General features: G+C 72.4%; 45 protein-coding genes, 3 tRNA genes and 1 pseudogene. 27 read left to right on the top strand and 22 right to left on the bottom strand.

Annotated features, from left to right (window positions below; translation table 11 throughout):
- Positions 1-70 precede the first annotated feature (70 nt).
- On the bottom strand, positions 71-1,393 hold the full coding sequence (locus IE286_RS24360; RefSeq protein ID WP_189798924.1) for an ABC transporter substrate-binding protein: 1,323 nt from the start codon (positions 1,391-1,393) through the stop codon (positions 71-73).
- Between the two features lie 481 nt (positions 1,394-1,874).
- Between IE286_RS24360 and IE286_RS24355 the strand changes: the two genes are divergently transcribed.
- A complete protein-coding gene (locus tag IE286_RS24355; RefSeq protein WP_189798923.1) occupies positions 1,875-2,912 on the top strand; it encodes a LacI family DNA-binding transcriptional regulator in 1,038 nt (345 codons plus the stop codon).
- A 254-nt stretch (positions 2,913-3,166) separates the two neighbouring features.
- On the top strand, positions 3,167-4,588 hold the full coding sequence (locus IE286_RS24350) for a GH1 family beta-glucosidase (protein WP_189798922.1): 1,422 nt from the start codon (positions 3,167-3,169) through the stop codon (positions 4,586-4,588).
- Between the two features lie 164 nt (positions 4,589-4,752).
- Here IE286_RS24350 and IE286_RS24345 read toward each other — a convergent pair whose 3' ends face one another.
- The 3 genes from IE286_RS24345 to IE286_RS24335 all read right to left on the bottom strand — a co-directional run bounded on the left by IE286_RS24345 (position 4,753) and on the right by IE286_RS24335 (position 8,582).
- Entirely contained in the window at positions 4,753-6,183 is a 1,431-nt protein-coding gene (locus IE286_RS24345) for a glycoside hydrolase family 18 protein (RefSeq protein WP_189798921.1), read from the bottom strand.
- Positions 6,184-6,507: 324 nt separating this feature from the next.
- Complete coding sequence (locus tag IE286_RS24340) at positions 6,508-7,884, bottom strand: sensor histidine kinase (protein ID WP_189798920.1); 1,377 nt, start codon at positions 7,882-7,884, stop codon at positions 6,508-6,510.
- Positions 7,881-8,582: a response regulator transcription factor gene (locus IE286_RS24335; protein ID WP_189798919.1), complete on the bottom strand. Its 702-nt coding sequence runs from the start codon at positions 8,580-8,582 to the stop codon at positions 7,881-7,883. The genes IE286_RS24340 and IE286_RS24335 overlap by 4 nt, the downstream gene beginning before the upstream one ends.
- 165 nt (positions 8,583-8,747) lie before the next feature.
- Between IE286_RS24335 and IE286_RS24330 the strand changes: the two genes are divergently transcribed.
- Positions 8,748-9,278, top strand: coding sequence for a hypothetical protein (locus IE286_RS24330; protein WP_189798918.1), 531 nt, complete (start codon positions 8,748-8,750; stop codon positions 9,276-9,278).
- Between the two features lie 9 nt (positions 9,279-9,287).
- Here IE286_RS24330 and IE286_RS24325 read toward each other — a convergent pair whose 3' ends face one another.
- Together IE286_RS24325 and IE286_RS24320 are read right to left on the bottom strand one after the other, a co-directional pair.
- Positions 9,288-10,163, bottom strand: coding sequence for a spermidine synthase (locus IE286_RS24325; protein ID WP_189798917.1), 876 nt, complete (start codon positions 10,161-10,163; stop codon positions 9,288-9,290).
- A gap of 131 nt (positions 10,164-10,294) precedes the next feature.
- Positions 10,295-10,681, bottom strand: a complete 387-nt coding sequence (locus IE286_RS24320; RefSeq protein WP_189798930.1) for a hypothetical protein — start codon at positions 10,679-10,681, stop codon at positions 10,295-10,297.
- 312 nt (positions 10,682-10,993) lie between these two features.
- Here IE286_RS24320 and IE286_RS24315 point away from each other — a divergent pair, with 312 nt between their 5' ends.
- Complete coding sequence (locus IE286_RS24315) at positions 10,994-12,424, top strand: NsdA family TPR-like regulatory protein (RefSeq protein ID WP_189798916.1); 1,431 nt, start codon at positions 10,994-10,996, stop codon at positions 12,422-12,424.
- A 60-nt stretch (positions 12,425-12,484) separates the two neighbouring features.
- On the opposite strand, the gene IE286_RS24310 is transcribed toward IE286_RS24315, so the two are convergent.
- Positions 12,485-13,081 carry a histidine phosphatase family protein gene (locus IE286_RS24310; RefSeq protein WP_189798915.1) on the bottom strand — a complete coding sequence of 199 codons (597 nt, stop codon included), beginning with the start codon at positions 13,079-13,081 and terminating at the stop codon, positions 12,485-12,487.
- A 247-nt stretch (positions 13,082-13,328) separates the two neighbouring features.
- On the opposite strand from IE286_RS24310, the gene IE286_RS24305 reads away from it, so the two are divergent.
- The 7 genes from IE286_RS24305 to IE286_RS24275 all read left to right on the top strand — a co-directional run bounded on the left by IE286_RS24305 (position 13,329) and on the right by IE286_RS24275 (position 19,992).
- Positions 13,329-14,321, top strand: a complete 993-nt coding sequence (locus IE286_RS24305; protein WP_189798914.1) for a phosphatase PAP2 family protein — start codon at positions 13,329-13,331, stop codon at positions 14,319-14,321.
- Positions 14,239-15,408 (top strand): hypothetical protein, encoded by a 1,170-nt coding sequence (locus tag IE286_RS24300; protein WP_372462567.1) that lies wholly within the window; start codon positions 14,239-14,241, stop codon positions 15,406-15,408. The genes IE286_RS24305 and IE286_RS24300 overlap by 83 nt, the downstream gene beginning before the upstream one ends.
- Entirely contained in the window at positions 15,399-17,006 is a 1,608-nt protein-coding gene (locus IE286_RS24295; protein ID WP_189798913.1) for a hypothetical protein, read from the top strand. Before IE286_RS24300 ends, IE286_RS24295 begins: the two co-directional genes overlap by 10 nt.
- A 32-nt stretch (positions 17,007-17,038) precedes the next feature.
- On the top strand, positions 17,039-18,394 hold the full coding sequence (locus IE286_RS24290) for an AAA domain-containing protein (protein WP_229863555.1): 1,356 nt from the start codon (positions 17,039-17,041) through the stop codon (positions 18,392-18,394).
- A 190-nt stretch (positions 18,395-18,584) separates the two neighbouring features.
- A complete protein-coding gene (locus IE286_RS24285; RefSeq protein WP_189798911.1) occupies positions 18,585-18,959 on the top strand; it encodes a DUF8844 domain-containing protein in 375 nt (124 codons plus the stop codon).
- A gap of 300 nt (positions 18,960-19,259) precedes the next feature.
- Positions 19,260-19,928, top strand: a complete 669-nt coding sequence (locus IE286_RS24280) for a bifunctional DNA primase/polymerase (protein WP_189798910.1) — start codon at positions 19,260-19,262, stop codon at positions 19,926-19,928.
- A tRNA-Lys gene (locus IE286_RS24275) sits at positions 19,919-19,992 on the top strand. Before IE286_RS24280 ends, IE286_RS24275 begins: the two co-directional genes overlap by 10 nt.
- 61 nt (positions 19,993-20,053) lie before the next feature.
- On the opposite strand, the gene IE286_RS24270 is transcribed toward IE286_RS24275, so the two are convergent.
- Positions 20,054-21,337, bottom strand: a complete 1,284-nt coding sequence (locus tag IE286_RS24270) for a M6 family metalloprotease domain-containing protein (protein ID WP_189798909.1) — start codon at positions 21,335-21,337, stop codon at positions 20,054-20,056.
- A gap of 488 nt (positions 21,338-21,825) precedes the next feature.
- Between IE286_RS24270 and IE286_RS24265 the strand changes: the two genes are divergently transcribed.
- Positions 21,826-23,991, top strand: coding sequence for a putative bifunctional diguanylate cyclase/phosphodiesterase (locus IE286_RS24265; RefSeq protein ID WP_372462566.1), 2,166 nt, complete (start codon positions 21,826-21,828; stop codon positions 23,989-23,991).
- Positions 23,992-23,995: 4 nt separating this feature from the next.
- Here the strand turns inward: IE286_RS24265 and IE286_RS24260 are convergent, their stop codons facing one another.
- The 3 genes from IE286_RS24260 to IE286_RS24250 form a co-directional block, all read right to left on the bottom strand.
- Positions 23,996-25,102: an LLM class flavin-dependent oxidoreductase gene (locus IE286_RS24260; protein ID WP_189798907.1), complete on the bottom strand. Its 1,107-nt coding sequence runs from the start codon at positions 25,100-25,102 to the stop codon at positions 23,996-23,998.
- Between the two features lie 206 nt (positions 25,103-25,308).
- Positions 25,309-26,460 carry a glutathione-independent formaldehyde dehydrogenase gene (locus IE286_RS24255; protein ID WP_189798906.1) on the bottom strand — a complete coding sequence of 384 codons (1,152 nt, stop codon included), beginning with the start codon at positions 26,458-26,460 and terminating at the stop codon, positions 25,309-25,311.
- Between the two features lie 264 nt (positions 26,461-26,724).
- Positions 26,725-27,435, bottom strand: a complete 711-nt coding sequence (locus IE286_RS24250) for a maleate cis-trans isomerase family protein (protein WP_189798905.1) — start codon at positions 27,433-27,435, stop codon at positions 26,725-26,727.
- Between the two features lie 106 nt (positions 27,436-27,541).
- Between IE286_RS24250 and ehuB the strand changes: the two genes are divergently transcribed.
- The 5 genes from ehuB (at position 27,542) to IE286_RS24225 (ending at position 30,886) form a co-directional block, all read left to right on the top strand.
- Positions 27,542-28,465, top strand: a complete 924-nt coding sequence (ehuB, locus tag IE286_RS24245; RefSeq protein WP_189798904.1) for an ectoine/hydroxyectoine ABC transporter substrate-binding protein EhuB — start codon at positions 27,542-27,544, stop codon at positions 28,463-28,465.
- Positions 28,462-29,190: an ectoine/hydroxyectoine ABC transporter permease subunit EhuC gene (gene ehuC / locus IE286_RS24240; protein WP_189798903.1), complete on the top strand. Its 729-nt coding sequence runs from the start codon at positions 28,462-28,464 to the stop codon at positions 29,188-29,190. Before ehuB ends, ehuC begins: the two co-directional genes overlap by 4 nt.
- A complete protein-coding gene (ehuD, locus tag IE286_RS24235) occupies positions 29,187-29,837 on the top strand; it encodes an ectoine/hydroxyectoine ABC transporter permease subunit EhuD (protein ID WP_189798902.1) in 651 nt (216 codons plus the stop codon). Before ehuC ends, ehuD begins: the two co-directional genes overlap by 4 nt.
- Positions 29,827-30,609, top strand: coding sequence for an ectoine/hydroxyectoine ABC transporter ATP-binding protein EhuA (gene ehuA / locus IE286_RS24230; protein ID WP_308115073.1), 783 nt, complete (start codon positions 29,827-29,829; stop codon positions 30,607-30,609). The genes ehuD and ehuA overlap by 11 nt, the downstream gene beginning before the upstream one ends.
- A 203-nt stretch (positions 30,610-30,812) precedes the next feature.
- Positions 30,813-30,886 (top strand) — tRNA-Lys (locus tag IE286_RS24225).
- 217 nt (positions 30,887-31,103) lie between these two features.
- On the opposite strand, the gene IE286_RS24220 is transcribed toward IE286_RS24225, so the two are convergent.
- Complete coding sequence (locus tag IE286_RS24220; protein ID WP_189798901.1) at positions 31,104-31,709, bottom strand: lytic polysaccharide monooxygenase auxiliary activity family 9 protein; 606 nt, start codon at positions 31,707-31,709, stop codon at positions 31,104-31,106.
- A gap of 173 nt (positions 31,710-31,882) precedes the next feature.
- Here IE286_RS24220 and IE286_RS24215 point away from each other — a divergent pair.
- The 3 genes from IE286_RS24215 (at position 31,883) to glxA (ending at position 36,344) form a co-directional block, all read left to right on the top strand.
- Positions 31,883-31,956, top strand: a tRNA-Lys gene (locus IE286_RS24215).
- A gap of 402 nt (positions 31,957-32,358) precedes the next feature.
- Positions 32,359-34,410, top strand: coding sequence for a glycosyltransferase family 2 protein (locus tag IE286_RS24210; RefSeq protein WP_189798900.1), 2,052 nt, complete (start codon positions 32,359-32,361; stop codon positions 34,408-34,410).
- Positions 34,407-36,344: a radical copper oxidase GlxA gene (glxA, locus tag IE286_RS24205; protein WP_189798899.1), complete on the top strand. Its 1,938-nt coding sequence runs from the start codon at positions 34,407-34,409 to the stop codon at positions 36,342-36,344. The genes IE286_RS24210 and glxA overlap by 4 nt, the downstream gene beginning before the upstream one ends.
- 65 nt (positions 36,345-36,409) lie before the next feature.
- Here the strand turns inward: glxA and IE286_RS24200 are convergent, their stop codons facing one another.
- The 5 genes from IE286_RS24200 to IE286_RS24180 form a co-directional block, all read right to left on the bottom strand.
- The gene (locus tag IE286_RS24200; RefSeq protein WP_189798898.1) at positions 36,410-37,453 is read right to left on the bottom strand and encodes a glycoside hydrolase family 6 protein; all 1,044 of its coding nucleotides are present in this window, start codon (positions 37,451-37,453) and stop codon (positions 36,410-36,412) included.
- 84 nt (positions 37,454-37,537) lie between these two features.
- A complete protein-coding gene (locus IE286_RS24195) occupies positions 37,538-38,251 on the bottom strand; it encodes a class F sortase (RefSeq protein WP_189798897.1) in 714 nt (237 codons plus the stop codon).
- 16 nt (positions 38,252-38,267) lie between these two features.
- Entirely contained in the window at positions 38,268-38,603 is a 336-nt protein-coding gene (locus IE286_RS24190) for a hypothetical protein (RefSeq protein ID WP_189798896.1), read from the bottom strand.
- 179 nt (positions 38,604-38,782) lie between these two features.
- Positions 38,783-39,562 carry an HAD-IIA family hydrolase gene (locus IE286_RS24185; RefSeq protein ID WP_189798895.1) on the bottom strand — a complete coding sequence of 260 codons (780 nt, stop codon included), beginning with the start codon at positions 39,560-39,562 and terminating at the stop codon, positions 38,783-38,785.
- 113 nt (positions 39,563-39,675) lie between these two features.
- Positions 39,676-40,836: an ROK family transcriptional regulator gene (locus IE286_RS24180; RefSeq protein WP_229863540.1), complete on the bottom strand. Its 1,161-nt coding sequence runs from the start codon at positions 40,834-40,836 to the stop codon at positions 39,676-39,678.
- Positions 40,837-41,027: 191 nt separating this feature from the next.
- Here IE286_RS24180 and IE286_RS24175 point away from each other — a divergent pair, with 191 nt between their 5' ends.
- The 3 genes from IE286_RS24175 to IE286_RS24165 all read left to right on the top strand — a co-directional run bounded on the left by IE286_RS24175 (position 41,028) and on the right by IE286_RS24165 (position 43,629).
- Positions 41,028-42,110 carry a Gfo/Idh/MocA family oxidoreductase gene (locus IE286_RS24175; RefSeq protein WP_189798894.1) on the top strand — a complete coding sequence of 361 codons (1,083 nt, stop codon included), beginning with the start codon at positions 41,028-41,030 and terminating at the stop codon, positions 42,108-42,110.
- Positions 42,107-42,619, top strand: a complete 513-nt coding sequence (locus IE286_RS24170) for a heme-degrading domain-containing protein (RefSeq protein WP_189798893.1) — start codon at positions 42,107-42,109, stop codon at positions 42,617-42,619. Before IE286_RS24175 ends, IE286_RS24170 begins: the two co-directional genes overlap by 4 nt.
- A 131-nt stretch (positions 42,620-42,750) precedes the next feature.
- Positions 42,751-43,629 (top strand): LLM class F420-dependent oxidoreductase, encoded by an 879-nt coding sequence (locus IE286_RS24165; protein ID WP_189798892.1) that lies wholly within the window; start codon positions 42,751-42,753, stop codon positions 43,627-43,629.
- Between the two features lie 46 nt (positions 43,630-43,675).
- Here IE286_RS24165 and IE286_RS24160 read toward each other — a convergent pair whose 3' ends face one another.
- The 3 genes from IE286_RS24160 to IE286_RS24150 form a co-directional block, all read right to left on the bottom strand.
- On the bottom strand, positions 43,676-44,533 hold the full coding sequence (locus IE286_RS24160) for a fumarylacetoacetate hydrolase family protein (protein ID WP_189798891.1): 858 nt from the start codon (positions 44,531-44,533) through the stop codon (positions 43,676-43,678).
- 146 nt (positions 44,534-44,679) lie between these two features.
- Positions 44,680-45,405: a YidC/Oxa1 family membrane protein insertase gene (locus IE286_RS24155; protein WP_189798890.1), complete on the bottom strand. Its 726-nt coding sequence runs from the start codon at positions 45,403-45,405 to the stop codon at positions 44,680-44,682.
- 203 nt (positions 45,406-45,608) lie between these two features.
- Positions 45,609-45,929, bottom strand: coding sequence for a DUF6412 domain-containing protein (locus IE286_RS24150; RefSeq protein ID WP_189798889.1), 321 nt, complete (start codon positions 45,927-45,929; stop codon positions 45,609-45,611).
- Positions 45,930-46,260: 331 nt separating this feature from the next.
- Between IE286_RS24150 and IE286_RS24145 the strand changes: the two genes are divergently transcribed.
- The gene (locus tag IE286_RS24145) at positions 46,261-47,289 is read left to right on the top strand and encodes an SEC-C domain-containing protein (protein ID WP_189798888.1); all 1,029 of its coding nucleotides are present in this window, start codon (positions 46,261-46,263) and stop codon (positions 47,287-47,289) included.
- 333 nt (positions 47,290-47,622) lie between these two features.
- Here IE286_RS24145 and IE286_RS24140 read toward each other — a convergent pair whose 3' ends face one another.
- Positions 47,623-48,036 (bottom strand): hypothetical protein, encoded by a 414-nt coding sequence (locus IE286_RS24140; protein ID WP_229863526.1) that lies wholly within the window; start codon positions 48,034-48,036, stop codon positions 47,623-47,625.
- Between the two features lie 200 nt (positions 48,037-48,236).
- On the opposite strand from IE286_RS24140, the gene IE286_RS24135 reads away from it, so the two are divergent.
- The 3 genes from IE286_RS24135 to IE286_RS24125 all read left to right on the top strand — a co-directional run bounded on the left by IE286_RS24135 (position 48,237) and on the right by IE286_RS24125 (position 53,506).
- Entirely contained in the window at positions 48,237-49,532 is a 1,296-nt protein-coding gene (locus IE286_RS24135; protein WP_229863523.1) for an NsdA family TPR-like regulatory protein, read from the top strand.
- Positions 49,513-50,037, top strand: a complete 525-nt coding sequence (locus tag IE286_RS24130; protein WP_189798887.1) for a GNAT family N-acetyltransferase — start codon at positions 49,513-49,515, stop codon at positions 50,035-50,037. The genes IE286_RS24135 and IE286_RS24130 overlap by 20 nt, the downstream gene beginning before the upstream one ends.
- A gap of 325 nt (positions 50,038-50,362) precedes the next feature.
- Positions 50,363-53,506 carry a DEAD/DEAH box helicase gene (locus tag IE286_RS24125; RefSeq protein WP_189798886.1) on the top strand — a complete coding sequence of 1,048 codons (3,144 nt, stop codon included), beginning with the start codon at positions 50,363-50,365 and terminating at the stop codon, positions 53,504-53,506.
- Positions 53,507-53,599: 93 nt separating this feature from the next.
- On the opposite strand, the pseudogene IE286_RS24120 reads toward IE286_RS24125, so the two are convergent.
- Positions 53,600-53,702 (bottom strand): annotated as a pseudogene (locus IE286_RS24120) (IS5/IS1182 family transposase); the annotation flags it as partial.

The raw sequence follows: 53,702 nt of genomic DNA, 5'->3' as shown, positions 1-53,702 counted from the left end.
GGCGGCCCCGGTGCGGGCGGCCGGCGGGCGGCCCCGGTCCGGGCGGCCGGCGGGCCGCCCGCGGCCGGGGTCAGCCGATCGCCTTGTCGATCGTCTCGGTCGCCGCCTTCCACGCGTCGTCGGGCTTGGTGCCGCGCTGCTCCATGTTGTTGATCTGCTTGCCGATCGTGTCCTTGATGATGCCGTCCTTCGGGCCGAGCACCGCCTCGGGGATGGACTTGGCCTCCTCGGCGTAGATCTGGCCGATGGGCGCGTTGTTGAAGTACGGCAGCTTGGCGTTCTTCACGCTCGCCAGCTCATAGGCGCCCTTGTTGGACGGGAAGACACCGATCGCCTTGAAGACCTCGGCCTGCTGCTCGGGCGCGGTCAGCCACTTGACCAGCTCCATGGCCTCCTTGACGTGCTTGCCGCTCTTGGGGACGGCCAGGAAGGAGCCACCCCAGTTGGCCGCCGTGGTGCCCGGCGCACGGGTGATGTCCCACTTCCCCTTGTAGTCGTCGCCGGAGTAGATCTGGATCTGCGCCGCCATCCAGGCCGGGCACACCACGGTGGCGATGGTGCCCTTGCGCAGTTCCTGCTGCCACGGCGGGTCGAACTGGTGGACGCCCTGGCTGAGCTTCTTCTGCGCCACTTCGGCGGCCAGGTTCCAGCCCTTCTTGACGGAGGCGCTGTCCTTGTAGACGGGCTTGCCGTCCGCGTCGTAGTACTGCTGGCTGCTGGAGCTGACGACCGCGTTGAACATCGCGCTCGCGGAGTCCATGAAGTAGGTGCCCTTGGGCGCCTTCTTCTTGTACTGCTCACCGAGCTTGATGTAGTCCTCCCAGCCGCCCGCGACGGCCTTGGCGACGGCCTCGCGGTCGGTGGGCAGGCCGGCCTTCTCGAACAGGTCCCGGCGGTAGCACAGCGACATCGGGCCGATGTCGGTGCCGGCGCCGATGACCGTGCCGTCCTTGGCGGTGGCCTGCTTCTCCTTCCAGGACACCCAGTCGTTGACGTCGATGATCTTGCTCAGGTCGGCGAACTTGGACGCCTGCGTGTCGACGACCTCCTTGATGCGGGAGACCTCGATGCCGTGGACGTCCGCGAGACCGCTGTTCGAGTTCAGCTGCTGAAGGAGCTTCGGGTAGTAGTCCTCCTCGTTGGCGGTCGTCTGCTCCTTCACCGTGATGTTCGGGTGGAGCTTGTGGTACTTCTCGAACAGCCCGGCCTCCTTGTAGCCGAACTGTCCGTAGTCGGCCACGGTGAGGGTGATGTTCCCGTTGGAGTCCGAGGCGTCCGAGTCGCCGTCGTCACTGCTGCAGCCGGTCAGCAGCAGCGCCGAGGCCGTCAGGACCGTCGTGGTCACGGCCACGGTCCTGCGGCCGCGACCGCCGCCGGTTCGGGTGATGCGCATTCCACTACTCCTTGTTCCAGTGGGGAACGGGACCTCAGGAATCAGACCGCCGGCGTCCGACGGCTCGGACCTCCCTCTCGGTTCGAGCAGCGGCCGGCCCACAGCACGCGGCGTGCGGTGAAAGCTGCTGGTCAACGGTGCGCCATGCGAAGTAGAGGGAAGGGCCATGGGGTGCTTGGGCCACACGGGCCCGACCCCCCGGGACCACCCGTGGGACCGCTCCCACGCGGCATGCCGGAAGACTCCTTCCTGCCGGGCCAGGTGTCAAGACTTGAAAACGGCGTTGTTGCCCAAGCGTGTTCCGCACGTCACGGGAACGTGTCGTGCCGGGACGCCGGAACACCCCCGTATCATTCAGGATTTACGCAGGTCACAAAGGTGATCACGACCGGGAGCCGGCAATGGGGCGGGCGGCCCGGCCGCCGTCGGAAATCTCCGGGCCAGAATGAAGCCGCCCGCACCGAACGCCGGAAGGTGAACGATGAGCCCTGCCGAATCCCGCTCCAGCACCGCGGGCACCCGGCGCCCGACGCTGAACGCCGTGGCGGCCCGCGCCGGGGTCGGCCGGGGCACGGTCTCCCGGGTGATCAACGGCTCCCCCAAGGTCAGCGCCCGCTCCCGGGCGGCGGTGGAACGGGCCATCGCGGAACTCGGGTACGTCCCCAACCGCGCCGCACGCTCCCTGGCGACCCGCCGCACCGACTCGGTGGCCCTGGTCGTGCCCGAGGCGGAGACCCGGCTGTTCACCGAGCCGTACTTCTCGGGGATCATCACGGGCGTGTCCGCCGGACTCGCGGACTCCGGGATGCAGATGCTGCTGGTCCTGCCGCGGGACGAGAAGGAGTACGCACGCCTCGCCGACTACCTGTCGGCGCAGCGCGTGGACGGCGTGCTGCTGATGTCGGTGCGCAGCGAGGACACCCTGCCCGACCGGCTGCGGGAGCTGGCGGTGCCGACCGTGCTGGCCGGCCGGCGCAGCCGCGAGGAGCCGCTGCGGCACGTCCGCTGCGACAACCGGGGCGGCGCCCGGGACGCGGTGCGGCATCTGCTCGGACGCGGCCGCGCCGCCGTCGGCACCATCACGGGGCCGCTGCACATGGACGCGGCCCGGGACCGGCTCGACGGCTACCGGGCGGCCCTGCGCGAGGCCGGCGCCGGGGAGGAACTCGTCGCGCACGGCGACTTCACGGAGGGCGGAGGCCGGGCGGCCATGCGCGAACTGCTGCGCCGCCACCCCGCCCTGGACGCCGTCTTCGCCGCCTCGGACGTGATGGCCTCGGGCGCCGTGCTCGAACTGCGCGCCGCGGGGCGGCGGGTGCCCGACGACGTCGCCGTGGTCGGCTTCGACGACTCGATCGTGGCCCGGCACATCGATCCCCCGCTGACCAGCGTCCGCCAGCCGCTGCAGAAGATGGGCCGCGCCATGGCGAGCCTGCTGCTCGACGAGATCGCCGGTTCGGGCACCGGCCGGCACGAGGTCGTCCTGCCCACCGAGCTGATCGTCCGGGCGTCTGCCTGAAGGGCCGTCTCCAGGGCCGTTTACGGGCCGCCCTGAGGCCCCTGGGGGCGCCGCGGACCCGCGGCGCTCGCGGCGGCGGTCCGGGCGGCCGGTCGCCGGCCGGCCGTGGGGCACACCGGCGCGGCTCCGTATCGCCGGTGCCGTCCCGGCGCGACTCCGCCTCCTCCGTGCGCCTTCCGCCCGGCGTGTCCCCGTTGGGCTATGGGAGCGCTCCCATGCATAATGGCCTCCACCCGACCCGTGGGAGCGATTCCATGCCCGAACCGAAGACCGTGGCCTTCCCCCGTGACTTTCTCTGGGGCGCGGCGACCTCCGCGTACCAGATCGAGGGCGCCGTGGCGGAGGGCGGCCGGACCCCCTCCATCTGGGACACCTTCAGCCACACGCCGGGCAAGATCGCCGGCGGCGACACCGGTGACATCGCTGTCGACCACTACCACCGCTACCGCGACGACGTGGCCCTGATGGCCCGGCTGGGCCTGAAGGCCTACCGCTTCTCCGTCTCCTGGCCGCGGGTGCAGCCCGGCGGCCGGGGCCCGGCCTCCCAGGCGGGCCTGGACTTCTACCGCGGGCTGGTGGACGAGCTGCTCGCCCACGGGATCACGCCCGCCCTCACCCTCTACCACTGGGACCTGCCCCAGGAACTGGAGGACGCGGGCGGCTGGCCGGAGCGGGAGACGGCGCTGCGGTTCGCGGAGTACGCACAGCTCGTCGGCGAGGCGCTCGGCGACCGCGTGCGGCAGTGGATGACGCTCAACGAGCCGTGGTGCAGCGCCTTCCTCGGCTACGCCTCCGGCGTGCACGCCCCCGGCCGTACCGACCCGCGCGCCGCCCTGCGCGCCGCGCACCATCTGAACCTTGCGCACGGACTGGGCGCGCAGGCGCTGCGCTCGGTGCTGCCGGCCGGCGCCCGTGTCGGCATCAGCCTCAACTCACAGGTGGTCCGCCCCCTGACCCAGGACCCGGCGGACCTGGCCGCGGCCCGCCGGATCGACGACCTGGCCTGCGGCATCTTCCACGGCCCCATGCTCCACGGCGCCTACCCGGAGACCCTGCTGGAGGCGACCCGGCCGGTCACCGACTGGAACCACGTCCGCAGCGGCGACCTGGCGGCCATCGCACAGCCACTGGACCTGATCGGCCTGAACTACTACACGCCGGAGCTGGTGTCGTCCGCCGCCACCCAGCCCGAGGGACCGCGCGCCGACGGCCACGGGGACAGCCCGTACTCGCCGTGGCCGGGCTCGGAGGACGTGGTGTTCCATCGGACGCCGGGCGAGCAGACGGACATGGGCTGGACCGTCGACCCGGACGGGCTGTACGAGCTGATCATGCGGTACAGCCGCGAGGCTCCCGGGGTTCCGCTGTACATCACCGAGAACGGCGCGGCCTACCCCGACAAGGTGGACGGCGACGGCCGCGTCCACGACCCCGAACGCATCGCCTATCTGCACAGCCACCTCTCGGCGGTGCACCGGGCGGTCACCGACGGGGCCGACGTCCGCGGCTACTACCTGTGGTCCCTCATGGACAACTTCGAGTGGGCCTACGGGTACGGCAAGCGCTTCGGCGCGGTCTACGTCGACTACGCCACGCTCGACCGCATCCCGAAGAGCAGCGCCCACTGGTACGGCGAGGCGGCCCGCACCGGCCGGCTGCCGTCGGTGGAGGCCTGAGCGCCGCACGTCGCGCCCGTACGGCCGGGCGGGAGGCCTGACCGGGGTGGGCGGGGGGCCCGACCGGCCGTACGGGACGCCAAGCCTCTCGGCGGGGGATGTGCGGGGCGCGGCACGCGGGGTCGTACCGGGGAGTGCCGCGCCCCACGGGGCCTCGGGACGCGTCAGTCGTAGGCGGCGAACGCCGTGCTGAACGCGTACGGGTCCTGGGTGATGGAGCTGCACGTCGGGTCGGCGGTGTTCTTGGCGCCGCCCGGGCACTGCTTGTCCCGGGTGGCCGACCACATCGACAGCCAGCCCAGGCCCTTGGACTTCGCGAAGGACACCAGCTGGGCGGCGTCGTCGACCGTGAAGACCTCGGAGGAGACGTCGTTGACGCCGATCATCGGGGTGACGGCGACCGTCTTCCAGGCGTCGCTGTCGGACAGGCCGAGGACGCCCTTGATCTGGGCCTGGGCGGCGGTGGCGGCCTGCTCCGCGTAGGTGCCCATGTCCCCGCTGTAGGAGGCACCGTAGTCCATCGCCATGACGTTGACGGCGGAGATCCTCACGCCGTGGGACGCGGCGTCGGACAGCAGGTTCACCCCGTCCTGGGTCAGTCCCTCGGGCATGACCGGCAGGGTGAAGGAGACGTCCAGGTCCGGGTGCTGCCGCTGGAGCTCGGCGATGGCCTGGGCGCGGCGGGTGTTGGCGGCCGTGTCCGGCAGTGCGCCGCCCTCGATGTCGAAGTCGACCTTGGTGAGCTGGAACCTGTCGATGGCTTTGCCGTAGGCCGCGGCCAGTTCGTCGGCGGACGAGCAGGTGGTGGCCAGCTCCGTGCCCGTGGCACCGCCGAAGGAGACCCGGACGTCGCCGCCCTTGGCGCGCAGCTCGCCGATCTGTGCGGCCACGGCGTTGTCGGCGAGGTCGGTGACACCGCCCCACTTCGGGGTGCAGCCGCCGCCGTCGGTGACGAAGGCGAGGTTGTAGTTCTTCACCCCGGTCGCGTCGGCGCTCGCCACCAGGTCGAAGGCCGGGTAGAGGGAGGTGTCGACGTAGGGCGAGAAACCGGTGGCGGCGGTGGTGCCGGTGCCCGGGGGCTGGGGGGAGGTGGGCGTGGCGGACGCGGTGGGGGTCTGCGTCGGGGTGGGCGCGACGGTCGGGCGGCCGCTGGGTTCGGGGGTGGCGCCGGTGCCGGCGGAGCACTGCGCGCCGTCGATGCGGCAGCCGGCGGGGTCGCCGGTGCCCTGCACGACGAAGCCGACGGTCACCGAGGCGCCGGGGGCGAGCCCCTCGGTGTCCCAGCGGGCGGGTGTGACGGTGACGTGCTGCCCGCTGACCTCGAACTGTCCGTTCCACAAGGAGGAGAGCCTGGCGCCCTCCGGCAGGTCGAACTCCAGCGTCCAGTCCTTCGTGGCGTCGCCGCCGTCGTTGGTGACGACGTACTGCGCGGTGTAGCCGGTGGACCAGGTGCTGGTCCTGGTGTACGCGGCACCGACACCGGCCGCCTGTGCGGTGGCGGTGAGGGCGAGCGCGCCGCCGCCGGCGAGGGCCGCGGCCACGAGGCCGCCTATCGCCTTGTGCCTGCCACTGATCCTGCGTCGATGGGTGCTCATGTGTCTGCCTTCGCTGTGCACTACGGGGGTGCGGGACTTCCCGTGGGGGGAACGCCCGTGGGGGGAACGCCCGTGGGGGGAACGCCCGTGGGGGGAACGCCCGTGGGGGGAACGCCCGTGGGGGGAACGCGGCAGCACGCTAGCGATGCGGAACCGGGCAAACCGCCTGTTCCGGGGCCCGGCGCACGGTTCTTAGGGCGCGCTTAAGGAAGGGATCGGGAGCGGTTAAGAACAGCGGCGCGACAGCGCTCGCGGACCGGGGCCGCGCACAGGCGGGTACGCGCCTCGGCCGGGAGCGTGCGCCCGGGGTGCCGTCGCCGGTGCTCACCGCGCGGCCACGCGTCTGCGCCGTCGTACGGTGCTCCGCTCGCCGCGGCGGGCCGGGCGGCGGCCCTCCCGCTGGATCCGGACGCGTATCTCGGTGCCGCCGAGCACGGACCGGCCGATCGCCAGGTCGCCGCCGGTGGACTCGGCCAGGCGCCGCACGATGTCCAGGCCGAGCCCGGTGGAGCCGTCGGTGCCCGAGCCGCGGCCGCGGGCCATCGCGGCCTCGGGGTCGGGTATGCCGGGGCCGGCGTCGGAGACGAGCACGATCACCGCGTCCTCGCCGTGGTGCACGTCGACCGCGAACGCCGTGCCCTCAGGGGTGTGCCGGAAGACGTTGCCGAGCAGGGCGTCCAGGGCGGCGCCGAGGTCGGCGCGGGGCACGGGGATGCGCGCCGGCCGGTCGACGCCGGCCACCCGCCAGGTGCGGCCCTCGTCCTCGGCGAGCGCGGACCAGAAGGTCATCCGCTCCCGCACGACCTCGGCCGCGTCGCAGCCCGCCCGCGGCACCTCGGCGGCCGCGGTCCGCGGTCCGGCCTCGCGGGCGGTGCGGATGATGGTGTCGACCTCGCGTTCCAGCTGGGCGACCGCGGCCCGGGTCTGCTCGGCGGCGGCCCCGTCGCCGAGACAGGCGGCGTTGAGCCGCAGCACGGTCAGCGGGGTGCGCAGCCGGTGCGACAGGTCGGCCGCCAGTTCCCGTTCGTTGGCGAGGAGTTGCACGACCTGGTCGGCCATGGAGTTGAACGCGACCGCGGCCCGGCGCAGTTCGGGCGGTCCTTCCTCGGCCACCCGCACGCCCAGCTTTCCCTCCCCCAGTTCCTGCGCGCCCTCAGCGAGCCGCCGGGCGGGCCGCACCATCCGCACGCCGAGCCGGTCGGCGACGGCCACCGAGCCGACGACGAGGGCGGCGCCGACCCCGGCGAGCACCGCCCAGGCCGTGCCGACGCCGCTCGTGACCTCGTCCTCGGGGATGTAGACCTCGACGACCGCGATGGCGCCGGAGCCGAGCGCGACCGGCTGCAGGAACGCGTAGCCGCCGGGGACCTCGGTGGTGGAGGCACGGCCCACGCGGCGTACGGCCGCGATGTCCACGGCGGCGGCCCGCATCCGGCCGATGCCGGACGCGGGACGGCCGTCGGCCTCCGGCAGGTGCACGGCGATCCGGGTACCGGAACCGGCCGAGGCGACGACGCGTTCCAGCTGGTCCCGGTCGGTGGTGATGGACAGCGCGGGCGCGACGGCCGCGGCCTGCCGTTCGGCGCCGGCGAAGGCGCGGTCGCGGGCCATCTCCTTGACGACCAGGCCGAGCGGCACGGCGAAGGCGACCACGACCATCGTGGTGACCGCCAGGCACACCTTGACCAGGGCCCATCTCATGGCGCCGGCTCCGCGGGCGGTTCCAGTTTCACCCCGACCCCGCGCAGGGTGTGCAGATAGCGGGGGCGGGCGGCCGTCTCGCCCAGTTTCCGCCGCAGCCAGGACAGGTGCACGTCGATGGTCTGGTCGTCGCCGTAGGACTGCCGCCACACCTCGGCCAGCAGCTCGCGCCGGGGCACGACGACGCCGGGCCGCGCGGCCAGGAAGGCGAGCAGGTCGAACTCCCGGCGGGTCAGGTCGAGTCGGACACCGTCGAGTTCGGCCCGGCGGCGCAGCGGGTCGACGGTCAGGCCGCCGACGCGCAGGACGGAGGACGGCGCGGGCTGCGCACCGCCGGGGCGGGCCCGGCGGAGCACGGCCGCGATCCTGGCGGACAGGTGCTCGACGGAGAACGGCTTGGTGAGGTAGTCGTCCGCGCCCGCGTTGAGCAGGCGGATGATCTCCGCCTCGTCGTCCCGGGCGGTGGCGACGACGACGGGGACGTCGGTGATGCCGCGCAGCATCTTCAGGGCCTCGGAGCCGTCCAGATCGGGCAGTCCGAGGTCCAGGACGACCACGTCGAACCGGTGGTGGGCGACCTCGCGCAGCGCCTGGAGCGCCGTGCCGGCACTGCGCACGGTGTGTGCGGCGTCGGTGAGATGCCGGATGAGCGCGGAGCGTACGAACTGGTCGTCCTCCACCACGAGCACACTTGCCATGCGCCGCACCGTACGTCATGCGGGCCGCACCGGGTGCGGGCCTGTGGACAACTCCCGGGCAGAGCCGCCTTGTCCGTCCCCGCCTGTGGACAACTGCCGTGCGCGGCCCGGTCCTCGGCCCCCGCCGGGCGCGACGGAGGCGACGGGTGGGACAGTATGGCCGCGATGCGCAGAGGACTCCTACACGTTGCGGCCTGGTCGCTCGCCACGGGTGCGGCGACCACGCTGTCGTGGTGGGGCGTGCACGCGGTGCTGGCGGGCACCGCCTACGATCCGCCGCGTGCCCTGCCCGTCACCGTGACCGAGCCGAGCGCGCGTGCCTCGCGGTCGCTCGCCTCCTCCACCTTCCGGCCGGCCCCGTCGTCCCGTCCCACGCACTCCCCGGCGCACACGCCCGGCGCGTCGCCGGGGCGTTCCGCCCCGGCCGCTCCTGGGCCCGCCACGAGCCCGGCCCGTCCGTCGGCCACGCCCTCCGGCCGCATCCGCAGCTACGACACCGCCGGCGGCCGGGTGGTGTTCGACCTGGGTGCGTCCTCCGCGTCCCTGGTGTCGGCGGCTCCGCATCCCGGCTGGTCGATGCAGGTGTGGAAGACACCGTCCTGGATCCGGGTGGAGTTCGGCTCGGGCGCGGACCGGGTCTCGGTCTTCTGCACCTGGCACGACGGGCCGCCGCGGGTTCAGGTGGGCACGTACTGAGCCGCCGGGTCAGCGGAACACGGAGGGCGGCGGTGCCGGTGAGGCGACGGCCACGGCGTCGGTGACCGGGGCGGCCCCTCCGGTGAAGTCGGTGAGGGTACGGCCGTGTTCGAGCCGGGCGGGCTGCGGGTCGGCGGCGAGCCGGCGGCCGAGTCCGTCGAGCGGCAGCGGGGCGTCGGAGGCGACGAGCACGGCGTTGCCGAAGCGTCTGCCGCGCAGCACGGCGGCGTCGGCGATCAGGGCGAGTTCCCCGAACCGGGCGGCCGCGGTGGCGATCTGGCCGCGCAGATGGGTGAGCGGCGGACCGTCGGTGAGGTTGGCCGCGAAGACACCGGACGGCTTCAGGGCCCGGCGGGCCTCGTCCAGGAACTCGGTGGTGGTGAGATGGGCGGGGGTCCGGGCACCGTCGAAGACGTCGGTGACGATCAGGTCGGCCCAGCCGTCCGGGATCTTGGCGAGCCCTTCCCGGGCGTCCAGCGACCGCACCCGGATCCGGGCCCGGGCATCCAGCGGCAGGTGGCTGCGGACCAGCCGCACCAGGGCGGCGTCCCGCTCGACGACCTGCTGGGTGGAGCGGGGCCGGGTCGCGGCGACATAGCGGGCGAGGGTGAACGCACCGCCGCCGAGGTGCACGGCGTGGACCGGCGCGCCGGGAGGAGCGGCGAGGTCGATGACGTGCCCGAGCCGCCGCTGGTACTCGAAGGAGAGATACGCGGGGTCGTCGAGGTCGACGTACGACTGCGGGGCACCGTCGATGAGCAGGGTCCAGCCCCGTGGCCGCTCGCGGTCGGGCAGCAGTTCGGCGAGTCCGCCGTCGACCTGTTCCGTGACGGCTTCGACGGCCGCCCGGTGCCGGCGCGCGCCCCTGGACCTGGACTTTCCCATGGCGCCATTGTCGCAAGGGGCGCCCGTGGCCCCGTAGCCGCGGGGCTCGGCCACGCCACTCGTCCGCACCGGCGCCGGCCCTCGTGCACGGCATGGCGCCGGGCGGTGTCCGGCACGGCGGCTGCGCCGGGTCACCTGCAGTTGTCCGCCGCCTCGATCAGCCGGGCGGCCTCCCCCAGGGCACGCCGCAGCACGACGGGATCCGTGGCCGGGTCGGCCTCCTCGGGCGACACCAGCCAGGCCGAGCCCTCCACCGGCGGTTCGGGCGCCGCCCGCAGGCCGTGGCCCTCGGTCCTGGTACAGGTGCTGCCGGGCAGGTCCCAGGCCGCGGCGGTGCCCGGCGGCACCACGAACCCGAGGGTGTCGCCGCCGCCGTCGTGCAGGACCGGGCCGACCGCGTCGGCCGCGCCCCGGCGCAGGATGTCGACCGCCTCGAGGCCCTGCCGTGCGGGCACCGTCACCAGGTCGCATCCGCCTGCCGTCACCGCCGGCGCCCCTGCTCCGGCGTTCCCGTCGATCCGCCTTCCGGCGTCCACCACGGATACCCCTCCTCGTGAGCGAGCGGGTCGGGAGCCGCGGGCTCCCGCTCCGTGGGGTACAACGCGGCAGGGCGTCAACGGCTACGGGCGAAGTGAGCCACGAAGGATGGCAGTTCATGGCAGATCACGGATGAGATTTCCGGTTTGTAGCCGAACACAGCGTGGCGGACCGGGTACAGCGGGTACGTTCTAGCTCGCCGGAGACGGGGCATCCCTAGGGACATCAGGTACATAAGCCGTACGTGACCCGCATCCGGCGCGGTTCGACGGTTCGCACGAGAGGGCCCGGCCATGACGTCGTCGACGGTGACCTCGTCCCAGTCCCCCCGGCCACCGCGGCCGAATCTCGCCTTCCGGCGTCTGCGCGGACAGCGCTCGCCGGCCGAGTTCGCCGCGGAGGTGCGGCGTGCCGCCCGGGAGATCGGCGAACGGGTCAGCTGCGACGCGCGCTACATCGGCCGGGTGGAGGCGGGCGAGATCCGCTGTCCCAACTACGCCTACGAGCGCGTGTTCTTGCACATGTTCCCCGGCCGCACCCTCACCGACCTGGGGTTCGCGCCGCGCTCCGAGGTGCGGGGGCGCGCCGCCCGCGCGGCCGGGAACGGCACGTTCCCGTCGCGCACCGCCGGCCCGGCCGCACCGCGGACCGCTTCCGGCGAGCCGCTCGACCGCCCGTTCCACCCGTCCGAAGACCACGAGGAGAGCGACGTGCTGCGTCGCGCATTCATGACCCGCGGGGGCGCCACCGTTGCCGCCGCCTCGCTGGGCCCGCTGGGGTTCGCCGTCGACGCCCGGGCCGCGGACCGCCCTGTCCGCCGCGCCGGTACCGGCGAGGTGAACGCCCTGGAGGAGGCCGTACGCCAGATCCGTGTGCTCGACGACCGGCACGGCGCCGACGGCCTCTACCGCCGCGCGGCGGCTCCGCTGCGGGCCGCGTACGTGCTGCTGGACACCGGGGCCTCCCGGCAGTCCCTCGACCGCCGGCTCCACTCCGGCGCCGGCGAACTGGCCATCTCGGTGGGCTGGCTGGCCCACGACTCGGGCCGCTTCGACGACGCCCGCTCGCACTACGCCGAGGCGCTGGCCACCGCCCGCATGTCCGGCGACGCGGCGCTGGAGGCGCACGCGTTCTGCAACATGGCGTTCCTCGCCCGGGACGCCGGACGGCCCCGCGAGGCGATCCGGGCGGCGCAGGCCGCCCAGCGGGCCGCGCGCGGCCTGGGCTCGCACCGGCTGCTGTCGCTCATCGCGCTGCGCGAGGCCGGCGGCTGGGCGGGCCTGTCCGACCGCACCGGCTGCACCCAGGCCCTGGCCCGCGCGCAGGCCCTGTACGAGCGGGGCTGTGCGGACGCCGATCCGGAGTGGATGAGCTTCTACGGCCGGGCGGAACTGGAGGGCCTGGAGGCCCAGTGCTGGTCCGCCCTGGGCGACTGGGCGCGCGCGGCCCGGCACGCGCGGCGGGCCGCACAGCTGCAGGACCCCCACTTCGCCCGCAACACCGCCCTGTACACCGCCGAACTGGCCGACGACCTCGCCCGCGACGGCCGTCCCGACGAAGCGGCCGCGGCCGGCATGCGCGTGCTGGATCTGCTGAACCAGGTGCAGTCGTCCCGCATCCACACGATGCTCGCGGGCACCGCGCGGGTTCTGCTGCCGCATCGCAGGGCGAGTGGTGTCTCGGCGTTCCTGGAACGCCACGCGAGCACCCCTCGCACCGTCTGATCCACCCGCGTCCACGCCCGCCGGGCCGGTCCGAACGAACCGGCCGCCTCGGGCGTGCCGTCAGGCCGACAGGTGCCCCACATCGTTCCAGCTCTCGATCGCCGGTTCGCCGTAGGCCCAGCCCAGAATCGACAAAGAGGTGGGGCTGAGGCGGATGCGCGCCGCGAAGTCCAGCGGGAGGCCGAGCCAGCGGGCGGCGATGGAGCGCAGCATGTGGCCGTGGGCGAAGAGCAGCACGTCGCCCTGCTGGGCGCGCGCCCACGTCACGACCTCGTCGGCCCGTGCGGTCATCTCGGCGACCGTCTCCCCGCCCGGCACCCCGTCGCGCCAGATGAGCCAGCCGGGCCGCTCGGCCTCGATCTCGGCCGGGGTCAGGCCCTCGTAGGCGCCGTAGTCCCACTCCATGAGCGTGTCCCAGCACGTCGCGCGGTCGCCGAAGCCGGCCAGCTCGCAGGTCTCCCGCGCACGGGAGAGCGGGCTCGTGCGCACCTGCACTCCGGGCAGGCCGTCGAACGGGGCCCGGTGCAGCCGCTTCCCGAGCAGCTCGGCGCCGCGCCGGCCCTCCTCCAACAGGGGAACGTCGGTCCTGCCGGTGTGCTTGCCGGACAGCGACCACTGTGTCTGTCCGTGCCGGGCCAGCAGGATGCGCGGTGCCATGGGGAGCCTTTCAGGAAAAAGTGAGATCTTCTGACGGAACGTTCTCCATCATCGCGCACCGTGTGCAGAAGCAACCCGGGGGTCGGGGGTTGCGTCTATCAGGGCCGGGGGCGCCCCGCAAACGCGGGCGCATACGCCGTAAAGTGGCACGCCCGGCGCCGGAGCATCCGGGCGGACACCGGGCCGCCGCACCGACAGCACCGCGACGACCACATACTGCGACAAGAAGGACGGGGAGGGGCATCGGATGCCGCAGACCGAGGCACCGGCACCGCGCACCGAGACGGCCCCGCCCCTCCGGCTGCGCTGGTGGACCGAGCTGCCGCTGATCCTGGTGGTCTACGGCTGCTACTCGGCCGGCCGGCTGATCGTCCGCGGTGACGTCGCCGACGCCGTCGAGCACGGGCTGGCGATCCTGCGCCTGGAGAAGCTGCTGCATCTCAACGCGGAGCACCCGCTCAACCGGCTGTTCACCCGCGAGGCCTGGCTCGGCATCCCCGCCGACTTCTGGTACGCCTCCCTGCACTACCTGGTCACGCCCGCGATCCTGGTGTGGCTGTTCCGCTCGCACACCGCGCACTACCGCGCCGCCCGCACCTGGCTGATGACGTCCACCTTCATCGGCCTGATCGGGTTCACCCTGCTGCCCACCTGCCCGCCCAGGCTGCTCTCCCCGGAACACGGCTTCGTCGACACGATGGCCCACTTCAGCTCCTACGGCTGGTGGAGCGACCAGGCGAGCGCACCGCGCGGCCTGGGCGGCATGACGAACCAGTACGCCGCCATGCCGAGCCTGCACGTGGGCTGGGCGCTGTGGTGCGGGCTGATGCTGTGGCGGTACGGCGGCGCGCGCTGGACGAAAGTGGCCGCCGTCGTCTATCCGCTGGTGACGGCGCTCGTGGTGATGGGCACCGCCAACCACTATCTGCTGGACGCCGTCGCGGGCGTGACCGTGATGGGCGTGGGCATGCTGCTGGCGCCGTACGTCGGGGCCGTGACGCAGCGGATCCGCGCGGCCCTCGCCGCCCGTGTCCCGGCTCTCGCGGGCGGCGCGGGCGGTGCGGGTTCCCCGATTGTCAGTGGCCGGTGTCAGACTTCGGCGGGTGAACGGATTCCACGGCAGCGCGAAACCCGGCTCGGCCCCGGAGGCGAACCGGGTGCCCCACCCCAGAACGCCGCGGACGGGGCACCGGGATGGGGCCTTCCCAGCCAGGCCGAGAGCCTGGGCAAGGCTCGCTGAGCTGCGCGGCCCGGGCGTGCCGGCCCGGCCGCTGGACGCCCGTGCGCTGGCGGCCCTGGCCGCGAACCCGGGCTGCCGGCGGCGCGCCCTGCTGGACGGCGCGGGCGTGGACAAGGCCGCGCTGGCGGACGCGCTGGGCGCCCCGGCGGCCTTCGGGCAGTCGCAGTTCGCCTTCGCGCGCGGCCACGCCTTCGAGACCCGGGTGAAGGCGGACGGCGGCGCGGAGCTGCTGCGCCTGGTGCACGAACGGCTCGACCCCACGGCCGAACCGCCCCGGCAGGCCGAGGTCGCGGACCTGGCCGCGACGAACAACGAGGGGCGCACCGCCCGTACCGCGCTGGCGCTGCGGGAGGCGACCGAGGCGGGCGGCTGGACGCTGCTGGACCATCCGATGCTGGCGCTGCAGGTGGCCGGCTCGCCCGCCTTCCTGGAACCGGACGCGGTGGTGGTGCACCCGGACGGCACCTGGACCGTGGTGGAGATCAAGTCGTTTCCGGTGCTGGACGGCGCGGCGGACCCGGCGAAGGTCGGCGCCGCCGCCCGGCAGGCCGCGGTGTACGTGCTGGCGCTGGAGGAGGTGGCCGCGCGGCTCGATCCGCCGCCGCGGGTGCGCGACCGGGTCCTGCTGGTGTGCCCGAAGGACTTCTCCAACCTGCCGGCCGCCTCCGCCGTGGACGTGCGCAAGCAGCGCGCGGTCACCGCCCGGCAGCTCGCCCGCCTGACCCGCCTGGAGGAGATCGCCGGCGCGCTGCCCGAGGGGGTGTGCTTCTCCCCCGAGCTGCCCGCCGAGGAGCTGACGGCAGCCGTGGACGCGGTGCCGGCGACGTACGCGCCGGAGTGCCTGGCCACCTGCGAGCTGGCCTTCCACTGCCGGGCGCGGGCCCTCGCCGCGGGCGAGGTGACCGCCCTGGGCCGTTCGGTCCGTGCCGAACTGGGCGGTCTGCGGACGGTGGAGGAGGTGCTGGCGGCGGCGCACGGCGAGGCGGGCGAGGAGGACGACCCGGCGGTGGCCGCACTGCGCCGGGCGGCCGCGCTGCGCGCCCAGGCCCTGGCGGCCGCCACAGCGGAGGAGGTGCCGTGTCCCTGATCACGACGCTGGCCCGGCTTGAGGCGGTGCGCTCCGGGCGCGCCCGGCCCGCGGCGACGGTACGGCACCGGCACCTGTCCGAGCGGCCCCTGGTGTTCGTGCCGCTGACCACCGCCGGTGAGGTGGGCGCCCCGCTCGGCGCGCTGGTCGGCACCGACCGGCACGCGCCGCGGCTGCTGGCCGTGCCGCAGCCCCGCGACCGCGATCTGCGGTTCGCGTTCCTCGCCGAACTGGCCGATGTCGTCCTGCCGTACATCGAGTCCTTCACCGCGGACGTCGAGCCGGCGGAGCGCACCGAGACCGACCCGTCGACCGGCAAGCGGGTCAAGGCCGAGGTCGAGCTGTGCACCGACGCGCCCCAGCTGATCGTGCCGAGCCGCTCCGGCATCGACTACGTCCGCCTGCTGGGCCGCTCCATGCGGTTCCGGCGCACCGCCGAGCAGGATCCCGACGACCCGCATCCGGCCCCGCCGCGGGTGCCGCTGCTCGGGCGGTGGCTGACCCACTTCGCCGAACGCGCCCGGGTGCCCGGCTCCTCGATGCTGCTCGCCCTGACCGAGGTGCTGGCCCGGCACTGGACCACCGGCCAGTCCGCGCTGGAGGACCAGCATCTGGGCGCCCTGCTGGCGTGGATCAGCCCGCCGGAGGGGCTCTCGGGCGCCGAGGCCGCGCTGCATGCGGAGCGCGCCCGGGACGCCGGCGGCCAGCTGCTGTGCCCGCCGGCCGGTCCGGCCACCGACCCGGCGTTCGACAACAAGCTGCTCGCGCCCGCCGTCGAGCGCTACGACCGGGCGCGCGGCGCCCTCGCCGCCGCCGAGGACGGCGTCCAGGCCGACGGCCGGCTCGGCGCGCTGACCGCGGCCGAGGAGGAGATCCGGGCCCTGGTCGAGCGGTGCGCCCGGCCCACCTGGGACCGGGTCTGGGACGGCCTCGACCTGCTGCGGACCCTGCCCGAGGCCGCGCATGTGCCCGACCGGTGGACCCGCGACCGCTGGTCGTTCACCGCCCACCGCGACCGCGTCCTGGCCGGCGAGCCGCCGCAGCCGCGCCACGACGACGCCGTCACCGCCGCCGCCAAGCTGGCCGCGCGCGAACGGGAGCAGGCCCGGCTGGACGCCCAGGAGGCCCTGGACGACCCGCTGGTGATGGCGGGGCGGCAGCTGGCCGGGGAGGCGTTCGCCGGGGAGGTCGTCGACGTCGCCATGGCGTACAGCGAGGGCAGGCGGCCCAGCCCGCGCCCGCTGGTCACGGTCCGCACCGGCGACCGGCCCCACCTGACCGGGCAGACCCGGGTGTACCGCTCGCTGGACAGCAGGCCGCAGTCGGCGGAGTGCGTCGCCCACGAGGACGGCGGCGAGGCGGGCGGGACGCTGATCGTGCTGCGCCTGCTGGACAAGATGGGGCGCGGCAAGGAGCCCGCGCCCGGTTCCGTCCCGGAGAAGGGCGACCGGGTGTGCTTCACCCTGTTCGAGCACGAGCAGCGGGGCGGGCCGAAGCTGCCCGACCCGGAGGACACCCCGTGGACGCACGGCGGCCCGCCCGGCGAGGCGGGCGCCCCGGAGGCCCCCGATCCGGTGACCGAGGAGGATCTGCTGTGACCGCCCCCGTCGACGACCCCGCCGCCGCGCGGCTGCCGTCCGGCCCCGGTGCCGCACGCTCCGGCTCCGACCCGGCCGCGGCGGCCGCGCGCGCCACCGAGGCGATCCTGGCCGACACCCTGCACGGCCCGCACCGCGGTGTCGTCGTCGACTCCCCGCCGGGCGCCGGCAAGTCCACGCTCGTGGTGCGCGCCGCGCTGGAGCTGGCGGCGGCCGGACGGCCGCTGATGGTGGTGGCGCAGACCAACGCGCAGGTCGACGACCTGGTGGTGCGGCTCGCCGAGCAGAACCCGGATCTGCCGGTGGGCCGGCTGCACAGCAGCGACACCGACGCCTACGACAAGGCCCTGGACGAGCTGCCGAACGTGCGGACCTCCGCCCGGGCCGCCGATCTCGCCGGGCTCGACGTCGTGCTGTCCACCGCCGCGAAGTGGGCGCATGTGACGGTGGACGAGCCGTGGCGGCACGCCATCGTCGACGAGGCGTACCAGATGCGCTCGGACGCGCTGCTGGCCGTGGCCGGGCTGTTCGAGCGGGCGCTGTTCGTCGGCGACCCCGGGCAGCTCGACCCGTTCTCCGTCGTCGGCGCCGAGCAGTGGGCGGGACTGTCGTACGACCCGTCGGCGTCGGCGGTGAGCACGCTGCTGGCGCACAACCCCGGGCTGCCCCAGCACCGGCTGCCGGTGTCCTGGCGGCTCCCGGCGTCGGCGGCGCCGCTGGTGTCGGACGCGTTCTACCCGTACACGCCGTTCCGCAGCGGCACCGGCCACGGGGAGAGGCGGCTGCGGTTCGCCGTCCCCTCGGACGGCACCGGCCCCGACCGGGTGATCGACGAGGCCGCGCAGACCGGCTGGGGCCTGCTGGAGCTGCCCGCACGGCACACCCCGCGCACGGACCCGGAGGCGGTGCGCGCGGTCGCGGCGGTCGTGGCCCGGATGCTGGCGCGCGGCGGCACGACGGTCTCGGAGCGGTCCGAGGAGCCGGCGCCGCTGACCGCGGACCGGATCGCGGTCGGCACGGCACACCGGGACCAGGCGGCGGCGGTGAAGTCGGCGCTGGCCGAGCTGGGGGTGAGAGACGTCACGGTGGACACGGCCAACCGGCTCCAGGGCCGTGAGTTCGACGTCACCGTGATGCTGCACCCGCTCTCCGGCCGGCCCGACGCCACCGCCTTCCACCTGGAGACCGGCCGCCTGTGCGTGCTCGCCTCCCGTCACCGGCACGCCTGCGTCGTGGTGTGCCGGGCGGGGGTGAGCGAGCTGCTGGACGAGCATCCGTCCACGGAACCGGTCCAGCTCGGTGTCACGGTGAAGTTCCCCGATGGCTGGGAGGCGATGATGTCCACCTGGGCGCAGTGGTCGGAGCACCGGGTGCCCTGGCGGCCGTGATCCCGCCCTCGCGCACCGGGGCGCGGGGCGCGAGGGCGGGAACAGTCGGCGCCCGGTGCGCGGCCCGCGCGGGGCGCACTGTCGCCGGGCGCCGGCGCAGCGATCGGCCGAAGGCGCCCTTGCGCGGCCGCGCGACAATGGGGGGTGGCCCTGTTGCCGGGCCCTTCGCACCGTACGAGGAGGACATGACATGGCGGAGCCCACGCCGCGTCGCCACCAACCGCGGCTACGCCCCGCGCCCCTGCTCTTCGAGCCCACCGCCGCGTCGGCCGACCCCGAGCACTTCTTCGACCTGGAGTCGATCGAGGATCCGCGGCAGCTGCTGGCGCGGGCGACCGAGCTGGCGCTCGCGTTCCGCGCGGCCACCGACCGCGCGATGGAGTTCCAGGCGATCGCGGCGGCCCAGCTCGCCGACCCGCGCCGGTTCGACCGGCTGAGCACGGCGGACATCGCCGAGCGGGCCGAGTGGACCGAGGACTACGCCAAGAAGATGGTCGAGTTCGGGCGCGATCTGCTGCGCGGCACCGAGGGGAGCGTGCACGCGAACCCGGCCGACCCGGTGTGAACCGGACCGCTCCCTCCCCGGCGCTGCGCCTCCCCCTGCCCGGCACCGCAGGCCGAGTGCCCGGCACCGCAGGCCGAGCCGTCCCCGCCGGCCGGCTCCGCGGGCTCGGCCGAGCCCGCTGACCAGCACGGACGCACGCCCGGCCGGCGACGCCGCCGCCCCGGCCGCTCCCGCGCGCGGCCCCCGCCTCACCACCGCGGCATATGCCGAGCGAGCACGATACCCCTTCCCCTGGTGGCTCGTCCCCCTTTTCCGCAACCTTGTGGAAGCGCACGCTCACGTTCTGTAGATATATCCGGCATGAGCCGCACCGGACATTCCTCGCTCCTCGACCGACTCGACACCTCCGCCGGTCACGGCTGCGACGCCTCCGGCGTCACCGCGGACGGCGCCGCCTGGCTCGCCTCGGCGACACCGTACCCCCGCAGCACGCTGGCCCTGTGGCGGGAGCGGCCGGACGCCCCGGTCGTCCTGCCCTGCGGCACCGCCTTCGACGTGGTCAACGCGCCGGCGATCTTCGGCCGCCGGATGCTGGACCGGCTGTGGGAGGAGGGCCCCGGTTCCGGGCCGGTGGCCGTGCACCGGGGCCGGGTGCTGCTGTTCTGCGCACCCGGTACCGCGCACCGGCTGCCCGCCCTGCTGGAGTGGGAGGAGTGGAGCGCACGGGGCCGCCAGGACGGAGGCGGGCGCACCGGCGGGGTGCCGCCGCTGCTGTGCCACGGCACGGGCGACGTGGTGACCGTCCCGGCGCTGGTGCCGCCGTCCGGCACCACGGCGCAGGGCGGCGCGGACGGCGGGCGGTCCGCCTCGCGCTGGCTGGTCGCCCCGGACACCCGCCTCCCCTGGCTGCCCGGTCCGGAGGTGCTGCTGTGGGCGGCGGTGCGGGCCGCCCGGCCGGCCGCCGGACCGGCGATTTCTTCTCGCGCCGACCAGGGTGCTAAGGTCTACGACGTCAGCCGGCGCCGCTAGCTCAGTTGGTTAGAGCAGCTGACTCTTAATCAGCGGGTCCGGGGTTCGAGTCCCTGGCGGCGCACCGACACCGAGAGGCCCTCCGCTCCGGCGGAGGGCCTTTCGGCCGTGCCGGCCGTACCGCGTCAGCCGACCGTGATCTCCACCGTGTACGCCCCGGAGGGAGTGCGGTCCGGGACGGACACGCGCACACCGGTGCCGGGCACGGTGAAACTCTCCCCCACGCCGACGGGCGCGTCCGCGAGCGGCGGGTAGACGGAGGTCGCCACGCACGCCCGGGTGTGCGGATGGGCGTCGACGACCCGTACCGGACCGTTGCCCGACGCGGCCTCGCTGCGCACCCGGTACACCAGCACCCCCTCCCGGCATCCGCCGACGTCGTTGCCGAGCAGGGCCCGCGCCTCCATGGCCAGCACATCGGTGCTGCCGGTCCGCAGCACCGCCAGCTTGGTTCCGCCGCCCAGCCCGAAGGACGGCGATCCCGCGGCCCGGCCTCCCGGTCCGGCCTCCACCGGCTCCAGCGTCAGCCGGGTCGCCCCGGCACCGCGGACGCACGCCACCTGGCGCGGGTTGAGCCACCCCAGCCGCCACTTGTGCCAGCCCAGCAGGTCGGGAGAGAGCGCGAACTGGCTGCCCATCAGGTCCCAGTCGCCGACATAGGTGTCCCAGTCCCCCTTGTCGTCCGCGGGCCGGTGGTACAGGTCCGGCAGGTCGAGGACGTGCCCCGTCTCATGGGCGAGGACCAGCCGGTCCGGCGGGTGCCGTTCGAAGACGGTCACCACCCGGCGGATGTCGGTGCCGTCCGCGTGCAGCGGGGTGCTGAGGTTCACGACCTTCGTGGCGTCCGAGTCGACGCCGGGCGCGTCGGGGTCGGCCACCAGGTAGACGATGTCGTAGCGGGAGAAGTCGACCTGCGGGTCGGCGACGGCGAACGCGTCGTGCAGATAGGCCGCCCGGTCCTCGGGGTGCCACTCGCGGTGTACGGCGTACGCCGTCGACGGGCGCGGCATGCGCAGCCAGTGCCCCAGCGGATGCGGGCGCAGGGTGAACCGGCCGTAGGAGGCCTGGCCGAAGAACCGGGTGGTGGCCGGGAAGTGGTCGGCGGCGAGTTCGCCGGGGGTGATCGCCGGAGCGGAGTCCGGGAAGGACAGGAAGATCATCACCGCGTCGAGCGGCCGGGTGGGCCGGGGGTAGGCGGAGTTCCAGGCGTCGACGCCCTCGGAGTGGTGCGCGTCCGTGCGGCCCAGGGCGCAGGGCGCGGGCGAGAACGGCTCCGCGGACGACGGCCCGTTCAGGACGGAGGTCGCCACGAGCGCCGAGAGCACGCTGAACACGGCCGCGGCACTGCGCAGTCGGGGCAGCGCCCGCCACCGGGCCGCCCACCGGAGTGCGTCACGGTGCGACGCCATCCAAGGCGGCTGAGACGGCACGGAGACCTCCGGGTGCGGTTCACGGGGACACCGCACCCAGCCTGTGGGAGTTTGGAGAGGTACGCCCTGTTTGCCTGCACCGGAAGGGTGAGCACCGAGGTGACGAACTGCCGTGCGCGACCCACTGCGCCGTACCGGAAGCTGACGGATCCGCGGGACCGCGAGAACCGCGAACCGCTCACGGAACGTCACTTGCGATCGGACAACTGAAGAACTCGCACAGGTGCAGACGGAAGCGATCCGACAGGAGGGCCGGTGGTCCTCCTCGACCGGCAAGCGGCTGGAAGCGGTCAGCCGTCGGCCTCTATGATCGGCACACTTTCCTTGCACTTTCCTGGGCGGACACGGGCCCGCCGGCCACGCACCACCCGGCCGGCCACCCCACGAGACCGATACGAAGACCGAGTGCACTGCGGGAGCGAGCGGTGAGCGGAACGTCCGAAGGGCCGACGCCCGCGACTGACCCCATGGGGCCGACCATCACACAGAGTGACGGAACGCACCCTCCGGGTGCGGATCCGGACGGGCCTCTCGCCGGGGGCAGACGCGCCGCCACCACTGCCCCTGGTGCCGAGGCACCGCCCGCGACCGGCGGCGCCTCCGCCCCCTCGCCGGCCTCCGGTTCCGCGTCGGCTCCCGCTTCCGGCCTCACTCCGACGGCGCAATCCGCCGCCTCATATGCGGAATTCACCCCTCCGGCCGCACCCCCCGCATCCGGAACCCCGGCTTCCTGCACTCCCGGCGCCACCCCCGGCACCGTCTCCGCCACGCAGACCCCGCCCGCCGGAGCCGGCCCCCAGACCGGCTCCGCTCCGTTCCCCGGCGCCGTGGACCCTCCGTTCCGCTCCGCGTTCGACGCCGCTCCCCTGGCGATGGCCGTCCTCGACGACCGGGGCGTGGTCGTCAGCGCCAACGACGCCTTCGGCGCCCTGCTCGGCACCCCCGCCGGCGACCTCACCGGCCGGCTCGCCACCGACCTGGTGGACCTGACCTCCGACGGCCGCACCCGGCACGCGTACGGCGAGGTGCTGCGCGGCCGCCAGGCCCGGCTGCGCTGCACCCGCCGGCTCAAGCATGCCGACGGCCGCACCCTGTGGGTCCAGGTCACCCTCGCCCCGCTGCCGCCCGAGCAGCCGGCCCCGCACCGGCGCCGCTCCCGGCCGCGGGGAACGGCCCCCGCTTCTCCGGACGGGGCCGCGCGCCGCTTTCCGGGCGTGCTGCTGTCCGTCGCCGACATCAGCGCCCGTCGCGAACTGCAGGTCCGGCTGCGCCATGCGCGCCTGCACGACCCGGTGACCCGGCTGCCCAACCGCACGATGTTCCTCGAACGCCTGTCGCTGGCGCTGGAAGCGGAGTCCGCGGCGTCCGGCACCAGCGGCCGGATCGGGCTGTGCCATCTGGACCTCGACGGCTTCAAGGCCGTCAACGACACCCTCGGCCACCGCACCGGCGACCGGCTGCTCGCGGCCGTGGCGCGGCGGCTGACCGGCTGCGCCGACCGGGCCGCCTGCCAACGGGGCGGCGCCCCGCTGGTGGCCCGGCTCGGCGGCGACGAGTTCGCGCTGCTCGTGGAGGGCTCCACCGGCACCGAACAGCTCGCCGACCTGGCCGAGTCGGTGCTGACGGCCCTGCAGGAACCGTTCGAGATCGACGGGCGGAAGCTGTCGGTGTCGGCGTCGATCGGCGTGGTGGAACGGCAGGCCGCCGGCACCACGGCGACCGCGCTGATGCAGGCCGCCGACACCACGCTGTACTGGGCGAAGGCGGACGGCCGCGCCCGCTGGACCCTGTTCGACCCGGAGCGCAACGCCCACCTCATGGCCCGTCAAGCGCTGGTGTCCACGCTGCGCGCGGCGGTCGAGCGGGGCGAGTTCACGCTGGAGTACCAGCCGCTGGTCGGCCTGGCGGACGGGCGGCTGCGCGGGGTGGAGGCGCTGGTGCGCTGGCGGCACCCGCAGTTCGGCGTCCTGGCGCCGAATCGGTTCATCGCACTGGCGGAGGAGGACGGCTCGATCGTGCCGCTGGGCCGATGGGTCCTGGCCACCGCCTGCCGGCAGGCGCGCGACTGGCAGCTGGCCCACCCCGACGAGCCGCCGATCTTCGTCAGCGTCAATGTGGCGGTCCGTCAGGTGTGGGACTCCGACCTGGTGGCGGACGTGGGCGACGTACTGACCCAGACCCAGCTGCCGCCCGGGCTGCTGCAGCTGGAGCTGACCGAGTCGGCGGTGATGGGGTCGGCGGGGCGGCCGCTGGAGGCGTTGCGGGCGCTGAGCGACATGGGCGTGCGCATCGCCATCGACGACTTCGGCACCGGCTACTCCAACCTCGCCTACCTCAGCCGCCTTCCGGTGTCCGCGCTGAAGCTGGACGGCAGCTTCGTCCGCGGGTTCCAGCAGCTGGCCGGTGCGGCCCAGCCGCCCAGCCCCGCGGACGAGGTGATCGTGGAGGCGATGATCCAGCTCGCCCACCGGCTGGGGCTGACCGTCACCGCCGAGTGCGTGGAGACCGACGACCAGGCCAGCCGGCTGCGCCGGATCGGCTGTGACACCGGTCAGGGGTGGCTGTACTCCCGGCCGGTGTCACCGGACCGCATCTCCGAGCTGCTCGGCGGCCACGCCTGCGGACGCCGGTGACGGCTCACTTGCCCGGCGCGCCGGGCAGGCCGTAGGCGTCGGCGATCAGTTCGTAGGAGCGCACCCGGACCTCGCCGCTGTGGGCGTTGGCGGTGATCATCAGCTCGTCGGCGCCGGTGCGCTTCTGCAGGTCGTCGAGCCCGGCACGGACCTCGTCGGCGGTGCCGTGGATGACGTTGGCGTTCCAGGACGCGATGAAGTCCCGCTCCATGGCGCTGAAGGGGTAGGCCTCCGCCTCCTCGGGCGTCGGCACCAGCCCCGGGCGGCCGGTGCGCAGCCGGATCATGTTCAGCGCGGCGGCCATCACCTGGCGGCGGGCCTCGCGCTCCTCGTCGGTGGCCAGGGCGGCCACCCCGATCAGGGCGTACGGCTTGTCCAGCACGGCGCTCGGCCGGAAGGACTCCCGGTACAGCTGAAGCGCCGGGATGGTGTTCTGCGCGGAGAAGTGGTGGGCGAAGGCGAAGGGCAGCCCGAGCGTGCCGGCCAGCCGGGCGCTGAACCCGGAGGAGCCGAGCAGCCAGATCGGCGGGCGGTGCGGGGACTGCACACCGCCGGGCGAGGTGCCCTGCACGGGGCCGGGCACGGCGTGGATACGGCGGTAGGGGTGGCCGTCGGGAAAGTCGTCGTCGAGGAAGCGGATCAGCTCGCCGAGCTGCTGCGGGAACTCGTCGGCGCCCTCGTCGAGCCGGTCGGCGCGGCGCAGCGCGGCGGCGGTGGCGCCGTCGGTGCCCGGGGCACGGCCCAGGCCGAGGTCCACCCGGCCGGGCGCCATGGCCTCCAGGGTGCCGAACTGCTCGGCGATGACCAGCGGGGCGTGGTTGGGCAGCATCACCCCGCCCGAGCCCAGGCGGATGCGCTCGGTGTGCGCGGCGAGGTGGGCGAGGATCACCGCCGGCGAGGAGGAGGCCACGCCCGGCATGGAGTGGTGCTCGGCGACCCAGTAGCGGTGGTAGCCGCGGCGCTCGGCGAGGCGGGCCAGGTCCACCGTGGTGCGCAGGGCGTCGGAGGCGGTGTACCCCGCGCCCACGGTCACGAGGTCCAGGACGGACAGGGGTACGGGCGCGGAGCCGTGGACGGTGCCTCGGATCTCGTCGTGCGGGTCTGCCACCACGGGGGGTGCCTCCTGCTGCTCGGCGTACGTGCTCTGCGGGGGCTCAACAGGAGACAGTCTCCGTTTGTTCCTCGGGCCCGCCCGGTCGGGCCGGACGGGCGGTGCGGCTCCCGGTCTCCTCGGCGCACGCCGCCGCCCCTGGGCGGATGCACCCCGGGGCGGCGGCTTCCCTCACGGTTCCCCGCTTCGGCGACGCACGGCCGGTCTCATGCCGCCAGCGCGTGGCCCGGGTGGAGCACCACCTTGGTGTAGCCCTCGATCCGCTTGTCGAACTTCTGGTACGCCTCCGGGGCCTGCTCCAGCGGCAGCTCGTGGGAGACCACGAAGCTGGGCTTGGCCCGCCCGGCGATGATCAGGTCCCGCAGCTGCCGGTTGTACCGCTTGACGTTGCACTGGCCGGTGCCCATCTGCTGACCCTTTTCGAACATCTTGCCGATGGAGACCAGCAGCTGGCCGTGTTTGGCGTGCTCGTCGGGTCCGCCCGGGTCGGAGGGCACGTACAGGCCCGGGACGCCGAGCATGCCGGTGGGCCGTACCGTCTCGACCAGCGCGTTGAGGACCACGGCGGGCTCCTCGTGGCTGGCGTCGTGGCTCTGGGCCTGGTAGCCCACGGCGTCCACGCCCTTGTCGGTGCCCTCGCCGCCGGTCTGTTCCTTGATCTGCTCGGCCGGGTCGCCCTGGGTGAAGTCGATCGGGATGGCCCCGATCTCCTCGGCCTTGGCCAGCCGCTCGGGCACCCGGTCCACCACGAACGCCTTCGCCGCCCCTCGCAGCAGCGCCGAGTACGCGGCCATCAGGCCCACCGGTCCGGCCCCGTACACCGCCACGGACTCGCCGGGCGAGACCTGGGCCAGCTCGCAGCCGTGGTAGCCGGTGGGGAAGATGTCGGCGAGCAGCACGAAGTCGGTCTCGTGCTCCTGGCCCGGCGGCAGCTTCAGGCAGTTGAAGTCGGCGTAGGGCACGCGCACCCGCTCCGCCTGGCCGCCGAGGAAGGGGCCCATCGCCACGTATCCGTAGGCTCCGCCGGCGAAGCCCGGGTTGACCGTCAGGCAGAACCCGGTCTTCTCCGCGAGACAGTTCTTGCAGAACCCGCACGCCACGTTGAACGGCATGACGACCCGGTCGCCCTCGGACAGGGAGGTCACCCCGCTGCCGACCTCCTCGATGACGCCGAGGTTCTCGTGACCGAAGACGATCCCCGGCTCCGCGGCCGTGCGGCCCTCGTACATGTGCAGGTCGGATCCGCAGATCGCGGTGGACGTGACCCGGACGATCACATCGTTGGGGTGCTGGATCCGCGGGTCGTCGACGTCCCGCACCACCACGTTGAAGGGCTTCTCATAGACGACGGCTTTCACCTGGGTCACCTCCGTCGAACAAGTCGAACGCGCCGGACCCCGACCGAACGTGGCGCAGCCGCGCTGCTGCTCGGGGTGTCGGACGCTGTGCGACGGCGACGACGGGGCCGCTACCGGGGCGGGACGCAGGCGGTCCGGGACCGCAGGACATTGCCGTGGCCCCGGCGCGTTCTCGCTGCACCGCCGGACAATTCCAGGTAACGCCCCACGCTGCGCAGCCGCAACCCACACCGTCCTGGGCCCCGCGGGCACCTGTGGACGTCCTCACACCTGGACGAGGGGTTCGCGGGTGAACAGCTCTCCCAGGCCGGAGGCGTTGACCCGGCGGCCGGTCAGGCGCAGCGCCTCCCACACGCTCACCTGGTTCGCGGTGAGCACGGGCTTGCCCAGGGTTTCCTCCAGGGCCGCGAGACGGGAGACGGTGTGCAGGGCCGTGTCCGGCACCAGCAGCGCCCCGGCCTCGGGCGTGTCCGCGGCCCGGACCAGGGCCATCAGCTCCTCCTCGCCCCAGGCGGCCACCTCGGCCGGGCTCTCCGCCCCGGCGCTGTGCACGGCGGCCACCCGCAGCCCCGACTGCCGCAGGAACTCCACGAACCGGGCGGTGACGTCCTCGGGGTAGGGCGCCGCCACCGCGAGGCCCGGCGCCCCGAGTTCGCGCGCCGCGTGCACGAAACCGAAGGAGGTGGCGGAGGCGGGCAGGCCCGCGGCGCGGGCCAGCTCGCGCACCTGCGCACGGGCGGCGTCCCGGCCGTGCCGGAAGCTGCCGGAAGTGCTGGCCCACACCACCGCCTCCGCGCCGGCCAGCCGCAGCTCCTCCACGCTCTGCGCCAGCCGCCCGGCGGCCCGGCGCTCATCGGGCTCGCCGTCGCCGGTGCGGACCAGCTCCACCCGGATGTCGCCCGCCAGGAGCTGCTCGATGCGGTGGTAGTCGTCCTCGGCGCAGTGGCCCGGACGGAGAAATCCGAGTGCCGTCATGACCAGCCCTTTCGCCGCTGTTGCCGGTGGGTGACCGGCCGGGTGCCCGGCGGCGTGACGCATTCCGGCCGGAATAGATCGCGTTCGCCTGGGTAGCGGCGCGCCCATGGCTCCACCACTGGCTGCAGAAACAGGACACACCGCACACAGACGGGTACCCCGGCCCAGCCGCCGATCGCTGCTCGCGGGGGTCGCGGCGTTCGGCGCGCTGGGCGCGGCGGGCTGCTCCCGCGTGCCCACGGCAGCCGCGGGCAGCGGCGGTGATCTGCTCGACCGGCTGCGCGCCCAGGGCGTGGTGCGGCTCGGTATCGCGGGCGAGATCCCGTTCGGGTACATCGACAAGGACGGACGGCTGACCGGGGAGGCCCCCGAGCTGGCGCGGGTGATCTTCCGGCGCCTCGGCGTGGCGGAGGTGCAGCCGGTGCCGACCGAGTTCGGATCGCTGATCCCGGGGCTGAACTCGCAGCAGTTCGACGTGGTGGCGGCCGGGATGTACATCAATCCGGAGCGCTGCGCGCAGGTGCTCTTCGCCGACCCGGACTACCAGATGCTGGACTCCTTCGTGGTGCGCAAGGGCAATCCGCTGGGCCTGCACGACTACCGGGACGTGGTGCGGAAGAAGGCCAGGTTCGCCACCGGCACCGGCTACGCCGAGATCCAGTACGCGGTCGAGGCCGGCTACAAGGAGAGCGACATCCTGATCGTCCCCGACCAGGTGGCCGGCCTGAACGCCGTGGAGGCCGGACGGGTGGACGTGTTCGCGGGGACCGCGCTGACCACCCGGGAGGTGGTCAAGAAGTCCTCCAAGGCCGAGGTCACCAAGTCGTTCGCACCGCTCGTCGACGGCAAGCCGCACATCGACGGCGGCGCGTTCGCCTTCCGGCCGACCGAGACCCGGCTGCGGGACGCGTTCAACGCGGAACTGCGCAAACTGAAGCGGAGCGGCGAGCTGCTCCGCATCCTCAAGCCCTTCGGGTTCACGAAGGACGAGATGACGGACCTGACCGCGAAGGAGCTGTGCGGCGGATGACCACAGGACTCTGGGAACTCGTCCTGCGCGGCGTGTGGACCACGATCCAGCTGCTGGTCTACAGCGCGCTGCTGGCCACCGTCGTCTCGTTCGCGGTCGGCATGGCCCGCACCCACCGGCTGTGGATCGTCCGCTTCCTGGCGGGCTTCTACACCGAGGTGTTCCGCGGCACCTCGGCGCTGGTGATGATCTTCTGGGTGTTCTTCGTGCTGCCGCCCGCCTTCGGCTGGCAGCTGGTCCCGATGTGGGCGGGCACCCTGGCGCTCGGGCTGACCTACGGGGCGTACGGCTCGGAGATCGTGCGCGGTGCGCTGAACGCGGTGGACCCCGCACAGCGTGAGGGCGGCATCGCGCTCAGCTTCACGCCCTGGCAGCGGATGCGGCTGATCCTGCTGCCGCAGGCGGTGCCGGAGATGATCCCGCCCTTCTCCAACCTGCTGGTCGAGCTGCTCAAGGGCACCTCCCTGGTGTCGATCATGGGCATGGGCGACCTGGCGTTCAGCGGCAACCTGGTCCGCCTGGCCCTGCAGCAGAGCGCCGAGATCTACACGTACATCCTGCTGATCTACTTCGTGATCGCCTTCGCGCTGACCCGCCTGATGCGCGGGCTGGAGAAGCGGCTCAAGCACGGCGTGGGCACGGCGCCCGGCACCCCCTCCGGCGCCCGCGCGGCGAAGAAGACGCAGACCGGCGGGGTCGGGGCCGCGGAAGGCGGTGTGGCATGACCTGGGACTGGGGCGCGGTCCGCGCGTTCCTGCCGCACTTCTGGGACGGGCTGCTGGTCACCCTGGAGGCGCTGGCGCTGGGCTCGGTGATCTCCTTCGTCCTCGGCCTGGTGTGGACGCTGCTCATGCGGGCGCCGACCCGGTGGGTGCGCTGGCCGGTCGGCGCGGTGACCGAGTTCGTGCGCAACACGCCGCTGCTGGTGCAGCTGTTCTTCCTCTTCTACGTGCTGCCCGAGCGGGGGCTGACCTTCTCGGCGCTGACCACCGGTGTCTTCGCCATCGGCCTGCACTACTCGACGTACACGATGCAGGTCTACCGGGCCGGCATCGAGGCGGTGCCCGCCGGCCAGTGGGAGGCCGCCCTGGCGCTGAATCTGCCGCGGCGGCGGACCTGGACGGCGGTGATCCTCCCGCAGGCGATCCGCCGGGTGGTCCCGGCGCTCGGCAACTACGTGATCTCCATGCTGAAGGACACGCCGATGCTCATGGCGATCACCGTCCTGGAGATGCTCGGACGGGCACGGCTGTTCTCCCAGCAGCACTTCCAGTTCACCGAGCCGCTGACCGTGATCGGTGTGGCCTTCATCCTCGTCTCCTACCTGGCCTCCCTCCTCCTACGAGCACTGGAGCGTCGTCTTGTCCGTTGACACCGTCAAGCATCCCGAGCCCGCAGCCACCGCGACCCCGGAGCTGATCCGGCTGGAGAACGTCACCAAGCGGTTCGGGGGCCACACGGTCCTCGACGGGCTGGACTTCTCCGTGGCCGCCGGCAAGCACGTCACCCTGATCGGCCCGTCCGGCTCCGGCAAGACCACGATCCTGCGGCTGCTGATGACCCTGACCACGCCCGACGAGGGCACGATCACCGTGGACGGCGACCAGCTCTTCCCGGCGCCGGAGAAACAGGTGCGGGAGATCCGCAAGAAGATCGGCATGGTCTTCCAGCACTTCAACCTGTTCCCGAACATGACCGTGCTGCGCAACATCACCGAGGCGCCGGTCACCGTGCTCGGGCTGCCCAAGGACGAGGCGGAGGCCCGCGCCCGGGAACTGCTGGACCTGGTGGGTCTGGCCGACAAGGCCGGCGCCCGGCCCTCCCAGCTCTCCGGCGGCCAGCAGCAGCGGGTGGCGATCGCCCGGGCGCTGGCGATGCGCCCGCAGGTGCTGCTGCTGGACGAGGTGACCTCCGCGCTCGACCCCGAGCTGGTCGCCGGGGTGCTGGACGTGCTGCGGGACATCGCCCGCAGCACGAAAATCACCATGCTGTGCGTGACCCACGAGATGGGCTTCGCCCGGGACATCTCCGACCAGGTGCTGATGTTCGACGCCGGCCGGGTGGTGGAGTCCGGGCCGCCGGAGAAGATCTTCGGCGAGCCGGAGCAGGAGCGCACCCGGCAGTTCCTGAGCGCGGTGCTGTGACGGACGGCGGCGCCGGCGCAGGGCATCGGTGCGGCGGGGCGGCACCGGCCGCACCGGGCCGCGGTCCGGGGGCGCCGCCCCTCGGACGGGACGTCCGGCCGGGGTCGCGGAGCCGGCGGCCGGGCGGGTGGTCAGGAGCACCCCCGAAGACCAGGTAGTATTTTCTTCGTCGCCGGCCGCGGGAAGCGGACGGCACAGGTCACGCGCCGCTAGCTCAGTTGGTTAGAGCAGCTGACTCTTAATCAGCGGGTCCGGGGTTCGAGTCCCTGGCGGCGCACCTGGAAGGCAAGGCCCGGCTCCTGTCCCGGTCACGGGACGGAAGCCGGGCCTTGCTCGTGTGCACCGGCCGCACGCGGACCGCTCGCACCGGTCGCGACCGCCGCGCCGGGCCGCTGTGAGACGCCGCACATCCGAGGCGAGGGTGGGGACGAGGAAAGGCCCCGCGCCCGAGGGGCCTTCCGGTGTGCGGGCCGCGCTCACGGCCCGCACCGCGATCAGAACTCCACGTCCGAGCAGGCGTAGAACGCGTTGCCCGTGTCGGCGATCGTCCAGACGCCGAGGATGACGTGGTGCCCGCTCAGCCCGGTCGGCAAGGTGCCGGTGTGACTGAGGGTGGCGGGCGGCTGCTGGCCGTTGTAGGGCACGGTCAAGAACGGGGTGGTGTTCAGGTCGGCGCGGGTCAGCGCGTGGTCCTGATTCCAGCCCTGCTTGGTGATGTAGTACTTGAAGTCCGTGGTGGCGTGCCGGGCCGTGAACTGCCACTGGAAGGTGTACTGCTGGCCGCCGGTGACCTTGGTCGTGGGCCAGGCCCCGCCCGACGGGGTGCGCGGGGCGTCGAGCTGCGAGAACCGGCTGTTGCCGCCCGAGCACAGCTGCCCGTCCGCCGGCCCGGCCGCCGGGAAGCCCTTGGGGCCCTCGACGCTCTGCGGCTCCCACTGGATGTCACCGCAGTTGGCGACGGTGCCGTTGGCACACAGGTACTGCCTGCTGGGGGGAAGGTCGGTGTACCCGTGGCTGCTGGCGGTCCCGGTGGACAGGACGAGGGCCCCGGCGGTGGCGAGGCCGAGCACGGCCGCGGACAGCTTGGCCTTGGTGCGCATGTGACCGCTCCTGGACGTTGTGGGGAAGTTCCTGGGAGTGTTGGTCTAGACCAAGACCACAGTATTACCGTTCCTTGGGCATGTCCATACCAATGACAGCGGTCACATCGCACGCTCGCGGACGCTGGTCATGAGCACCCTCCGGCGTCCTGTAGAGTTGAGGACGTCAGCGAGCGCCGCTAGCTCAGTTGGTTAGAGCAGCTGACTCTTAATCAGCGGGTCCGGGGTTCGAGTCCCTGGCGGCGCACCGACACCGAGAGGCCCTCCGTCCACACGGAGGGCCTCTCGCCCTGTCCGGCCACCCCCGGCTCCGGGCACCCCCCACCCCGCCCGGCCGCCTCCGCCCCTGGGCACCTCTCGCACGTTTGTACCCCCATGCGCCCTACGCACCGATAAGCGCTTAACTCCGTTTTTCGCATCTTGCGATCAAGACGGACACCGTAGAACCCTGGATGCCACGATGCCGCCGTTGCGCGGTGGTTGGGGGATGCCGGGGGGCTGTTGGGGGGTTCGAAAGGCCGTTTGAGCCGATTGTCCGATGTGTGGGCAGAAGGGGCTGCCACGCGTCGACGGCTGCCGAGGGGGGCAGCCATGCAACCGGCACGACACCGATGACACGCGCGCTGACTCGCGTGTGGGGGGATGACTCATGACGTCGACGCCGACGGGCGCCCGGCAGCAGCACGGTCCGTCCGCCACGGCCCGGCTGCGGATGCCGCCGCACCGGTCCGGGGACACCGGAAGTCTCCGCAGACTGAGGCAGAGCCTGCCGAGATACGACTACGAGCACTACAGCCGGCTGGCCGGCCCGCTCACCCAGCCGGACCCGGACCGGCCCTACCGGGTGCGCTACCGCTCCCTGCTCTCACAGGAACCGCACCGAGTGCGGGTCGCGCTGATGCTGTGCGCGGCACCGCTGCTGTCCCTGGTGCTGCTGGGCTGGCTGCTGCAGCCGGACCACTGGACCGAGCGCCGGTACCCGCAGTACGGGTTCCTGCCCGCGCTCGACATCGTGATGCTGGTCTCGATCGGTCTGATCGAGTTCTTCCGCTGCGTGAACGTGCTGTCCAACGCGCACGCCACGCTCGTCGCCCGCGACCCCGTCCCGGTAGTGCCCGAGGCCGGCACCCGGGTGGCCTTCCTCACCACGTACGTGCCCGGCAAGGAGCCGCTGGAGATGGTGACGAAGACCCTCCAGGCGGCCGTGCGGCTGCGGCACCGGGGCGTGATGCACGTGTGGCTGCTGGACGAGGGCGACGACGAGGAGGTCAAGAAGGTCTGCGCACGCCTGGGCGTGCACCACTTCAGCCGCAAGGGCGTCGCACGCTGGAACCAGCCGAGCGGCCCGCACCGCGCCAAGACCAAGCACGGCAACTACAACGCCTGGCTGGAGGCGCACGGCGACGAGTACGACTTCTTCGCCTCCGTCGACACCGACCACGTGCCGCTGCCCAACTACCTGGAGCGGATGCTCGGCTACTTCCGCGACCCGGACGTCGGCTTCGTCATCGGCCCGCAGGTCTACGGCAACTACGAGGCCTTCGTCACCAAGGCCGCCGAGTCGCAGCAGTTCCTCTTCCACGCCCTGATCCAGCGCGCCGGGAACCGCTACGGCGCCCCGATGTTCGTCGGCACCTCCAACGCGGTACGGATCAGCGCCATCAAGCAGATCGGCGGCCTGTACGACTCGATCACCGAGGACATGGCCACCGGCTTCGAGATGCACCGCGCCAAGAACCCCGCCACGGGCCGCCGGTGGAAGTCGGTGTACACCCCGGACGTGCTCGCCGTCGGCGAGGGCCCGAACGCCTGGACGGACTTCTTCACCCAGCAGCTGCGCTGGTCGCGGGGCACCTACGAGACGATCCTCAAGCAGTACTGGAAGGGGATCTTCACGCTGCCGCCGGGCCGTCTCTTCAACTACACGATGATGATCACCTTCTATCCGATGTCCGCCCTGAACTGGATCCTGGCCGCGCTGAGCTGCGCGCTGTTCCTGGGCCTGGGCGCCTCGGGCGTGAACATCGACCCCACGGTGTGGCTGATGCTGTACGGCAACGCCTCCGCCCTGCAGATCGGGCTGTACGTCTGGAACCGCCGGCACAACGTCTCCCCGCACGAACCGGAGGGGTCGGGCGGAGTGGCCGGCATGGTGATGTCGGCCCTGTCCGCGCCGATCTACGCCCGTTCGCTGATGGACGCCGTGCTGCGCCGCAAGAGCAGCTTCGTGGTGACGCCGAAGGGCGAGTCGGCCAGCCCGGACACGCTCTTCGGCACCTTCCGCGTCCACTGGTTCTTCATTCTCGTCTTCGGCGGCTCCGCGGTCGCCGGGTTCGTGTTCGGGCACTCCCACCCCGCGATGATCACGTGGGCGTCCCTGGCGCTGCTGATCACGGCCGCGCCGATCGTCACCTGGGCCTGGACGCTGCGGCAGGAACGGCGCGCTCCGGCGGCCGGGCGTGCGGCCGTCCCGGCATCCGCCGCTTCCGCGCCCGCCGTCGCCCCGGCCGCCGTGGCCGCGCCGGCCGCGACCGCGGAGCCGCGGGAGGCCGAGCCGCAGGCGCTCGCGGAGCCCGCGCGGACGCGCCGGCCCAGCTGGGCCGGTCCCGGCGAGGGGCGCCGCAGCGCGGAAGGAACCGGTGAGCACACCATGCAGATCGCGCTCGGCGGTCTGGGTCCGGCGGGAGGTGGTCACAAGTGAGGGACAAGGCAGGTCTGCGCCGTGCCCGCCGGGTCGGGATCGGCGCCGTGGTGGTGCTCGCCCTGGCCGGGATGAACGGCCCGTGGCTGTACCGGTTCGCCACCGAGCGCTACCACCAGTACAAGATCAACGAGCCGGGGTACAAGGCGGCCAACGGCCACTGGGAAATCGTCGAGTTCCCCGAGGAGTACCGGCAGAACACCATCCACGCCGTGCTGCTGCACACCGGCAAGGTGCTGCTGGTGGCCGGTTCGGGCAACAACCAGAAGAACTTCGACGCCAAGAAGTTCGACTCCCGGATCTGGGACCCGGTCAAGGGCACGATCAAGAAGGTGCCCACGCCCAACGACCTGTTCTGCACCGGCCACACCCAGCTCTCCGACGGCAAGATCCTCATCGCGGGCGGCACCAAGCGGTACGAGAAGCTCAAGGGCGACGTCACCAAGGCCGGCGGCCTGATGATCGTCCACAACGAGAACCCGGACAAGCCGATCACCCTGCCCGCCGGGACCCGGTTCACCGGGAAGGCCAACGGCAAGACGTTCGTCTCCAAGGACCCGGTGCTGGTGCCGCGGGCGAAGAAGAACTTCGACAAGAAGACGGGGAAGTTCCTCGGCAACACCCCGGGGCTGGGCCGGATCTACGTCGAGGCCGAGCGCAGCGGCGCGAAGTACGCGACGGGCACCGAGGACAACTACCGGGTCGAGGGGCTGACCGGTGCCGACGCCCGCAACACCTACGGCATCGCGCAGAAACTCGCCCTGGACAAGAAAGACTTCCAGGGCATCCGGGACGCCTACGAGTTCGATCCGGTGGCCGAGAAGTACATCAAGGTCGACCCGATGCACGAGGCCCGCTGGTACCCGACGCTCACCACGCTGGGCGACGGGCGGATCCTGAGCGTGTCGGGCCTGGACGACATCGGCCAGCTGGTCCCGGGGAAGAACGAGATCTTCGACCCGAAGACCAAGAAGTGGACCTACACGGCGAAGACCCGGCAGTTCCCCACGTATCCGGCGCTGTTCCTGATGCAGAACGGCAAGATCTTCTACTCCGGGTCGAACGCGGGCTACGGACCGGCCGACGTGGGCCGCGACCCGGGCATCTGGGACGTGCGCACCAACACCTTCACCAAGATCCCCGGCCTGAGCGACGCCGACATGATGGAGACCTCGGCCACGGTGATGCTGCCGCCGGCGCAGGACGAGCGGTTCCTGGTCATCGGCGGGGGCGGCGTCGGCGAGTCCAAGCTGTCCAGCAAGAAGACCCGGCTGGTGGATCTGAAGGCGAAGAACCCGCACTTCACGGACGGCCCGTCACTTCAGAAGGGCACCCGTTACCCGCAGGCCTCGATCCTGCCGGACGACACGGTGCTGGTCTCCGGCGGCTCGGAGGACTACCGGGGCCGCAGCGACTCCAACATCCTCCAGGCCCGGCTGTACGACCCGGCCACCAACACCTTCCGGCGGGTCGCCGACCCGCTGGTGGGCCGCAACTACCACTCGGGGTCGATCCTGCTGCCGGACGGCCGGGTGATGTTCTTCGGGTCCGACTCGCTCTTCGGCGACAAGGCCAACACCAAGCCCGGCACCTTCGAGCAGCGCATCGAGATCTACACCCCGCCGTATCTGTACCGGGACTCCCGGCCGTCGCTGTCGGGCGGCCCGAAGACCATCGCCCGCGGCGCGTCGGGCACGTTCACCTCGCAGCACGCCGCCACGATCAAGAAGGTGCGGCTGATCCGGCCGAGCTCCACCACCCACGTCACCGACGTGGACCAGCGGTCCATCGCCCTGGACTTCCGCACCTCGGGCGACAAGATCACGGTGACGGTGCCGAAGAACCGGAACCTGGTGCAGTCCGGCTGGTACATGCTGTTCGTCGTCGACGACCAGGGCACGCCCAGCAAGGCGCAGTGGGTGAAGGTGCCGTAACGGAGACGTCGTGCGAGGGCGCCCTCCGCCGCGCGGAGGGCGCCCTCATGCCGTGCCGCAGGCGGTCACCCGCTGGCGCGGGCCAGCTCCATCGCGTACTGCGGCCACCAGTCCCCGGCCTTCGGGCCGCCCTTGCAGGTGCCGTCGGACTCGCCGGGCCGCTTGATCCACAGGTAGGCGTCGACCAGCGGGTCGGCCGTCTTCGTGGTGGGGGCCTCGCCCAGCGCCCGGCCGGGCGGATTGCACCAGCGCTCGTCCGGGTCGCCGCCGGTGTAGGGGCCGTTGCCGTTGCGGCTGGTGTCGATGACGAAGTGTTTGCCGCCGATCCGCTCCGACAGCTGTTTGCCGTAGGCCAGGGAGTCTTCGGTGGAGTAGAAGTTGGCGACGTTCACCGCGAAGCCGTCGGCCCGGTCGGCGCCGGCCCGCAGCAGCGGTTCGTAGATCTCGTCGGGATGGCCCCAGCCGGCGTTGCCCGCGTCGAGGTAGACCGTGGTGTTCTTCAGCGCCGTGAGTGTGTCCACCGCGCCCCGGAGCAGGTCGTAGCGCTCCTCCTCGAACTCCGGTGGGGTGCACCCGTCCACCAGGTGCAGCACCGCGTCCGGCTCCAGGATCACCATGGCCGGGCGGTCGCCGATGCCGCGGGCCACGGCGGCGATCCAGGCGCGGTAGGCGTCTCCGTCGGCCGCGCCGCCCTGCGAGTACTGGCCGCAGTCGCGGTGCGGGATGTTGTAGAGCACCAGCAGCGCGACCCGGCCCGCCTTGTCGGCGGCCTCGGTGAAGCCGCGCGCCTCCCGCTCGGGGTTCTCCGGGCCGATCCACTCGGCGGTCGGCTGCTCGGCGATCTTGCGGATCTGCTCGGCATCGGCCGTCCGGCCCGCCTTGAGATAGGCGGCGACCTGACGGGCCGCCTGACTGTCCGGATTGACCCAGAACGGGTCGGTCCCCTTGGGCTGCTGGGTGATCGCGGCGGCACGGCCCTTGTCGTCGTCGGGTGCCCGGCCCTCCCCCGCGGAACACCCGGCGGCCAGCAGTGCCGCTCCCAGTGCGGTCGCACAGGCTCGTACCCCGGCGGCGAGGACGCGCGCGCGGGCCCCCCTGCTGACGTCCATACGACTCCCCCTGTCCCCCCGGTGTGCTCGGCGTGATCCGGTCGGCCCACCTGGCCAGGTTCCATGCTGCCAGGCGGGACGGACTTACGCGCCGGTTCCGGTGAGGTACGCCGATACGAGGACGTTCGTGGCGCAACCACCGTGCACCGGGTCGAACGTGCCTGCGCATGCGATCAGCCGCAGCTCGGCCCGGCCCGGCCGCGCCCCCTCGGCGAGCCGCCCGGCGAGACGTGCGGCGGGCACGGTGGTGACGGCCTCGACGGTGAAGTCGGCGGTTCGGCCGCCGTCCTGGACCACCCGGACCGTCTCGCCGGGACGCACCGAGGGAAGGGCGTGCAGCGCGGCGGGCCGGCCGCCGGTGTCGGCACGTCCCATCAGCAGCGCGGCACCCTGCGCGCCGGGGCGCACCCCGGTGGCGTACCAGCCCACGGTGGTGGCGGCCCGGGTGTCCGGCGGCGGGGCGAGCCGGCTCGGCGCATCGGAGGCGAGCGCGGTGACGGGAGCGCTCACGCCGAGGCCGGGGACCTCCACGCGCCGGGGCGCCGGGACGTCCGGCAGCGGCGGAGCCGCCGGGGGCAGCCGGTCCTGCGCGGGCCGGCCGACCGCGGCCATGTCCCCGGTGGCGGGCTCGACGAGCCCGTGCCCCACGCCGTCGGCCAGGTCGCCGCCCCAGGTCCACACCCCGAGCAGCAGCACCGTCCAGGCCAGGCCGGCCAGGAACCGGCCGCCGGCGCGGTGCGGGCGCGCGGTGCCGGGGTGTGCGGTGGCGGTCGTGGCGCGGTGTGCGGTGTCGGTCATCGTCCCGCCCGCCTCCTCAGTCCTCGGTCCGGTCCCGGTCACGCCCGGTGGCACCGCCGCGCCGGTGCGGCAGGAGGAGGACGGCGGCCGTGGCGGCACCGGCCAGGAGCAGTCCGGTCACCGCCTCGGCGGCACCCGGCCCGTCCGCGCCCGGCCGGGCGGACAGGGAAGCGGACGCGGCGGTGCGCGGTCCGGCGTGGGCGGGCCGGCCGGCGGCACCGCCGGACGGGAGCGCCACGGTGTCCCGTCCGGCCCGGCCGGCCGCGCGGACACCGTCGGCCGGGCCGAGCGCGACGGCCACGGCGCCGGCCAGCAGCAGACCGGCACAGAGAGTCAGGCGCGCTGAACCCATGGTGAGACCTCCGGGTCCCAGCACACCCGCCGGGACGCGGGAGCGCATCCGCGGCCGGGCGGTCGCTGCGCCGTCCGGGTGACGGCGGCGGCAACCGGACGGCGCGCGCGGACGCGGGGCGGCACGGGAGCGGCGCCCCGCGCACCGGACCGGATCAGGCCGGGTCGGACCGGGCCGGGTCAGATCAGGTCGACCAGGTCGGCGATCGAGTCGACGACCTGGGAGGGCCGGAACGGGAAGCTGTCGATGTCCTTCGGCTGCGTCACCCCGGTGAGCACCAGGAAGGTGCGCATCCCCGCCTCCAGACCGGCCAGCACGTCGGTGTCCATGCGGTCGCCGATCATGGCGGAGGTCTCCGAGTGGGCGCCGATCGCGTTGAGCCCGGCCCGCATCATCAGCGGGTTGGGCTTGCCGACGAAGTACGGCTTGCGGCCGGTGGCGGCGGTGATCAGCGCGGCGACGGAGCCGGTGGCGGGCAGGTCGCCCTCGGTGGACGGGCCGACGTTGTCCGGGTTGGTGGCGATGAACCGGGCGCCTCCGCTGACCAGCCGGACGGCCTTGGTCAGGGTCTCGAAGGAGTAGGTGCGCGTCTCGCCGAGGACCACGAAGTCCGGGTCGTGGTCGGTGAGGACGTAGCCGACGTCGTGCAGCGCGGTGGTCAGCCCGGCCTCGCCGATGACGTACGCGCTGCCGCCGGGCCGCTGGTCGGCGAGGAACTGGGCGGTGGCCAGCGCGGAGGTCCAGATGTTCTCCTCCGGCACGTCCAGGCCCATGCGGCGCAGCCGGGCGTGCAGGTCGCGCGGGGTGTAGATGGAGTTGTTGGTCAGCACCAGGAACGGCCGGCCGGAGTCCCGCAGCTTCTTCAGGAAGGCGTCGGCGCCGGGGATCGGCACTCCCTCGTGGATCAGGACACCGTCCATGTCGGTGAGCCACGAGTCGATGGGCTTGCGGTCTGCCATGCGTGCGTCTCCAGGCATGCGTGCGGTCGTCGGCCGAGGGCGCCGGAACCACGGCGTACCGGCAGGCTCAGCCTAACGGCGGATTCGCCGGCGGGATGCGCCTGAGGTTCCACTCAGCCGTCGCCGCGCCCGAACACCGGCCCCAGCAGCAGCTGTGCCGCGCCCTCGGCCACCGCGCGCCCTCCGCCCGGCGCCGTCCGTACCGGCACCGCCTCCTGGCGCAGCCCCTCGCGCCGGGCCCGCGCGGCGAGCACCGCGCCCACGCCGGTGACGAACTCCTCGGGGGCCGCCGCGACCGTGCGGCCGCCCAGCAGCACGAGGTCGATGTCCAGCAGGGCGACGAGGTTGGCGGCCCCCGTGCCCAGCACCCGCGCCGCCTCCGCCGTCTCCCCGCGCGCCACGGCCGCCAGGCACAGCGCCTCCAGGCAGCCGCGGTCCCCGCACCCGCACGGCGGCCCGTCGAGCTGGATCACCTGGTGCCCGAACTCGCCCGCGCCGGTGCGTGCGCCCCGGTGCACGCTTCCGCCGATCACCAGTCCGGCGCCCAGACCGGTGCCCAGATGCAGATAGACGAAGGAGTCGCCCGCGCCGGCGACCGCCAGGCCCAGGGCCGCCGCGTTGGTGTCCTTGTCGACGGCGACGGGCACCCCGAGCCGCCGGACGAGTGCGTCCCGCAGCGCGAAGCCGTCCCACTCGGGGAAGCCGGTGACCCGGTGCAGCACGCCCCGCGTGTGGTCGAGCGGCCCGGGCAGCGCCACGCCGACCCCCACGAGGGAGTCCACCCGCGCGAGCGGAGCCGCGTCCGCGTCACCGTGCGCTCCCGCCCCCGGGAACACCTCCGCCACCAGCGCCTCGGCCTCCGCGGCCACCCGCTCCACCACCGCCTCCGCCCCGGCCGCGAAGTCCAGCCTCGCGCGCCGTTCCGCGGCCACGGTCCCGTTCAGGTCGACCAGCACGGCCCGCAGTTCGTCCCGGTCGGCGTGCACACCGACCGCGTGCCCGGCCTGAGGCACCAGCCGCAGCACCGTCGGCGGCTTGCCCCCGGTGGAGGCCCGGCGTCCCGCCTCGGCCGCCAGGCCCCGCTCCCGCAGCCGCGCGGTGATCTTGCTCACCGCCTGCGGGGTGAGGCCGGTGCCCTCGGCGAGCTCCAGCCGGCTGATGCCCTCGCTGCCGGCCCGGCGCAGCAGGTCCAGCACCAGCGCCGTGTTGTGGCTGCGCAGGGCGAGCAGGTTCGCCCCGGCGCTCCGGCCGCCCGCCGTGCCCGCCACCCGCATGCCGCCCGGCGTTCCCGCCGCCCGCATGCCGCCCGGCGTGCCGACCGCACCGCGCACGGCGACGCCCGCCGCGTCCCGCGCGTCCGCGGCGCCGGCCGTACCTGCCGTGCCCACCGTCTGCTTCCCGCTGCTCACGCTCCCATTCTCTCCCGCACTTGCACTTCGGCAACAGCGTTGCGAAAGTGGAGGGCATGACTGGCCCTCTCACTGGCACTCCCCTCCGCGTCGGCCTGGTCGGCTACGGCCTCGCCGGCTCGGTCTTCCACGCTCCCCTGATCGCCGCGACCGAGGGGCTGACCCTCGACACCGTCGTCACCTCCAGCGAGGAACGGCAGGCCCAGGCCCGCGCCGAGTTCCCGGACGTCCGTCTGGCCGCCGACCCCGAGGACCTGTTCGCCCGCGCCGGCGAACTGGACCTGATCGTCGTCGCCTCCCCGAACAAGACCCACGTCCCCCTCGCCACGGCCGCGCTGAAGGCCGGCCTGCCCGTGGTCGTGGACAAGCCCCTCGCGGGCACGGCCGCCGAGGCGCGCGGCCTGGCCGCCCTCGCCGAGGAGCGCGGGCTGCTGCTGTCGGTCTTCCAGAACCGCCGCTGGGACAACGACTTCCTGACCCTGCGCAAGCTGCTCGCGGACGGCGAGCTGGGCGAGGTGTGGCGGTTCGAGTCCCGCTTCGAGCGGTGGCGGCCCCGGCCGAAGGGCGGCTGGCGGGAGTCCGGCGACCCCGCGGAGCTCGGCGGCCTGCTCTACGACCTCGGCAGCCATGTCGTCGACCAGGCCCTCGTCCTGTTCGGCCCGGTCACCCACGTGTACGCCGAGTCGCTCGTCCGCCGGGAGGGCGCCGAGATTGACGACGACACCTTCATCGCGCTCACGCACGCCGGCGGCGTCCGCTCCCACCTGTACGTCTCCGCCACCGCCGCCCAGCTCGGCCCGCGCTTCAGGGTGCTGGGCTCGCGGGCCGGCTACGTCAAGCACGGCCTGGATCCGCAGGAGGCCGCGCTGCGCGAGGGCCGCCGTCCGGGCCCGGACGGCTGGGGCGAGGAGGAGCAGGCCCTGTGGGGCCGGCTCGGTGCCGGTCAGTCCCCGGTGACCGGCGGCGGCACACCGGTGCCGACCCTACCGGGCGACTACCCCGCCTACTACGCGGCCGTGGCCGCCGCCCTGCGCGAGGGCGCCCCGAACCCGGTGACCGCGCTGGAGGCGGCCGCCGCCCTGGACGTGCTGGAGGCGGCCCGCCGCTCGGCCCGCGACGGCGTGGTGGTGGCGCTGTGACACCTCCGGCCCCGCATCGGCACCAGGACGCTCCCGGCATCGAGGAGCTGCAGGAGCAGGAACGTCACCTGGTCTTCGACCGGTTCACCCATGACGACGCCTGGGCGCTGGGCTGCCTGCTGGTGGAGCTGGCCCGGGAACGGCAGGCACCGGTCGCCATCGACATCCACCGCGCCGGCCAGCAGCTCTTCCACGCCGCGCTGCCCGGCTCCACCCCGGACAACGACGCCTGGATCGCCCGCAAACGCCGGGTGGTGGAGCGCTACGGCTGCGCCTCCTACCTGGTGGGCGCCCGGTTCCGGGCCAAGGGCACCACCTTCGAGGAGTCCTCCCGGCTGGACCCGGACCGCTACGCGGCGCACGGCGGCTCCTTCCCCCTCACCGTGCGGGACGTCGGCGTGATCGGCGCGGTCACGGTGTCGGGCCTGCCGCAGGTGGAGGACCACCGTCTGGTGGTGGAGGCCCTGGAGAGGTTCCTGGGCCGGCAGGTCCCCTCGTACGGATCCTGACCGTCGGCCCACGACGGCTCCCCGGCGGATCCGCCAGGACCCGCCGGGGAATTACCGGCATCCACCCTCCGGTTGGGGTTGGCTGTACCCGCAAGTGATCACGTCACCACCCGCCCGGAGGGATCGGAACGATGAGCGACACGGCAGCCTCGGTGAAGGAACAGGTCGGACGGTACGGCATCTGGAACGTCGGTCTCCGTTCGGAGGACCCGGCCCGGCGAGGCGCGATCGCCGAGGCGGCCGCCGAGCTGGAGGACCTCGGGTTCGGCGCGGTCTGGCTCGGCGGCAACAGCGCCGCCCGTCACGCCACCCCGCTGCTGGAGGCGACGACGCGGCTGGTGGTGGGCACCAGCATCCAGAGCATCTGGGACTACACCGCCGAGGACAGCGCGGCCGGCCACGCCGAGGTGGAGTCGGCCCATCCGGGACGGTTCGTGCTGGGCCTGGGCGTGAGCCACGCCAAGCTCGCCGAGCAGTACCGCCGCCCGTACTCGGCCATGGTCGCCTACCTGGACGCCCTCGACGCGGCCGGGGTGCCCGCCGAGCGCCGGGTGCTGGCCGCGCTGGGCCCGAAGATGCTCCAGCTGTCCCGCGACCGGGCGGCCGGCACGATCCCCTACCTGGTCACCCCCGAGCACACCGCGCGGGCCCGGGAGATCCTGGGCGACGGCCCGCTGCTGGCCCCGGAGTTCAAGGTGGTCCTGGAAGAGGAAGCCGAGCGGGCCCGTACCGTCGCCCGGAGCTACCTCGCGAGGTACCTGCAGCTGCCGAACTACACCAGCAACTTCCTGCGCCTGGGCTTCACCGAGGACGACGTCCGGGGCGGCGGCAGCGACCGGCTGATCGACGCGGTGTTCGCCTGGGGTTCCGAGTCCCGCATCCGCGACCGCATCGAAAAGTTCCATGCGGCGGGCGCGGACCATGTGGTGGTGCAGGTGGTGACCGAGGCCGAGGACCGGGACGCGCTGCCGGCCCAGGAGTGGCGCCGCCTGGCCGCACTGCTGGGCTGACCCGGCACGGGGCGGCGGGCGCCGGAACGGCGCCGGCCGGGCGCGGCTAGGCGTTGTCGACCCGCTGCCGCTGCCGCCCCAGCCCGCCGACCTCCAGTTCGACCACGTCACCGGCGCGCAGATACGGCTTGGGCTCGGGCCGCCCCATGGCCACGCCCGCCGGGGTGCCGGTGTTGATGACGTCACCGGGATACAGGGTCATGAACCGGCTGACGTAGCGGACGACCTCGGCCACGGGGAAGATCTGCTCGGCGGTGGTGCCGTTCTGCTTCAGCTCCCCGTTGACCCACAGTCTCAGCGGCAGGTTCTGCGGGTCGGGCACCTCGTCGGCCGTCACCAGCCAGGGCCCCAGCGGGTTGAACGTCTCGCAGTTCTTGCCCTTGTCCCAGGTGCCGCCGCGCTCCATCTGGAACTCCCGCTCGGAGACGTCGTTCGACACGACGTACCCGGCGACATGCGCGAGCGCCTCCTCGGCGGACTCCAGATAGCGGGCCGTACGCCCGATGACGACCGCCAGCTCCACCTCCCAGTCGGTCTTCGTGGAGCCGCGCGGCACGAGCACGGTGTCGTTCGGCCCGACCACGGTGTCCGGGGCCTTGAAGAAGATCACCGGCTCGGCGGGCGGCTCGGCCCCGGTCTCCCGGGCGTGGTCGTGGTAGTTCAGCCCGATGCACACGATCTTGCCGATCCGGGCGAGCGGCGGCCCGATCCGCAGCCCGTCCGCGTCCAGCACGGGCAGCTCCCCGGAGCCGGCGGCGGCCCGGATCCGGCCGAGGGCCGCGTCGTCGGCGAGGAGACCGCCGTCGATCTCCGGGACGATGCCGGACAGGTCGCGCAGGATGCCCTCGTCGTCCAGCAGCGCGGGCCGCTCCGCACCCGCCGCACCGACGCGCAGCAGCTTCATGATCCTCATCTCCCTCGATCGACCGGTCGATCGTCCACAGCCGGCGCCCCCGCCGCAACCCCCGTTCACCTGCCGGACCACGAGCCCGGCCGGTGCCGTCCCGACCCACACGGCCCACCGGCACCACACCACCGCCCACGCCGCGCTCACCGCTGCAGCAGCACCCGCTCCACCGCGGTCCACGTCGTGCTGGTCACCACGTACAGCGCGGCGGCCAACGGCACCACGGCCACGGTGACCAGCGTGGTGAAGGACAGCAGCGGCACCACCCTGCCGACGGCACCGAGCCCGGGGACCTGCTCGCCCGAGCCCGCCGCCGCGGCCAGGGACTCGGCCGTGCTCCGCCGGGTGCGGACGTAGTTGAACCCGGCGACGGCCGCCACGATCGCGAACAGCGCGAGGTACACAAGCCCGGACGCGCCGAGGAGTCCACCGTCCGCCAGCGCGTCGGCCCAGCGTCCGCCCAGCGGCGCCGCCCCCAGCCGGTGCCCCAGCAGCTCGTTGGTCTCGCCGCCGATCGTGGTGCTGGAGAAGAGGTGGTACAGCAGGAAGAACGCCGGCAGCTGCAGCAGGCCGGGCAGACAGCCCGACAGCGGGGAGACCTTCTCCTCGGCGTGCAGGGCGAGCACCTCCTGCTGCAGCCGGTTCGGGTCGGTGCCGTACTTCTTGCGCAGCTCGGCGATCCGCGGCTGCAACGCTGCCCGCGCCTTCTGCCCGCGGGCGGCGGCCCGGGCGAGCGGATGGACGAGCAGGCGTACGAGGGCGGTGAACAGGACGATCGCGGCGGCGGCCGCGGAGGCGTGGAAGACCGGCTGGAGCAGGTCGGCGAGGTGCGCGACCAGGCGGGCGAAGAACGAGAAGAACACGGACATGAAAGGAGCCCTCCGGGGGTCTCGTCGTGCGGCACGGCGCGCACATGTCCCCCGAGGGGCCATCGGCCCGGCCAGGCTGGGGGTATGCGTCGCTCCGGTGAGGACACAAGCGGCATGACGAGCCGGCCCGCGTGGGTCACGCGACACAAGGCGGTGAAAGAGAAGAGATAAGCGGTGAAGGAGAAGAGATAAGGTGCGTGCCCCTACGCGGCGACGGCCGCCGGAAGGGCACGTCCGGGTGCCCGGGGCCGGCGCCGGCCCGGGGCGTCGGGATCGCGCTGCGGCAGGAAGGCCGTACGCCGGGCCCGGTCCCGGATGGCGGTGCGCACCCGGGTGGGCGGCACGGCGGGAGCATGGCACGCGGCGAACAGCACGCAGGTGACGAGCGCGGCCTCGGCGGCCGCGGTCGCGGCGAGCGCGACACTCGCGGCGAGGCTGCCGGAGCCGAGCAGCGCCAGCTGCACCAGCAGGAACAGGCTCAGCAGCACAGGGGCGAGCCGCGCGACGACTCGGTCACGGATCACGACAGCTCCCCCTCTCCGTCCTGCTTCTGGTCTTCCGACGGTTATACCTGATCGGCGCAATGCACCGGGAGGGGCTCCAGCCACCGTCCCGGCTCCGGCAGGGTCGAGTGACCGGGTAGCGGCGGCGCCGGCAGCGGCGTCGACGAAGTGCACCCGCCGACCGGTCCGCACATCACCGGACGAACGACCGGGCCGGGACATCAAGGGAACCAAGGACACACATCACCGCGCAGAGAAGCCGGAGGCAGAAGGCCGACGGCCTCCCGTCTCTCCCTCCCCCGATGGTGCAGCTCCCTGACGTTCGTCACCGGCCGGCAGTACGGTGTCCCCCATGCGCCCCGACACCCCCGCCGTCACCGTCGACCACGCCGCGGAGGCGGCCCGCCTGCAACGGACCGCCGCGCTCTACCCCGAGGACGCCGAGGCCCTGCTGCTCCGGGCCGCGGCCCACCTGGAGGTCTCCGGCGACCGCCCCGCCGCGACCGCGCTCTACGACCGCCTGCTCTCCTCCCCCGACGACCTGGACAACCCCCACCTGGTGCGCGCCCTGAAGGCGGCCAACCTCTGGGAGTACGGCCACGACGCCGAGGCGCGGGCCATCATCGAGGGCATCCGCACCACCGCCCCGCGCGACCCCGCCCCCTGGGTGATCGTCGCGGAGGCCCTGGAGGCCCACGACGAGCTGGACGCCGCGCACTCGACGTTCACCGAGGCCGCGGAGCTGCTGATCGCGGACACCGCGGAACCCCCGCAGGCCACCCACCCTCTCCTCTTCGGCCGCCACCGGGTCCGCCGCAAGCTCGGCACGGACCATGACACCTGGGACACCCTCGCCGACTCCGTCAGCACGCTGCCGGTCTCCCTGGACGAACTCCACGACCCCACCCGCGTGTGGTCCCTCGGCTCGGAGAACCCGGCCGAGCTGCGCGCCGAGATCACCCGCCTGCGCGCCGAGCTGGGCGCCTACCGCCAGGCCCTGTCCCGCCCGTTCCCGGTCGCGGTCCTCCACTGGCCGGCCGCCGAACTCGACGAGCTGCTGACCTCGTATCCGTCCCTGACCTCGGAGTACCCCTCCCACACCGCCCACCTGGACGCCATAGAGGCCGCCCTGCGCGAACTGTCCGCCTCCGGCACCCCCAACCTGGGCATCGTCAGCGGCACGGTCCCCTCCTACGAGGCCTTCGCCGCCGCGGAGGGCGCCTCCCCGACCGACGCGACCCTGCTGCCCCAGTACGCCACCACCCTGGCAGCCCGCGGCCGCGCGGTGCCCTGGCCCCCGGAGCGGGGAGCGGCGTGCTGGTGCGGGTCGGGGAAGTCGTATGGGGAGTGTCATGGGGCAACTCCCGTACAGGACTCGTAGGTCTGCGAGGTCTGGGAGTAGGACGAGCAGGAGGCTGCTGAGCTCCGCCTCAGCGGTCGCACACGCCAGCGCGACGCCGGGCCGGTGAAATTGGGCCGGCTCACCGTGTCTGCTTGGAGTGCGTGACCGGTGTGATGGGCGCCGGGTTGGCGAGCGCGTCCGGGTCCGTGGTCCACTCTGTGCCTCCGCCTTCCGGTAGCAGCCATGCGACCGGTTGGGGACGATCGCCGTCGGGGGCGATGGCCCGCAGGATTCCGCGGCGGCCGGTCGTGGTGTCCTCCACAGTGCGGCCGAGCCATGGGTGATCGCGGTGGAGCATGCCGCGGGCGGTGCTCACTTGATCTCACCGCTTCCCGCCGCCAGCGGCGCCCACGAGTAGCACACCCGAACGCCCCGGTCCATCAGCCAGCGGATCTCGCGGTACCGCAGTTCGTGCCACGGGTCGGGCGCGATCACCGCAGGCCACCGGACGATCACGACGCCGACCGCACCGGCTGCGGCCACGTCTCGTACTCGCAGCCATCCCTCACGCTGACAGGGATCCGCCGTGCCGTGTAAGTCCGCGATCACCTCTGTGATCTTCAGTCCGTGTTTCGCCGCGAAGGCGCGGCCTTCATGCTCGGCGCGCTGCAAGGCCAGGCCGGGCATCTGATGGCCGCGTTCCGCACACACGTACAGCACGGCCAGGGTGGGATCCAGGCCGGTAGGGGAGGTGTCTCGCTCCTGCGTCGTGCTCGCTGTGGTCATCACTGCCTCAACACGTGAAGTGGCTGGGGACCCTGTCGCGCCCCTTACGGAGCAGGGGCGCGACAGGGCCGCTACACGTCACCTAACCGCGCATGACCGTGCGCGGGCATGACGAAGACGGCCAGGTCATTGCGCCCCTAACTGACGAATTGACTCGCGTTTTACTTCCTGTGACCGCATGGACTGCCTACCGTGGGCCCATGGCGGAGACCAGAAACGCGGCTCTGGCCGCGTTTTTGACACAGCACCAGATGTCGGCCAGAGAACTGGCCGACGCTGTCAACCACGCCATCGGCGACCTGACCGGCCGCCAGGGCGCCACATCGGAGCGCACCGTGTTCCGGTGGCTGTCCGGGGAGAGCCGGTGGCCCCAGGAACGACAGCGCCGCGCCCTGGAGGCCGTGACAGGCCGCTCCATCACGGCCTTAGGGTTCGTGCCTCGCGGGAAACACACGACCGTCTCAACTTCCCCAGCAGAGGAGTCCAAGGTGCTCCGTCGCGAGTTCTGCGGCGCGGCTACTCATGCCGCCGCCGCTGTCGCCGTGCCCTTCATCGCCGCCCCGTCCCGCGTCGGAACGACAGACATCATCCGGCTGCGCAAGCATGGTGAGCGGCTCGTCGCGCTCGACGCGGACCGCGGCGGGCATGGCACCCTCGCCCAGGCAGCCCTGGCCGGCGCTGCTGAAGCGATCGAGCTGCACAAGCGGTCCGCTACACAGCGCGTACGGCAGCGTTTGCTCGCGCTCGCATCGGACTTCACCGCCACCGCCGCATGGTCTCTGATCGACGCAGGACAGATCGACGTTGCCGGCCGGCACCTCGATCGCGCCCTGACCCTCGCGGGCCTCGCCCAGGACTCCGAGATGACCATGCGGGTGTGGAACCTTCGGGCCATGCTCGCCCGGCAGCGCAAAGAGTACGGCGAGGCGGTCGCAGCCTCTCAGGCCATGCTGACGACGGCTGCTGCCCGGCGCAGCCCGCTGCACGCCTCCCTGGCACACGCCCGGACCGCCGTTGGTTTCGCCTACCGCGGTGACCAGCGCGCGGCCCTGCGCTGCCTGGGCCGCGCCGAAGACCTGCTGGCAAAGGCCGACCTTGCACAGCCACGCGCTCCATGGATCGCCTTCTACGGCCCGGCCGAGCTGCACTGCCTGACCGCCATCGTGCGTGATGTCACCGGTGCTCCTGCCGAGGCGGAAGCCGCATGCCACCGAGCGCTCACCGCGCTGCCCGTGTCCTACCGCCGCAACCGCGCCTACACCACCGCGTGCCTCGCACTCTCCCAGCTCCACCAAGGAGACGTCGAACAGGCATGCGCCACCAGTGGCGATGTGTTCGCGATCATGGCCGGGCACCCGCTCCCTGGGCGCATGCGCCGGCTCCTCGGCGACTTCCAGCGTGACCTGATCACACACGCACCCACCGCGCGCATCGCGCACGAGTGGACCGACCGCTTCCAGACCGAATGGAGTCCCCGTGAGCACGGTTGCCGTTGAGCTGCGCCACTTCGGCCACCACGACCTGCCGGCGATCCGGCAGACACTGCTGGACGTACACGCGGACGCCTACGCGGACGAGATGGACGACGAGTTCACCCAGCGATTCCCCTGGTTCGTCGACCACTGGGGCTCCCGCCCCGGCTTCGCATGCGTCATCGGCTACGACGACGGCGAACCGGTCGGCTTCGCCTACGGCGCCCCGGCCGTTCCCGGCCGCGAATGGTGGCGCGAGCACCTGCCCGAGCCGCCGGCCGACACGTCGACCTTCGCCGTCTCCGAGCTGATGGTGCGCCCCGCGTGGCGCAAGACCGGCACCTCCGCACGGCTGCACGAGGCGCTGCTGGCACCCCGGCCCGAGGCGCTGGCCGTACTCCTGGTCGACCCGGACCACCCCAAGGTGCAAGCCCTCTACGAGACATGGGGATACCGCAAAGTCGGCCACCGCCAGCCGTTCCCCGACTCACCGAACTACGCCGTCATGCTCCGCGACCTGCACGGGTAAGTGGCGGCTGCGGGTCCATCCGCAAGCCGTCCAGCGAACGCACAGAAGCGGCTCCCACCATCGGGCGCAGCTCCGGCCGGGCTGATCGCCGCCGCGCAACGCGGTCACAGGTCCGCCGGACACGCCGCTCTGCGGGTGGATGAGCTACGTCGGCGGGACCACCTTGCGGCACAACGTGCACACGTTGCGGCCGTGCACCGCCCCTTCACGTGCGGCTCGACGGATGATCACGCCGACAGGGATGACCTCTTTGTGGCCCAGGGTTCGTTGTCAGTGCCGCCTGTTACAACAGTGGCACGTTCACACGTGTCGGAGGGGGTCTTAGATGACACAGGCGGGGGAACTGGGCAAGCCCGTTGCCGGGGTGTACGAGAGGCTCATCACCCAGCGGATGCGCGACGAGTTGGGCCAGCTTGAGGCCGAGGGCTGGAGGGCCATCGACGCTCGAGTCAGTAAGGACTCGACGCCCCAGGTGCTGGCTCGTCACATCGGCGAGATACTCACCCGCAAGCTCCAGCAACTACCAGCAGACAAGCGGGTGTCGTTTGCCAACCAACTCTTGGAGTCCATAGCCGCGGACACTGCTGACCACGGTCCCGAGCCGCACAGCACTCTCGTGGAAGGTCCCCGGCAACTTCTCGCCTTGGCTGAGCGAGAGGCGCCGGGTGTCTTCGCCATCCGTCCACTCACCCCGTTATCTGAGACCTCGCTGCTGACGAACGCGCCGGAAGACCTCAGCATCGGAACGGAGCTGAGGGCCGAGCTCGCTACGGCCGACCGGGTCGACCTGATCTGCGCCTTCGTGAAGTGGCACGGCATCCGGGTCCTTGAGGAGGCCCTGCGCACCGCAGCCAAACGGGGCGTACCCATACGGATCATCACGACCACGTACATGGGTGTCACTGAGCGCAAAGCACTCGACCGCCTCGTGCGAGACTTCGGCGCTACGGTGAAAGTCAACTACGAGACACGATCCACGCGCCTGCACGCCAAGGCTTGGCTCTTCCACCGCGACACAGGATTCCACACCGCCTACGTCGGCAGCAGCAACCTGTCGCGCGCCGCGCTGCTCGACGGACTGGAGTGGAACGTGCGACTGTCGTCGGTCACTTCGCCAGCGGTGGTGAAGAAGATCGCAGCAACGTTCGATGCGTACTGGAACGACGCGGCCTTCGAGACCTACGACCCGGACCGCGACTATGAACGCCTCGACGATGCACTCGCACAGGCTGGGGGCGCACGCTCGGCCGGCGAGTCGGCGACCGATCCCTCGGCCCTCACCGTACGTCCGTTCCCGCACCAGCAAGACATGCTGGAGCGCCTCGAAGCTGAGCGGAACATACGCGGACGCCACCACAACCTGCTCGTTGCAGCTACCGGAACAGGTAAGACGGTCACTGCTGCTCTCGACTACCGCAACCTCTGCAAGACGTGGGCTGGTGGGCGCCCGCGACTGCTGTTCGTTGCCCACCGCAAGGAGATTCTCAACCAGTCCCTGCGCACGTACCGCAAGGTCCTCAACGACGCTTCCTTCGGGGAACTGCTGCACTCCGGCAAGGATCCCCTCGAGTGGAACCACGTCTTCGCCAGTGTGCAGTCGCTCAACCTTCAGCGGCTAGAACAACTGGCTCAGGATCACTTCGACATCATCGTCATCGATGAGTTCCACCACGCCACGGCGTCTACATACCGTCGAGTGATCGACCACTTCCGCCCCAAGGAACTACTCGGACTGACCGCAACTCCCGAGCGGATGGACGGTCTCAACGTCCAGGACGAATTCTTCGACGGCCGGATCGCTGCCGAGATGCGCCTGTGGGAGGCTCTCGAGAACGACCTGCTCTGCCCCTTCCACTACTTCGGCATCCCGGACGAGACCGACCTGACGCAGTTGGCTTGGAAGCGAGGCGCGTACGCTGACCAAGATCTCGACAACCTGTACACGGGAAATGACGAGCGTGCCGAAATCGTCGTTCAGCAGGTCTTGGACAAAGTTCTCGACCCTACCGCTATGCGTGCTCTGGGGTTCTGCGTGAGCAAGGCACACGCTCACTTCATGGCAGATTACTTCCGCCGCACAACAGATCTTCGCGCCATAGCCTTGGACAGCGACTCGCCGAGCACCCTACGGACCCAAGCGCTACGCGACCTACGCGACGGGAATCTCCAGGTAATCTTCTCCGTAGACCTGTTCAACGAGGGCCTCGACATTCCCGACGTCGACACCCTGCTGCTGCTTCGCCCGACTCACAGCGCCACCATTTTCCTGCAACAGCTGGGCCGAGGGCTGCGCCGCACGCCGAACAAGCCCGTTCTCACTGTGCTTGACTTCATCGGGCAGCATCGGGCCGAGTTCCGCTATGAGAACCAATTCTGCGCCTTGACTAATCTGTCACGGAACCGGCTCGTCGAGCATATCGAGCAAGATTTCCCCCAGCTTCCATCTGGCTGCCAGATTGTCCTGGAGGGCAAGTCCAAAAAACTCGTCCTCGACAACATCAGGACGCAACTTAAGGCAACCGTGAAGACCATATCAAATGAGGTCAAGGCTCTCGGAACCTCGCGCCTCGTCGGCTATCTCCGAGAAAGCCAGCGAGACATCAAGGAGCTCTACAGAAGCAATAACTCGTGGACGGCTATTCTGCATCGAGCCGGCCTCACCGATGAACCACTAACCGCACAGGAGAGCGCACTTCTCAAAAGGGTTCACGCCTTCCTCCACGTGGACGACCCGGACCGAGCTAAAGCGTATCTGCGCCTGCTCGAGGACGATGCCCCGCAGTATGAAGATCTCAACGAGCTTGATCAGTCCTACGCTCGCATGCTGTTCTTCAACATTTGGGATAACGCGGGAGGCTTCACTAGCTACCAGGAGGGGTTCGCGTCACTTCGTCATCAGCGACGGTTCCGCGATGAACTGACGCAGGTGCTGTCGTACGTCATCGACCGAGCTGACCACAACCCCATCGCACTGACGGGAAGCCTCAGCGAGCTTCCCCTGAAGGTGCACAGTTCATACAACCGCTCGGAAATCCTCGCGGCACTTGACGTCGCACGAATCGGTGGCCAGTTGCCACGCTCTTGGGCGCAAGGTGTCCAATGGTCCAAGAAGTATCAGACAGATGCCCTTTTCATCACCTCAGAGAAGGATGAGAAGGACTTCTCTCCCACGGTGCGGTATAGGGATTACGCACGCACTCGGACCCTCTTCCACTGGGAGTCACAGAACAGCACCTCTGAAACCTCCCCCACTGGGTTGCGGTACCAGCAGCACGAACAGAAGGGAAGCCACGTTCTACTCTTCCTCCGGCGCTACAAGGACTCGGACATAGGGACGTCTCAGCCCTGGATGCTTCTTGGTCCAGCAACATATGTTGACCATGAGGGCAGCAGGCCAATGGCCATCACCTGGCGCCTGGAACACGAGCTTCCGGCGGATGTGTGGGTATACGCAGCCAAGGCGCATTAGAAGTACTGCTGTCTTCGGACCCCAGAGTCACGCGATCTAAGGGCTGTCCCGTGAATCGCTTCTGGCGTGCCGGGTGACCTGCTCGTTTGCCGGTCACCCGGCGAGGGCGAGGTTGTGCAGGCGGGCGACGCCGAGCATGGCGTGATGCACGCCGTCACCCCTGAGCCGGCAGTCGCGGAGAATCTTCCAGCCCTTC

Source organism: Streptomyces thermodiastaticus (assembly GCF_014656135.1).
Classification (GTDB): Bacteria; Actinomycetota; Actinomycetes; order Streptomycetales; family Streptomycetaceae; genus Streptomyces; species Streptomyces thermodiastaticus.
The sequence above is the reverse complement of the archived record's forward strand: the minus strand, read 5'-3'. Positions and strand labels throughout refer to the sequence as shown.

Excerpts from the sequence above, each read along its gene's own strand:
- IE286_RS24360 (WP_189798924.1), bottom strand. The coding sequence starts at position 1,393 with ATGCGCATCACCCGAACCGGCGGCGGTCGCGGCCGCAGGACCGTGGCC.
- IE286_RS24355 (WP_189798923.1), top strand. The coding sequence starts at position 1,875 with ATGAGCCCTGCCGAATCCCGCTCCAGCACCGCGGGCACCCGGCGCCCG.
- IE286_RS24350 (WP_189798922.1), top strand. The coding sequence starts at position 3,167 with ATGCCCGAACCGAAGACCGTGGCCTTCCCCCGTGACTTTCTCTGGGGC.
- IE286_RS24345 (WP_189798921.1), bottom strand. The coding sequence starts at position 6,183 with ATGAGCACCCATCGACGCAGGATCAGTGGCAGGCACAAGGCGATAGGC.
- IE286_RS24340 (WP_189798920.1), bottom strand. The coding sequence starts at position 7,884 with ATGAGATGGGCCCTGGTCAAGGTGTGCCTGGCGGTCACCACGATGGTC.
- IE286_RS24335 (WP_189798919.1), bottom strand. The coding sequence starts at position 8,582 with ATGGCAAGTGTGCTCGTGGTGGAGGACGACCAGTTCGTACGCTCCGCG.
- IE286_RS24330 (WP_189798918.1), top strand. The coding sequence starts at position 8,748 with ATGCGCAGAGGACTCCTACACGTTGCGGCCTGGTCGCTCGCCACGGGT.
- IE286_RS24325 (WP_189798917.1), bottom strand. The coding sequence starts at position 10,163 with ATGGGAAAGTCCAGGTCCAGGGGCGCGCGCCGGCACCGGGCGGCCGTC.
- IE286_RS24315 (WP_189798916.1), top strand. The coding sequence starts at position 10,994 with ATGACGTCGTCGACGGTGACCTCGTCCCAGTCCCCCCGGCCACCGCGG.
- IE286_RS24310 (WP_189798915.1), bottom strand. The coding sequence starts at position 13,081 with ATGGCACCGCGCATCCTGCTGGCCCGGCACGGACAGACACAGTGGTCG.
- IE286_RS24305 (WP_189798914.1), top strand. The coding sequence starts at position 13,329 with ATGCCGCAGACCGAGGCACCGGCACCGCGCACCGAGACGGCCCCGCCC.
- IE286_RS24285 (WP_189798911.1), top strand. The coding sequence starts at position 18,585 with ATGGCGGAGCCCACGCCGCGTCGCCACCAACCGCGGCTACGCCCCGCG.
- IE286_RS24280 (WP_189798910.1), top strand. The coding sequence starts at position 19,260 with ATGAGCCGCACCGGACATTCCTCGCTCCTCGACCGACTCGACACCTCC.
- IE286_RS24270 (WP_189798909.1), bottom strand. The coding sequence starts at position 21,337 with ATGGCGTCGCACCGTGACGCACTCCGGTGGGCGGCCCGGTGGCGGGCG.
- IE286_RS24265 (WP_372462566.1), top strand. The coding sequence starts at position 21,826 with ATGGGGCCGACCATCACACAGAGTGACGGAACGCACCCTCCGGGTGCG.
- IE286_RS24250 (WP_189798905.1), bottom strand. The coding sequence starts at position 27,435 with ATGACGGCACTCGGATTTCTCCGTCCGGGCCACTGCGCCGAGGACGAC.
- ehuB (WP_189798904.1), top strand. The coding sequence starts at position 27,542 with ATGGCTCCACCACTGGCTGCAGAAACAGGACACACCGCACACAGACGG.
- ehuC (WP_189798903.1), top strand. The coding sequence starts at position 28,462 with ATGACCACAGGACTCTGGGAACTCGTCCTGCGCGGCGTGTGGACCACG.
- ehuD (WP_189798902.1), top strand. The coding sequence starts at position 29,187 with ATGACCTGGGACTGGGGCGCGGTCCGCGCGTTCCTGCCGCACTTCTGG.
- IE286_RS24220 (WP_189798901.1), bottom strand. The coding sequence starts at position 31,709 with ATGCGCACCAAGGCCAAGCTGTCCGCGGCCGTGCTCGGCCTCGCCACC.
- IE286_RS24210 (WP_189798900.1), top strand. The coding sequence starts at position 32,359 with ATGACGTCGACGCCGACGGGCGCCCGGCAGCAGCACGGTCCGTCCGCC.
- IE286_RS24200 (WP_189798898.1), bottom strand. The coding sequence starts at position 37,453 with ATGGACGTCAGCAGGGGGGCCCGCGCGCGCGTCCTCGCCGCCGGGGTA.
- IE286_RS24195 (WP_189798897.1), bottom strand. The coding sequence starts at position 38,251 with ATGACCGACACCGCACACCGCGCCACGACCGCCACCGCACACCCCGGC.
- IE286_RS24190 (WP_189798896.1), bottom strand. The coding sequence starts at position 38,603 with ATGGGTTCAGCGCGCCTGACTCTCTGTGCCGGTCTGCTGCTGGCCGGC.
- IE286_RS24185 (WP_189798895.1), bottom strand. The coding sequence starts at position 39,562 with ATGGCAGACCGCAAGCCCATCGACTCGTGGCTCACCGACATGGACGGT.
- IE286_RS24180 (WP_229863540.1), bottom strand. The coding sequence starts at position 40,836 with ATGCGGGTGGCGGGCACGGCGGGCGGCCGGAGCGCCGGGGCGAACCTG.
- IE286_RS24175 (WP_189798894.1), top strand. The coding sequence starts at position 41,028 with ATGACTGGCCCTCTCACTGGCACTCCCCTCCGCGTCGGCCTGGTCGGC.
- IE286_RS24165 (WP_189798892.1), top strand. The coding sequence starts at position 42,751 with ATGAGCGACACGGCAGCCTCGGTGAAGGAACAGGTCGGACGGTACGGC.
- IE286_RS24160 (WP_189798891.1), bottom strand. The coding sequence starts at position 44,533 with ATGAAGCTGCTGCGCGTCGGTGCGGCGGGTGCGGAGCGGCCCGCGCTG.
- IE286_RS24155 (WP_189798890.1), bottom strand. The coding sequence starts at position 45,405 with ATGTCCGTGTTCTTCTCGTTCTTCGCCCGCCTGGTCGCGCACCTCGCC.
- IE286_RS24145 (WP_189798888.1), top strand. The coding sequence starts at position 46,261 with ATGCGCCCCGACACCCCCGCCGTCACCGTCGACCACGCCGCGGAGGCG.
- IE286_RS24140 (WP_229863526.1), bottom strand. The coding sequence starts at position 48,036 with ATGACCACAGCGAGCACGACGCAGGAGCGAGACACCTCCCCTACCGGC.
- IE286_RS24135 (WP_229863523.1), top strand. The coding sequence starts at position 48,237 with ATGGCGGAGACCAGAAACGCGGCTCTGGCCGCGTTTTTGACACAGCAC.
- IE286_RS24125 (WP_189798886.1), top strand. The coding sequence starts at position 50,363 with ATGACACAGGCGGGGGAACTGGGCAAGCCCGTTGCCGGGGTGTACGAG.